Source organism: Paracoccus tibetensis (assembly GCF_900102505.1).
GTDB lineage: Bacteria > Pseudomonadota > Alphaproteobacteria > Rhodobacterales > Rhodobacteraceae > Paracoccus > Paracoccus tibetensis.
The window spans coordinates 111247-167049 of the sequence record NZ_FMVT01000007.1; the positions used below are offsets into that span (position 1 = coordinate 111247).

Sequence of the window (55803 nt, forward strand, 5' to 3'; positions counted from 1 at the left end):
TGCGCGGGCTGTTTCTGCGCGCCCTGCGGCAGCAGGCGGACCGCGTAGCGCTGGCCGACCTCCTCCAGCGCCCACCGCACGCGCAGGTCGCGCACCTGGCCCTTGGCGAAGTCCGGCACCCAGTCATAGGCGGTGATGGTGATCGGGGCGGCGGGATCAACCGGCATGGGACATCTCCGCCGGTCCTTGCTCGACCGCCTCGGCGCTCATCCACATCGGCTCCCAGATGTGGCCATCGGGATCGGCGAAGCTGCGGCCATACATGAAGCCGTGGTCCTGCACCGGGCAGGGATCGGCCGTCCCGCCGGCCCTGACCGCGGCGGCGGTGATCGCGTCCACGGCCCCGCGGTCGTCGCGGCTGATGCAGAGCAGCACCTGCGCCTCGGTCCGCGCGTCCACGCGGCGGCGGTCGGTGAAGCCGGCCCAGAAGTCATGGGTCAGCAGCATCACGTAGATCGTCTCCGACAGGACCATGCAGGCCGCGCGGTCGTTCGTGAACTTCGGCTCGGTGGTGAAGCCGATCGCCTCGTAGAAGGCCCGGGCGCGGTCCAGATCGGCCACGGGCAGGTTGACGAAGATCATCTGGGGCATGTGCGTTCTCCGCGTTTCGTGGTGCAGTGAGTCCGTCTTGCTTGACAGCTTAGGCACAGGTGATTACTTAAAGCAACTATGAAGTCACAAAAAGAAACTATTGCGCCACCCGCCGCTCATGGCCGCTGGTACGACGATGCCTGCGGCACCGCCTTCGGGATGGAGCTTCTGGGCGAACGCTGGTCCCTTCTGATCGTGCGCGAGCTGATCTTCGGCCCGCGCCGCTTTTCGGACCTCCGGGCCGAGCTGCCCGGCATCAGCGCCAAGATCCTGACAGAGCGCCTGGCGGGGCTGGAGGCCAGCGGCATCGTCACCCGCAGCACCGCCCCCGCGCCGACGCCCGCGCGGCTCTACGGGCTGACGGCCTGGGGCATGGCGGCCGAGCCGATTATCCAGGAGCTGGGGCGGTGGGCCGCCGCCTCGCCGCAGCACGATCCGACGCTGCCGCTTTCCGCCGCCTCGATGATGATGTCGCTGCGCACGATGCTGGACCGCCCGGCGGCGGCGGGCCTGGCGCTCAGCTGCAACTTCGCCATCGGCCACGCCACCTTCACCGCCCGGCTGGAGGATGGCGCGCTTTCCATCCGCCGCGGCACCTCGGAGGGGGCCGAGCTGTCCTTCACCGCGCCGGACGCCCCTGCCCTCGCCGCCGTCATCTATGGCGGCGTGCCGCCCGAGGCGGTGGGCGTGACCGCCATGGGCGAGGCCGCCTTGCGGCAGCGCTTCATCGACCTCTTCAATCTGCCGCCCAAGGTCGGCGTGCCAGCCGGCTGACGCCGGGTCGCCTCAGCGCGGGCGCACCCGCAGCCAGAGGACGCCGCGCGCGGGAAGCTCGATGCGCAAGCTGCCGTCGGCGGCCAGGTCGAAGCCGCCCTGGCCGAAGATGTTGGTCAGGCTGGCCCAGGCCTCGGCGCCGTCGGGACGGCATTCCGACCGGCAGGCGCGCTTGCCGAGGTTGTGCAGCACCAGCACCGTCCGGCCGCCCCAGTCATAGCGCAGCGCGAAGATCGCGGCATCGGGAAAGGGGATGAAGCTCCACTCGCCGAAGGCGATCTCGGGCGTCTCGCGGCGGCGGCGGATCAGCCGCTCGGTCCAGTTCAGCATCGAGTCCGGCTCATGCTCCTGCGCGGCGGCGTTCAGCACCTTGGCGCCCCATTTGCCGCCGGTCACGACCGGGCGCGACAGCATCTCGGGCGGTGCGGAGGAAAAGCCGCCATTCGGCTCGTCGCTCCACTGCATCGGGCTGCGCACGCTCATGCGGCCGGGGATGTCGAGGTTCTCGGCCATGCCGATCTCCTCGCCGTAGAACAGCACCGGCGCGCCGGGCAGCGCGAAGATCAGGCTGTAGACGAGGCGGATGTGGTCTTGGTCGCCCTTCAGCATGGTCGGGATGCGCCGGCGCAGGCCCCGGCCGAAAAGCTGCATGTCCTCCTTGGGACCGAAGGCCTTGAAGACCTGCTGCCGCTCGGCCTCGGTCAGCTTGTCCAAGGACCACTCGTCGTGGTTGCGGGCGAAATGCGCCCAGCCATCGTCGGCATGCAGGGCGGGCATCGCGCGCAGGCAATGGACGAGCGCGCCCGCATCCTCGCGCACCAGCGCCAGCGCGAGGGCCTGGTTCATGTTGAAGTCGAGGCACATGTTCAGCTCGCCGCCGCCCTCGTCGCCGTAGAAGCGCCGCACCTCCTGGTAGGGCAGGTTCACCTCGCCCATCAGCAGCGCGTCGCCGCAGCGGCGCATGGTGAAGCTGCGCAGGTCGCGCAGCCAGTCATGCGTGTCCAGATCGACGCCATGCGTCTCGAGCAGATAGGGCACGGCATCGACGCGGAAGCCGGACAGGCCCAGCTGCAGCCAGAAGCCGACGATCTTGCAGATCTCCTCGCGCACGGCCGGGTTGCCGATGTTGAGGTCGGGCTGGTGGCGGTAGAAGCGGTGCAGGAAGTACTGCTTCGTCTCCTCGTGCCATTCCCAGTTGCTGGTCTCCGCATCGGGGAAGACCAGGTCCTCGGGCCCGCCCTCGGGGATCTCGTCGCGCCAGACATACCAGTCGCGATAGGGCGAGTTCCGGTCGGCGGCCGCCGATAGGAACCACGGGTGCCGGTCCGAGCTGTGGTTCACGACGAGGTCCGCGATGACCCGGATGCCGCGGTCGCGCGCCGTGCGCACGAAAACGGCCAGGTCGCCAAGCGTGCCGAGCCGCGGGTCTACACCGTAATAGTCCACGATGTCGTAGCCGTCGTCCTGGTTCGGCGAGGGGTAGAAGGGCATCAGCCAGATGCAGGTGACGCCCAGCCCGGCCAGGTGGTCGATCCGCTGCGTCAGCCCGTTGAAGTCGCCGATCCCGTCGCCGTCACTGTCCTGGAAGGTCTCGACATCGAGGCAGTAGATGACCGCGTTCTTCCACCAGACATCTCCCGTGCGGCTCATATCCATGCGGCTTCCCTTCTGCTGCGACAGCGGAACGCCCCGGCAGGCGCGGGGGTTCACCCCCTGCAGGCAAGGACAGGAGGCCGTCATGGCAGCAGGCAACGTTATCGTCATCACCGGCGCCTCGGCCGGGGTGGGCCGGGCCGTGGCGCAGGAATTCGCGTCCCGCGGCTGGTCGGTCGGGCTGATCGCCCGCGGCCGCGGTGGACTGGAGGGGGCGCGCCGCGATGTCGAGGCGCGGGGCGGGCAGGCGCTGGTCCTGCCGGTGGACGTGGCGGATGCGGCGGCGCTGGACCGGGCGGCGGACGAGGTCGTGGCGCGCTTCGGCCGGATCGATCTGTGGATCAACGCGGCGATGGCGACGATCCTCGCCCCCGTCTCCGAGGTGACGCCGGACGAGTTCCGCCGCGTGACCGAAGTCACCTATCTCGGCCAGGTCTTCGGCACCCAGACCGCGCTGCGCCAGATGCGCCGGCAGGGTTACGGGACGATCCTCAGCGTCGGCTCGGCGCTGGCCTATCGCGGCATTCCCCTCCAGGCCCCCTATTGCGCCGCCAAGTTCGCCACGCGCGGCTTCTTCGATTCGCTGCGCTCGGAGCTGCTGCACGAGAAAAGCCCGATCCGGCTGACCGAGGTGCACCTGCCGGCCGTGAACACGCCGCAGTTCGATTGGGCGCGCAACAAGATGGCCCGCAGCGCCCAGCCCGTCCCGCCGATCCATGCGCCCGAGGCCATCGCCCGCGCGATCTTCCGCGCCGCGATGGACACCCCGCGCGAGGTCTGGCTGGCGGCTTCGGCGGTCAAGGCGATCCTCGGGGACGCGGCGCTGCCGGCGGTGGTGGACCAGGTGCTGGCGAGCCAGGGCTATGACGGCCAGCAGACCGAGGAGGCCGCGCAGGACCGGCCCGACAACCTGTTCGAGCCGCTGGACGTGTCGATCGACTACGGCGCGGCGGGCCGCTTCGGGGACCAGGCGCGCGGCAGCGTCACCACCTGGCACCCGGGACGGATGCGCGCCCTCGGTGCCTTTTTCGCGGGGGCCGTCGCCTTCGCCGCGGCGCGCGGCGTCATGGGGCGGCGCGGCTGACGAGCGCGGGCCGGCCGGCTCAGCGGGCCGGCCGGCTCAGCGGGTCAGGCGGCGCCCCGACATGACCACCTGCACCAGCGTCGCCGGCAGGATGGGCTTTGTCAGCACCGCGACGCCCAGCTGCCCGGCCTCGGCCTGCAGCGCGTCCGAGCGGTCGGCCGTCATCAGGCAATGGCTGCCGCCCCCGGGCAGCAGCCGGCGCATCTCGGCAATGCAGCTCAGCCCGTCCATCCCCGCGCCCAGCTGGTAGTCCACCAGGCAGATCTCGGGCTCGACGCCGGTCTCGTGCAGCAGCGCCACCGCCTCCTCGCCCGAGGCGACGTTCAGCACGTTGACGCCCCATTGCTCCATCAGCTGCGACAGGGCCAGCGCCATCTCGGTGTCGTTCTCGACGATCAGCGCCGTCAGCTCCAGATCGCCGCCCTCGTCCGGGCGGGTGACGGCCGGGCCCGCCCGGCCCTCGCCGGTGACGTCCAGCGTCGTCGCCACCTCAACCGCGAAGGTCGAGCCGCGCCCCGGGGCCGAGCGCAGCGACAGGTGGTGCCCCAGCAGCGCGGCCGCGCGCTCGACGATGGCAAGGCCGAGGCCCAGCCCCTCGGCCGCCGAGGCCTTGGCGTCCAGCCGCTTGAACTCGGCGAAGATGACCTCGTGGTTCTCGGCGGCGATGCCGCGGCCGGTGTCGCGCACCTCGATCAGCAGCCCGCCCCGGCGCTTGCGCGCGGCGACCAGCACCCGCCCCCGGTCCGTGTAGCGGATCGCGTTCGAGATGAGGTTCTGCAGGATGCGCCGCAGGTAGTTGCGATCCGACAGGACCGTCGCGCGGACCGGCCGGAAGACCAGCGACAGGCCCTTCTGCTCGGCCACCGGGGTGAACTCCTCGCGCAGCTGCTCGAAGACCGGGGCCAGGGCGATCGGCTCGACCGTCAGCGCCGCCTCGCCCGCCTCCAGCCGCGAGATGTCGAGCAGCGCCTCGATCAGCCCGCTCACCGAATCCAGCGAGCGCTGGATCTTGTCCAGCTTGCCGCGCGGGCCGGGCTGCGTGATCTCCTCGAACAGCGAGCCGACATAGAGCGTCGCCGCCGAGAGGGGCTGCATCAGGTCATGGCCCACCGCCGCCACGAAACGAGCGCGCGACGAATTCGCACGCTCGGCCCGCGCCAGCGCGTCCTCCAGCTCCAGCGTGCGGGCGGCGACGCGCGTCTCCAGCATCTCGTTGGCCCGGCTGACCGATTGCAGCGCGCGCTTGTGGTCGGTGATGTCGTCGATGGACAGCACGAACCCGCCCTCGGGGATCTCTTGCGCGAAGATCGCCAGCGTGCGCCCCCCCTCGCCCGCCCCGCCCGCGCCGCTGCCGCCTTCGCCCCTGACCTCGACGCTGAACGGCCGCTTGCGCCGGACCGAGCGGACCCAGTCCGACATCTGGTTGGCGCCTTGGAGGGCCGGAAAGGCGAACTGCGTGCGCAGCTGGTGGAAGATCTCGTCGAAATGCATCCCCCGCCGCAGCCGCGTCACCGGCAGGGCCAGCATCTGCGAGAGGTTGCTGTTCCAGCCCAGAAGCCGCAGCCCGCTGTCGAAGAGACAGACGCCGAGCGTCAGATGCTCCAGCGTCGCCTGCAGGATCGCCGCCTGTCCGTCCAGCATCCGGCCCCGCTCGGCGCGCTCGGCCCGGATCAGCTCGGTCACCTCGGTCTGCAGGATCGCGGTGCCGCCATCGGCCGTGCGCTGCTCGCTGACCTGCACCAGCCGTCCGTCGGCCATGGCCTGCGTGGCGATGAAGTTCCGCTCGCGGTGGCGGCGGCGGCGCATCTCGATCCAGGCCTCGCGCGTCATCGCCTCGGGCAGCACCAGGTGGCGCGAGCTGGCGGCGATGGTCAGGTATTCCTCGAACTGAAGGCCCGGCCGGAGGCGGCCGACGATGTCGGGCAGAAGCGCGTTGAAGCGCGAGTTGCACATCACCAAGACGTCCGAAGCGTCGAAGAAGGCGAAACCCTCCTGCACCGCCTCGATGGCCGAGGCGAGGTTGCGCCGCGCCACGTCCTTCTCGTGATAGGCCTCGGACAGGCGCGCGTTCGACGCGTTCAGCAGGTCCAGCGCATGTTCGAGGTCCTGCGTCCGGGCGCGGACCTCGTCCTCCAGCACGGCGGCGCGCTGGAACTGGGCGTAGCCGACGCCGTGATCCTCGGGCGGCTCCTCGATCTGGCGGATCAGCGACTGCGCGATGGCGACCAGCTTGTCGTGGCGCCGCGCGGGATCGTCCGAGGCCGACAGCATCCGCTCGATGTCGGCGGGCAGCTCGGGGCGCGGGGGCGGGATGTCGGTCATGGCTGCGGGTCCGGGTCATAGAAGGCGACGCCGGTCAGCGTCTGGTTGACGTGCAGCCGGCCAAACTGCTCGCCATAGGTCGAGAAGCCCGCCACGTTATGCCGGGCCAGCAGCGCCGAGACCTCGCGCGTCTTCTGCCGATTCTCCGCGTCGATCCGGCGGAAGATGCAGTCGAAGCCCAGCACCATGCGCGGCGCCCCCGCCTCGGCCAGCCCGGCGAGCGAGCGGGAGAGGTCCGTGACGATGTCGGCCTCGTCGGCCAGGGTCAGGACCATGCCCTCGGCGATGGCGCCGAAGAAGGCGAGGGCGTTTCCCGGCCCCACGTCGCGGATCGAGCGGACGAAATGCCGCCCCGCCGCCCTGACCAGCACCGGCCGCGTGGCGAACATGCGCGGCCCCAGGCTCTCGGGCGGGCAGTCCAGCAGGCGCGCATATTCCAATGCCGCCGGCTCGTCGTTGATGCGCAGCACCATGCGGCGGGCGGGGTCGGCGCGGGTGACGACCATCTGCGTGCGCGAGGGCTGCGAGGAGTTGAACGAGAAGGTGCGCAGCGGCATCCGCGAGCGCAGCAGGCACAGGGCCGCCGCGCCCCGGTCGCGCAGCGCCAGGCCCGAGAAGACCTGGCTGCGGACAAAGCGCCGCCCGTCCCCGGCCGAGCCGCCCACGGTCGGCACCGGCCCCAGGCCCCCGGCGAGCGAGGCGATCAGGTGCTCCTCGCGTCCCGACAGGCCGTCGACCAGCAGGATGGCCAGTTCGTGCGGGAAGGGCTCGGCGCGGGCGCGCAGCCCCTGCCGCAGCTGCTGGAGCCGGGCGATCATGCTGCGCTGCTCGATGGCATCGATGGGGTCGATCAGGATCGTGTCGGCGGCGAAGCTGGCGGCGGGGAAGGCGATGGCGACGAGGCTGCCGTCGCGGTAGCCGGTCTCGCCGATCTCGCCGGCCGTGCTGCACCCGGCCAGCGCGCAGGGGCCGAGCAGCTCGGCCGCGCGGGGCAGCAGGCGGCCAAGGTCGGCGCCGTCGCCGGCGAAGAGAAGGACCAGCGCGAAGGGCCCCTGCCCGAGCCGCGCGGCGAGGCTGGCGATGGGGTCGGCCTGGTCCAGAGGGGCCGAGGCATGGCGCGGTCCGGCGGCGTCCGGCGGGGACGGGCTACTGGGCTCCTCCTGCGACATCGTTCAACCGCTCCGTGACCTTCGAGTGCTGCGCCATCAATACAGCCTGCGTGCGCGATGACACACCCATCTTTCGCATGATGGCGGTGACATGGGCCTTCACCGTGGTCTCGGCGATGGACAGGTCATGGGCGATCTGCTTGTTCATGCGTCCCTCGCAGATCAGGGCCAGGATGCGGGCCTGCTGCCGGGTCAGCTGCGAGATGCGGCGGATGACCGTCTCGGCCGATCCGCCCGGCCCGAGCGCGCCCTCGGCCAGGTCGTCCTGCGGCAGGTTCGGGGCGAAGATCTCGCCGTTGACCAGCGCCTCGAAGGCGGCGCGGAAGACCTCGCGGCGCGAATGCTTGGGCACGAAGCCGGCGGCGCCGCCGGCCAGTGCGGCGCGGATGATGCGGGTGTCGTTGACCGAGGTGACCAGAAGGACCGGGATGCGCGGCGCGATGCGGCGCAGGTGGAGAAGCCCCTCCAGCCCGTCCACGTCGGGCAGGTTCAGGTCCAGGAGGATCACGTCGACCGCCAGCCCCTCGTCCAGGAACTGCCCGGCCTGCGCCAGGCTCTCGGCATGGGTGACGTGGCGGATGCCCGAGACCGATTGCAGCGTCATCGCCAGCGCGTCGCCGAAGAGCGGATGGTCCTCGACGATGAGCGCGGCGTGAAAGCCGCCGTCCCGCGGGGGCGTCGCCGGGCCGGGAACGGTCGTCATCGGGATGGGCATGGCGTGACCTCTGCGGGTGAACGGGGCGGTCCGCCGACGCGGCGATCCTGGGGTGCCGGAAGCGCCGGCGGCCTGTGGGTGCCGGGCGCTGCCGGCAGGGCGGCGGCCGTCCTGTGGCCGCGACCCGGACGGGGATGCGCGGATGGTCCCGCGCATCCCCCTGACTGTCAAGCCCGGCTCAGTTGGCGGCCAGCTGCGCGGGCAGCTTGAACGTCCAGACCATGCCACCCTGGTTCAGGTAGTTCACCTTCTTGGCCACCTCGCCGCCCCAGAGCGGGACCGCGCCGCCCCAGCCCGAGACGATCGAGACGAACTGCTCGCCGTCCTGTTCCCAGGTGACGGGCTGGCCGACGATGCCCGAGCCGGTCTGGAAGGACCACAGCTCCTCGCCGGTCTCGTCGTTCAGCGCCTTGAACTCGCCCTCGGGCGTGCCGAAGAACACCAGGCCCCCGGCCGTGGTCATCACCCCGCCCCAGAGCGGCGCGTCGTTCTTGTATTCCCACTTCACCTCGCCCGTGACCGGGTCCATCGCCTTGAGCGAGCCGATATGGTCCTCGAAGATCGGCTTGATGGTGAAGCCGGCGCCCAGATAGGCCGCGCCCTTCTTGTAGCTGATCGGCTCGTTCCAGATGTCCATGCCCCACTCGTTCGAGGGGATGTAGAACAGGCCCGTGTTCTGGCTGTAGGCCATCGGCTGCCAGTTCTTGCCGCCCAGGAACGAGGGCACCGCGAAGACCTGCTGGCCCTTGCCGCCCTCGGCCGCCTCGTTCATCGCGCCGGGACGGTTGTCCTCGTTGAAGATCGGCCGGCCGGTCTCGTCGATGCCCGAAGCCCAGGTGATGTCCTTGACGAAGGGATGGGCGGTGACGAAGGCGCCGTCCTCGCGGTTCAGCACGTAGAAGAAGCCGTTGCGGTCGGCGGTTCCGAAGCGCTCGTTGCCCTCGGCATCGGTGAAGGCCACGACCTCGTTGACGCCGTCGAAGTCCCAGCCCTCGCGCGGGGTGGACTGGAAGTGCCACTTGATCTCGCCCGTCGCCGGGTCGATCCCGAGGCGCGAGGCGGCGTAGAGGTTGTCGCCCGTGTTGCCCTCGACCGGGGTGCCGGCGTTGCGCAGGTGGCTGTTCCAGGGCGCCGGGTTGCCGGTGCCGAAGACCAGCGTGTCGGTGTCCGCGTCATACGAGCCGCCGAGCCAGGTCGCCCCGCCGCCGGTCTTCCACATGTCGCCTGGCCAGGTCGCGTTCAGCGTGCCGGTCATGGTGCTTTCCTGGCCGTTCAGCGTGCCCATGTGGCCCTCGATCACCGGGCGCGTCCAGACCGTCTCGCCCGTCTCGGCGTCGCGGGCCTGCACCTCGCCGACGATCCCGAACTCGCCGCCCGAGTTGCCGGTGATGACCAGCCCGTTCACGATCAGGGGCGCGGCCGTGTAGGAATAGCCTTCCTTGTATTCGGCGATCTTCTTGTTCCACTTCACGTCGCCGGTCTTCAGGTCCAGCGCCACGATGCGGGCGTCGAGCGTGCCGAAATAGATGTTGTCGCCGTAGATGGCGCCGCCGCGGTTGACCACGTCGCAGCAGGGCAGGATGCCCTCAGGCAGGCGGGCGTCGTACTGCCACAGTTCCTTGCCGGTCTTCACGTCGACAGCGTAGAGCCGCGAATAGGACCCGGTGACGTACATGATGCCGTCATGGATCAGCGGCTGGCTCTCCTGCCCGCGCTGCTTCTCTCCCCCGAACGAGAAGGCCCAGGCCGGCACCAGGTTGTCCACGTTGTCGCGATTCAGCGTGGTCAGCGGGCTGAACCGCTGCAGGTCGCGGCCCATCCCGTTGGTCAGCACGTTCTCCGCCGTCGCCTGGTCGTTGGCCAGGTCCTCCTCGGTGACGGCGGCCAGCGCCGGGGCGGCGGCCCCGGTCAGCGCAAGCACCGTCGCAAGCACGAATCTGTTCATGTCTCTCTCCTCCGCTCCACTCGGCCCCGGCGGCCGATGGCTGGCCAGAGGCGTCACGGGGAAGTATGGGCCGGCCCGTCCGGGCGTATATTGTCCATTGGTCGAATGCCTTGGTGAGGGGCGCCGACGGCCCGCTCAGAACATCGGCTGGAACCGCCCCTCGTCGGCGTCGGGGGTGACGGCGCGCGGGTCGTAGCCCGCCTCCTGGAGGCGGCGCGCGACGGGCAGGCCGGCCTGCGCGGCGCTGTCGATCATCCGCCGCCCCGCCTCGGGGTCGTAGCGCGTGCCGTGCCCGCGCAGAAGGCCCAGCCCGTGGTTGAACTGGCCGACCGGATCACCCGCCTCGGCCGCGCGGCGGTCCCATTCGGCGGCGCGGGCGCTGTCACGGGGCGCGCCGAGCCCGTTCTCGTCCAGCTGGCTCATCCAGGTCATCGCGCCCGTCCAGCCGTCCGCCGCGCAGCGCTCGAACAGCTCGCGCGCCGGGACGTGCCGGCCGCTCTTGGTGATCATGTAGCCCATGGCGCAGTTCATCATCGAGGTCTCGCCCCGCTCGGTGTCGCGCATGACGCGCTGCCAGGTCAGCTCGTCGGGATTGAGATCGCCCAGCTCCTCGGGCGGCGTTTCGGGCGGCGTCTCGGGCGCAGGCTGCGCCAGCACGAGGCCGGGCAGCGACAGCAGCAGCGCCGCCAGCAGCCCGGCACGGACGCGGTCGACAAAGTGGGCTTGGCCAAGACGAGCGCGCATGTGTCATCCTCCGTCACGCGGGGCAGGTCCATCATGCGCCGCGCGGGAGGGCGGCGGAATTCGACCATGGTCGTATTTCCGCGCCCGCCCCCTTCCCGAATGCTCGGCGCAGGGATGGGAGGGACGATGCTTCGCGATTTTGCCGCCACCGCGACGATCGCGGCGACGCTGCTGGCCGGCGCCGCCGCATGGGCCGAGCCGATCCGCATCGACGTGATCGAGCGGCAGGTGGTGCCGCCGCCGATCCTGTCGAACCTGATCGCCCCGCCCGAGGATCTGGGCCTCGCCGGCGCCGAGCTGGGCCTTGCCGACATCCAAGCCACGGGCCGCTTCACCGGCACGAACTACCAGCTGACCGAGACCCGCGTCGCGCCCGAGGCCGCGTTCCTGCCGGCGGTCCAGGCGCTTCTGGCCGAAGGCGCGCGACTGCTGGTCGTCAAGGCGCCCGCCGCCGACCTTCTGGAGCTGGCCGACCTGCCCGAGGCGGCAGGCGCGGTCATCTTCAACATCGCCGTCCCCGACGACGCCCTGCGCGGGACCGAGTGCCGCCCGAACCTGCTGCACACCACGCCCAGCCTCGCCATGCGCGCCGACGCGCTGGCGCAGTTCGCGCTGAAGAAGCGCTGGACGCGGCTGGCGCTGCTGGAAGGCCCGAACCCCGAGGATGCGGCCTTCGCCGCGGCGCTTCGGGGCGCCGTTGCCAAGTTCGGCCTGACCCTCGCGGGCGAGACGGGCTGGGCGTTCGACGCCGACATGCGCCGCGTCGCATCCGAGGAGGTGCCGGCCTTCACCCAAGGCCTGCCCGACCATGACCTTCTGGTCGTGGCCGACGAGCGCGGCGATTTCGGCCGCTACATCGCCTACAACACCTGGCTGCCGCGCCCCGTGGCCGGCTCCGAGGGGATCATGCCGCTCGGCTTCTCGGCCGCGGTCGAGAACTGGGGCGCCGCCCAGCTGCAAGGCCGCTTCCGCGAGATCGCCGGCCGCGGGATGGAGGCGCCGGACTTCGCGGCCTGGGCCGCGCTGGCCGCCATCGGCGAGACGGTGACGCGCACCGGCGATCCGGCGCCGGCGGCCCTGCGCGCCTACCTTCTGTCGGACGAGTTCCGCCTGTCCGGCTTTCTCGGCACGCCCCTGTCCTTCCGGGACTGGGACGGCCAGATGCGCCAGCCCGTGCCGCTGGTGACCGAGCGCGCCGTGGTCATGACCGCCCCGCTCGAGGGCTTCCTGCACGAGTTCTCGGAGCTGGACACCCTCGGCCAGGACCGCCCCGGCACCGCCTGCACCCGATTCGGAGACGCCAGATGACCCGCCACCTGACCGCCACCACCGCCGCCCTCGCCCTCTGCCTCGCGGCCCTGCCCGCCCGCGCGGACGAGGTCTGGGTCACGAACGAGCTGGACAACACCGTCAGCGTCATCGACGTCGCCAGCCAGGAGGTGATCGCGACCTACCCCACCGGCCAGCGCCCGCGCGGCATCACCTTCAACAGCGACCACACGCTGCTCTATTTCTGCGCTTCGGACTCGAACGCCGTGCAGGTCATGGACCCGGCGACGGGCCAGATCCTGCACGACCTGCCCTCGGGCGACGATCCCGAACAGTTCGTCCTCTCGCCCGACGACCGGATGCTGTGGATCGCGAACGAGGACGACGCGCTGACCACCGTGGTCGACACCCAGACCCGCCGCGTCGTCGCCCAGATCGCCGTCGGGATCGAGCCCGAGGGCATGGGCATGTCCCCCGACGGCCGGGTGCAGGTCACCACCTCCGAGACGACGAACATGGCGCACTGGATCGATACGGAGACGCACGAGGTCCTGGCCAACACGCTGGTCGATGCCCGCCCGCGCCATGCCGAGTTCACCGCCGACGGCAGCCAGCTCTGGGTCAGCTCCGAGATCGGCGGCACCGTCACCGTCTTCGACACCGAGCGCCGGGCCGAGCTGGCCAAGATCTCCTTCGCGCTGCCGGGCGTGCGGCCCGAGCGGCTGCAACCCGTCGGCATGGTCTTCTCGCCCGACGGCAGCAAGATCTTCGTCGCGCTCGGGCCGGCCGATCATGTCGCGGTCGTCGACGCGGCCAGCTTCGAGGTGATCGACTACATCCTCGTCGGCCGGCGCGTCTGGCACATGGCGCTCAGCCCGGACGGCACGCAGATGTTCACCACCAACGGCGTCTCGGGCGATGTCACCATCTTCGACGTCGCCAGCCACAGCACCATCCGCACCGTCAAGGTCGGCCGCTATCCCTGGGGCGCCGCCGCGCGGCCGACCCCCGCAAACTGACGGCGCACCGCCGCATCGACCAAGGTCGAATTGCCGCATTGGCCCCATCATTCATAACGGCATCAAGGGCGCGAGCCCGTGGAGGAGGACCATCATGCCCACGAAACTCAACGCGGCCCTCGCGGCCATCCTGACCGCCGGCTGCCTGGCCGTGCCGGTCCAGATCATGGCCCATGGCGATGTCGCGCCGCAGCCGGTGAACACCGACGCCCTGCCCGATGTGGGCGAGGAATGGCTGACCGAGAACCCCTACCGCGCCGAGGCCGCGGGCGACGAGGTCTGGCTGGCCGCCGTCAAGATCGGCGACAGCGGCTACAACCAGAACTGCGCGCGCTGCCACGGCCTCGGCGCCGTCTCGGGCGGCCTCGCCCCCGACCTGCGCTTCCTCGAGGCCGAGGAATATGGCGACGAGTGGTTCATCGAGCGCTTCCGCCACGGCTACACGCAGGACGGCACCACCAAGATGCCCGCCTTCGAGGAGGTGCTGGGCCAGAAGGCGGCCTGGGCGATCCGCACCTATGTCGAGACCCGCCCCGAGGATGGCGCGCTGGACGACCACGCTGCCCGTCTGGCCGAGATCCGCGACCAGCTGGCCGCGGGCGAGGGCGACGCCGCCGCGCTCGAGGCCGAGCTGGCCGAGATCGCCGCGACCGTGACGACCGCCTCGGGCGCGCCGCGGGCCGACAGCACCGTCTCGCGCGCCGCCGAGGTGCTGGCCGCCTCGCCGGACAACACCAAGGCGGCCAGCGAGCTGCTGACCATCGGCCTTTCGGCCGCGCACTGAGGCCCCCGGCCATGCGCGCGCGCCTTCTGGCGATCTGCCTCGCGCTCGTCCCGGCCCTGGCCGGGGCGCAGCCCGCCCCGACCTGCGCCGGCTACACCCCGGAAGCGCGGCCGCAGAACACCTTCCCGCAGGATGTCGGCCGCTCGCTCGACCGCATCACCGAGGAGGGCTGGATCGAGGTCGCGCTCTACGAGGATTTCCCGCCCTGGTCCTTCATGGGCGCGGACGGCCCCGAGGGCATCGACGTGGACCTCGCGCGCCTCATCGGCGACGAGCTGGGCGTCGAGACGCGGCTGCGCCTCGTGCAGGCGGGCGAGACGCTGGACCAGGACATGCTGAACTACGTCTATCGCGGCGCGGCCGTGGACGGGCGGGTGTCGAACGTCTTCATGCACGCCCCCTACGACGTGGACCTGTCCTGCCGGATGGACCAGGTCGTCTTCACCGGCATCTATGCCGAAGAAAGCCTCGCCATCGCCTATTCGCTGGCGGAATACCCCGAGAAGGGGCCGGTCCCGGCCTATTTCCGCTATGACCGCGTGGGGGTCGAGAACGATTCGATCTCGGACTTCTACCTGACCGGGCTGGTCGGGGCGGCGGCCGACAAGGTGCACCGCTTCCCCTCGACCAGCGCCGCGATGGCGGCGCTCGCCGCGGGCGAGGTCATGGCCGTGATGGCCCCGATCACCGAGCTGGAGGGTCTGGCCGGCGAGGGGATCGCCATCCACAGCCCGCCGCTTCTGGGGCTTGAGCGGTCGTCCTGGACCATCGGCGTCGCCGTCTCGACCCAGCACCGCCCGCTCGGCTACGAGGTCGACGCGATCATCGGCCGCGCGGTCGAGGATGGCCGGCTGGAAGCGATCTACGCTCGCCACGGCGCCACCTACCGCCCCGGCCTGCGCTGACGCGCGCAGACGGGCGCTGACCGGCGCGCGGCGCGGGGGCGGCCCCCTGCCCCGCTACAGCGTCACCAGATCGCCCCTCGCATCGACCAGCCGCACCGGCCCCAGCCCCAAATCCCGCGCCACCCGCCGGATCGCGGGGGCCGGCATCAGCGCGAAGGCGGTCGAGGCGGCATCGGCCAGCGCGGCGCTCGCCGCCTCGACGGTGACGCTGGACCAGAGCGGCGGCTGGCCCTGCGGCCCGATCACATGACTCTGCCCCGAGGCGAACAGCAGCGCGCCGGGCGACGTGGTGGCGACCGCCCGCCCCGCCCGCAGCGTGATCTGCCCCAGGCTGCCCGCCGCCGGGTCCTCCAGCGCCAGCCGGAAGTCGCCGCCGACGGCCCGGCTCTCGCCCATGTCGACCAGCACCTCGCCCACCGGCGCCAGCGCCTGCGCCACCAGGTCCGTCGCGATGCCCTGCGCCAGCCCGTTCAGCGTCAGCGCCTGCCCCGCCGCCAGCCGCACCTGCCGGCCCTCGAGGGTCAGCCCGCCCATCGGCAGCACCGGCCCCGCCGCCCGGCCCGCAGCCAGCGCCTGCCACAGCGGCTGCACCCCCGGATCGAAGGCGCCGCCGGTGGCGCCGTGCATCCGCCGCGCCAGCCGCAGCGCCCCCAGCATCAGCCCCGAGGCCTCCAGCCGGCCGGTCCGGTTCAGCCGCGTCAGCTCCGAGGGCGCGTGCAGCGAGAACGCCGCCTCGATCGCGGCGATGCGCGCCCGCAGCCCGGCCAGCACCTCGTCCGAGCCGCGCCCGGCCCGGATCAGCAGCCGCGCCTCCGCGCCCATCACGCGGCCCTGCCACTCGGCCACGCCCGCCGCCCGGCCCAGCAGCGCGGCGCCGGCCATGATCGTCAGGAACCGGCGGCGCGAGGTCATGCGGCCTCCTTCCGCGCCCGGCCGCGCGCCGCCAGGATCAGCGGCACGCATTGGCGCGCGTCGTCATGGATCGTCACGCAGTCGAGGCACTGGAAGCACTCGGAATAGCGGATCTGCCCCTTCGGCGCGATCGCGTCATAGCGGCAGCGCACGCGGCAAAGCTGGCAGGGACTGCCGCACTCGGCCCGCCGCGGGATCCAGCGGCGCAGGCGCAGCACGTCCCCCGCCCGCATCAGCGCCCCGAGCGGGCAGAGCGAGCGGCAGTAGCCCTTGAACCAGACCATCGACAGCGCCAGCCAGCCCCCGGCCCAAAGGACATAGGGCCAGGGACGGACGAAATGCGTGGTGATGGCGGTCTTGAAGGGCTCGATCTCGGCCACGGTCTCCGCATGGCCGGGGGCGAGGAAGGCGGTGGCGATCAGCCCCACCAGCGCGATCGGCCCGCTCCACAGCGCCGCGCGGGCGAAGCTGGGCGCCGGGCGCCATTCCGGCAGGCCCAGCCTGCGCCCGGCATGGTGGGCGAATTCCTGCATCGCGCCATAGGGACAGAGCCAGCCGCAGAAGAGCCCCCTGCCCCAGATCACCAGCCCCAGGATCGCCGCCGCCCAGATCATCAGCGAGAACGGATCGTAGAGCAGCACCGCCAGCCCCCCGCCCTGCGCCAGCCCCCGGATCACCGCCAGCGGCGTCACGATGGACAGCTGCCCCTGCCCCCAGTAGCCGACAAAGCCGATCACCGCCGCCAGCACCGCCAGCCGGATCGCGCCATAGCGCGGATGCGCGGCCAAGCGCGATTGCCGGGCGAGCAGGCCGAAAAGCAGCAGCAGGCCGGCCCCCAGCACCAGAAGGTCCGCCCGCCGCGCCTCGATCGCCTCCAGCCAGGGCGGGCGCGGCGCGCTGCCCGTGGCGGCCAGGAAGAACCGCTCGGGCAGCTGCATGGCCAGCGCCAGCTCGGTGCTGCCGGTCTCGGGCTGGAACATGCCGTGCTGCCGCTCGGCCCGCAGCAGCAGCTGCCATTCGCGCGTCGGATCGAAGCCGAGCCGCCGGTCGAGCCGCAGCACCATCCGCACCGCCTCCTGCCAGGGCGCGGGCAGGTCGGGATGCAGCTCGGCCAGGATGTCGGCGTCGCGCAGCGCCAGCGGCAGCCCATCCTGCGCGGCGCCCAGCAGGTCGGGCGCGGTGTTGCGGATGAAGTCGGGACCGACCAGCCCGTGCCGGCCGGCCTCGACCAGCAGGATGAACTCGTCGTCCGGGGCCACCTCGGACTGGCGCGCCAGCTCGGCCAGCGTCTCGGGCGCCAGCACCGCCCGCGCGATCGAGGGCGGCCCCAGATCCACCGCCAGAAGGTCCAGATAGAGGCCCTCGGGGTCCGCCCGCGCCTCGGGATCGGCTCCCGCCCACCGCGTGCCGGCAAAGCCCGCCTCGACCTCGGCATTGGTGACCTGAAGCCGCCGCGCCAGCCCCTGCTCCAGCAGCGCGTCCCAGTCCAGCACCTCGTCATGCCCCGGATCGGGCCGCGGCGGCGGGCCGGCCTTCAGCCCCTGCATCCGCTCGCGCGCGACGTCGAGGCTCGCCGCCAGGATCGATTCATGCGCGATCCGCACCGAGGCCGTCGCCTTCGTCACCCCGTCCAGATAGACCAGCTCGCTGCCCTGCCCCGCCCCGTAGGGACTGCCCACGACCAGCGCCTCGTGGATGGAATGGCCGCGATACTGCGCCAGGAACTGCCGCAGCGGCGCCTCGCCAAGGCCCGAGACGAAGATCGGCTCGTTATGCGCCAGCAGGCGCACGTCGATGAAGGTCCCTTCCAGGTCCATCATCACCAGCATGTTGATCGGCTGGCCCGAAAAGCCCGGCAGCGGCGCCAGCGGCCCCGTCTCGAAGACGTAGCCCGCCTCGCCCCCGCCCGAGTTGAGAAGGCTCCAGACCCCCTCCTCGGTCAGCTGCGGGCCAAGCGCGTAGGGCGCGACGACGTGATCGGCCATGGTCTGCGCCCGCAAGGGCGCAGAAAGGACCAGCAGCAGGACGAGGACGAGGCGCCACATCCCGCCAGATTACGCCGCGGCGCCCGCCCGCATATAGGACGATGGTCGATAGCGGCGGGCGGGAACATCGCCGGCCGGGCGCGGTTCATGACCGGCCAAGGAGGACCATCATGACCCGACCCGACCAGAAGCCCGACGCCGCCGACCTGATCCACGAATCCGCCCGGACCGAGCGCCACCCGGCCACGCCCGAAAGCGCCGCCAAGGACGAGCGGCCGGCAGTGCCCGGCGGCATCCGCCCCGATGCCGCCGTGGCCGAGGACCCCGCCCGCCCCGGCATGATCGACAAGAGCAAGGACTGACGCCCCGCGCGGGCGGCAGGCGCCGCCGCGGCAACGCGGCGGCGGTGCGATCGGCACCCCCGGCGCTTGCCCCCGGCCCGAGGCCGATTGACGCCGGGCGCTGCCTCGCCTCCTATCCCTGCATGACGCCCGCAGCCCCCCTCCCCTGCCCGCCCGACGGTGCCGCACGACGCTTGCCCGACCGGCGCGCGAGCCGGATCCTGCGGCGTCCTCGGCAGATGCCTTCGGGCACCCCGCCGCGGCAGGAGCCGCGCCGTTGACCGGCTGGACCGAATATGCCGCGGCCTGGGGCTTCTTCCTCGCCACCCACGCCCTGCCCTCGCGCGCGGCGATCCGGCCCCGGCTGGTCGCGGCGCTTGGCACGCGCGGCTACACGCTGGCCTATTCCGCGCTGTCGCTGACGGCGCTCGCCTGGCTGATCGGCGCGGCAGGGCGTGCGCCCCGCCTGCCCCTCTGGCCGCAGCCCGCCGGCGCGGCCTGGCTGGTCTTGGCGGCCACCATTCCCGCCGCGCTGCTGCTGGCCGTCTCGATCGCGCGCCCGAACCCCTTCTCCTTCGGCGGCGCGCGCAACCACCTCTTCGACCCGGACCGCCCCGGCATCGTCCGCCTGACGCGCCACCCGGTGCTCTTGGCGCTGCTGCTCTGGGCGATTGGCCATCTGGCGGTGAACGGCGATCTTGCCCATGCGCTGCTCTTCGGCGGCTTTGCCGGCTTCGCCCTGCTCGGGATGCGGATGCTCGACCGCCGCGCCCTCCGCCGCAAGGGCGCGGAGGAGTGGCGCGCCGAGATCGCCCGCCTGCGCGCCGCGCCGCTGCGCCTGCCGCTCGGCTGGACGCGGCTGCTGTCGGCCGCTGCCGGGCTGCTGGCCGTGATCCTCCTCCACCGCTGGCTCGCCGGCGTGTCGATCTGGCGAAACTTCCTCGGCTGACCGGCAGTCACACCCTCCGACTGTCATAACTATTTGTAATGATTACGAATAGTCGCCGGACTTCCGGTAATTTCGCAGGTGGTTTCGCGGCGAAACCTCACCGCTCCAGCAGCGACCGGATCTCCAGCATCAGGCTGTCCATCAGGTCCGCCGTCAGTGCAGTCCCTTCCAGCCGCAGCAGATGCCCCCGGCTGTCCGAGGAGCGGCGGATCGTGATCCCGGTCGAGGTCCGCAAAGTCTTGTCGTCCACCCACCCCGCCACAGGGGCCGGCCGCTTCGGCCGCCCGCCCCGCGCCGGATCGCGCAGCGCCGTCTCCAGCCGGTTGACCGCCGGCTCGATCAGCGCCCACTCTTCCTCGGCATCCGCAGGGGTGCGCCGGGACAAGGCCTCGCGCACCTGCCCTTCGGCCCCCTGCCGCAGCGCCGAGGCCAGCGCCAGGCCCCGCCGCTCGGTCAGCGCCTCGGGGAAGGACAGCATGTCGCCCAGCTCCTCGAAGATCAGCGCGAAGGACCGGATCTTCGAGCGCTTGGCCTTCGAGCCGGTGGCAAACAGCCGGTCCACCGCCTCCTCGGTATTCGCGAAGGCGCCGTGGTTGGCGGCGATCACGGCGATGCGGCCGCGCTCGAAATGGCTGAGGCTCTCGCGGACCTCGTTCTCCTCGATCATCGAGACAAAGGCGCCCCCGGCATCCGAGCGGGGCCGGACGATGGCCCGGATGCGGCGATACTTCTCGGCCTCGGTCAGTTCCAGAAGCCCGCGTGTCGCCATCAGCCGCCGATAGCCCGAGAGCAGCCCATAGCGCTGCCCTGCCCTGCCCGGCGTCTCCAGCTCGAAGACCTCGATCGGCAGCCGCAGCCCGTGCGCGGCGATGGACTGGCGCAGCTCCAGCATCTCGGCCTCGCCCATGGTCATGCGGTCGCGAATCATCGCGTCCTCGTCGATCTGCTCCAGCGGCAGCTCGACCATCAGAAGGCCGGCCTCGCGCGCCGCCTGAAGCTGGGCGGCGTCCCCCTCCAGCCGCGCCCGCGCCTCGCGCGCCTCGGCGCTGTCGGCCTGAAGATGGGCCGCGCTGTCGGCCGCCACCTGCGCGATGGGCGCGACGCCCTTCGCCAGCAGGCCGCGGTCGGGGGTTTCGCCGCGAAACTCTGCCTCGATCCGGCTGAGGGCATCGGTGCTGGGCGCTTCCAGCCGGCGGCGCTTAGCCATGGTCGGCCTCCTTTTCTTCCACATCTGCCATCTGAAGATCGCGCCACCACGCCCCCAGGATCAACTCCTTCACCTCGGCCCAGGTCCGGTCGAAGGTCTCGCGGCCGCGGACATAGGTGTCGCGGTTGAACTCACGGTAATCGGCCTCGTAGATGCCGTTCACCTGCTCGCCGGCTTGACCGACCATCGCAGTCAACTCTTGCCGATACGTGGTCATGAAGTCGCCGAAATAGGCCTGGATGACATTGGCGAGGTCGGTCTGCTGGCCGGCCTCGAAGCGGGTGATGATGGCGCGCACGGCGTCCCATTCGAAGCGCATCTCGGGCAGGCCGTCGCGGCGGCGGGCGCTGTTCTCGCCTTCCTCGACGCTGGCGAAGGTCGAGTAGAGCATGTCGAAGAACCGGCCCGTCGAGTCAAACTCCAGAAAGGTCGCGCCGAGCGGGACCAGCAGGATGTCGGCCGCCGCCAGCGCGTTGATGGTCAGGTAGCCGAGCGCGGGGGGCGTATCCAGGATGACGATGTCGTAGCGGTCCAGCACACCGTCCTGCGCCAGCCCGTTCGACAGCGCGTCCCAAAGCGGCCAGCCGCGCAAGCCCATGCGCCAGACCGGAACCTGGAACTCGGCCCAGTAGAGGTTCAGCTGCGCGCCCAGAAGGTCGATGTTGGGCCAGTGGGTCGGCTGGATCAGGTCGCGGACGCTGATCCCGAGCGCCTCGGTCAAGGTCTCGTCGAAGGGCAGGGGGGGCTTACCGGCCGCCTCGCGGATGCGATTTTCCGCTTGCAAAGCAAGGGCATAGTCCTTGGCCAGCAGCGGAAAGGCTGTGGACCATTCATCCGCGACGCGTCCGCCCATGATCGAGGTCATGCTGCCTTGGCTGTCGAGGTCGATGACCAGCACCTTGTAGCCGTCGAGCGCCGCCGACATGGCCAGATGCGCCGCAGTCGAGGTCTTGCCGACGCCGCCCTTGAAGTTCGCGACGGCGAGGATCTTGGCCGGGAGCCCCTCGGGGCGCCAGGGGCGGTATTCGCGGTCGGCCGCGCCCTCGGTCGCGAAGTGGTCGCGCAGGCGCAGCACGTCCTCGAGCGTGAACCACTTCGAGTTGCCCTCGCCGACGCCCTGCGGCAGGTCGGGATGCTTGCGCAGCACGCGGCGGAAATGGGCGGTGGCGACCGGGATCAGGTAGCGGCAGATCTCCCATGTCGAGAAGCGGCGCAGGCGCTTGCGTCCGTCCGGGGCATAGCCGCGTTCGGCGAGGTCCTGGCGGCCGCGGGCGGCGAAGGCGGCGGCCTTCGCGAATCGGGCGGTGCCGATCGGCTCGGCCAGGCGACGGGCGGCGCGCGCCGGGTCGATGTTGAAGTAGGGAGGTAGTGGCTCTTTGCCTGACATCTTGGTCCTGTCGTAATGTATCGAGTTCCAGCGCGTGTCGCCCGATCTATGGCACATGATTTGCGTCATGCGAAGCCCGGCGCCGAGTTTCGCCGCGAAACCGCCAATATTTTCAGAAGGAAGCACCCGTAAAGCTTGAATCTTGTTTATCAGGTTTAGAACCTTTCCGGCTGAAATTAGCTTCTGAAACAATGGCCTGAGACCAATGCGGCACCCGTCCGCGGGATGACCGGTACCCGCCTGCGGGACAAGGGGCACCCATCTGCGGTGGGAGCGGTGCCGATTCGCGGGGCAGGGGGTGTATCTCTGCGGGATGGGCCTTTCATGTCCCGTTTCAGGCGCCTCAAGGTGCGGATGCCGGACCCGGCATCCCGGATGCGGGCACCTTCGAGACGCGCCGGATGGCAAAGGAACCCGTCCACGGGACGGCCCCGATCCGCGCTAGGGTGCCTTTCCCAATATTGTGCCCGGGTGCCTTTTGCGGCATGATCGAAGGCAAAAAAGGATGACAGGCGAGATGGACGACATTCCCCGCGATCAGCTGTCCGGTGCCCTGCGCCGCGGCGCGGTCAAGAAGCACGTCGCGGCCATTCATGTCTCGGGCAAGCTGACGCTGCTGCAGCGCAAGCTGTCGAACGTGCTGCTGCTGAACGCCTATGACACGCTGACCAGCCGCGCCAGCCACCAGATCGACGCCCGCACGCTGTGCCTGATGATCGGCTACAACAGCAACGACATCGACACGCTGAAGCAGTCCCTGCGCGGCCTGGTCGAGACGGTGGCCGAATGGGACATGCTGGACGAGAAGGGCCGGCAGGAATGGGGCGTCTCGAGCCTGCTCAGCTATGCCAAGCTGAAGGGCGGGGTCTGCGAATACGCCTATTCCCCCGCGCTGGCCGAGAAGCTGCACGATCCCAAGGTCTTCGCCCTCATCAACCTGAACATGCAGCGGCGGTTCACCTCGGGGCATGCGCTGGCGCTTTACGAGAACTGCTACCGCTTCGTGCGGACCGGCTCGACCGGGTGGTGGGAGCTGGAGCTGTTCCGCCGGCTGATGGGCGTGGACGGCTCGGCCTATTACGAGGTGTTCAAGCAGCTGAACGCCAAGATCATCAAGCCTGCCGTGGCCGAGGTGAACAAGACCAGCAACATCATCCTGAGCCCCGAGACGAAGAAGCAGGGCCGGGCGGTGACGCATATCCGCTTCCTGATCCGCGAGAACCCGCAGCTGGCGATCCTGGACATCGACGACGGCGAGGGCGCCCGGCATGGCGAGGTCTATGCCCGGCTGCGCGCGCTCGGGGCCAGCGACCGGCTGGCGCGGCAGTGGCTGGGCGCGCATGGCGAGGACCAGGTGCGGGCGCGGCTGGACTATGTCGAGGGGCGCAAGAACGTGGTCAGCAAGGTCGGCTACCTGAGCGCCGCGCTGGAGGGGGGCTATGGCCCCGAGCCCGCCGCGACCGAGCCGGCGAACCCGCAGGCCGAGCGGCTGCGCCGCATCCTCGAGGTGATCAAGGCGCGCACGCCGACGCAGCGCGACGCGGACAAGCGGCTGTTCCTGAGCCAGCTGACCGAGGGCGGAGCGCGGCTGGATTTCGAGCGGCACGGCTGGATGTCGCCGCTGAACGCCGCGCGCATCCGCGCCTTCTGGGAGGAGATGTCGCCGGGCCTCTTCGCCGACCTGCCGGAGGGCGGGGCAGGGGGCTAGCGCGCGCCCGTCATCGTGCGCCCCAGGTGTCGCTGAGGCGGTAGCCTTCGGGCCAGGGATCGTCCGGGTCCAGCATGTGCTGGTGGGTGCCGGTGATCCAGGCGCGGCCCGAGATCTCGGGCAGGATCGCCGGGGTCTCGCCGACAGTCGTCTGCCCGAGGATGTGGCCGGTGAAGGTCGAGCCGATCAGCGAGGTCGCGGTCAGCCGGTCCTGAAGCCCCATCTGCCCGCGCGCGTGCAGCAGCGCCATGCGCGCCGAGAGGGCCGTGCCGGTGGGCGAGCGGTCGACCGTGCCGGGCCGGATCGCGACGGCGGCCCCGGCGCTGAGGTCGTGGCCGTCGCGGCCGATCGGGCCGGCGAAGAGGCAGAACGAGATGTGCCGCCAGTCGGGATTCTCGGGGTGGTGAAAGCCAAGCTGCGCGGTGGCGGCGGCGGTGATGCGGACGCCGAGGCGGGCGATGTCATGCGCCTCGTCCGGGGTCAGCGAAAAGCCGAGCGCGGCGGCATCGACGCAGACGAAGCTGTCGCCGCCGAAGGCCGTGTCGACGGTGAGGGTGCCCAGCCCCTCGACCTCGAGCGGGGCGTCGAGGCGCGCGGCGAAGCTGGGCAGGTTCTGCACGAAGATGCGCCTCGCCTTGCCGCCTTGGCACTCGGCGCGGATGCGGACGAGGCCGCCGGGGGCCTCCAGCACCAGATGCGTCTCGGGCTCGTGCATGGGCAGGAGGCCGCTGTCCAGCAGCACGGTCGCGACGCAGATCGAGTTCGAGCCGGACATGGGCGGCGTGTCCTCGGGCTCCATGATGATGAAGGCGGCGTCGGCCTCGTGGTGCTTCGGGGGCACCAGCAGGTTCACGTGGCGGAAGACGCCGCCGCGCGGCTCGTTCAGGACGAAGTTGCGGAGGGTCCCGTCCCGCGCGATCCAGCGCGACTGCTCCCACAGGGTCGCGCCGGGGGGCGGGGCGACGCCGCCGGTGATGACATCGCCGACCTCGCCCTCGGCATGGGCGGAGATGACGTGGATGAGCTTGCTGCTGCGCATGTCAGTCCTTGAGCCAGTGGGGCAGGGGGCGCGCCCGGCCGGTCAGGGCGGCGGCGGCGCAGTCCGCCATGCTGCCGAAGCGCAGCGGGCGGCCGCTGAGGCCGGGGCCGTAATGGGCGTATTTGCCGGAATTGGTCATGACGGCCTGCGTGCCGGGCGGAAAGACGGGTTCCGAGATCGAGCACCAGCAGAGATCGGGGATGACCTGCACGCCGGTTTGGGTGAGGCGGCCGAGGGTGCCGTCGGCCTCGGCCGCCGCGATGACGGCGCGGCCGGCTGTGACGATGACAGGGATGACGGGGCGGCGGTTCGCCAGCGCCGTGGCCAGGGCGCGGCATTCGGTCAGCGAGGCGTGCGGGCTGCCGATGGCGATGAGGTCCACGGCGTCCGGTCCGGCGTTCAGGGCGTGCCAGGCTGCGGCGAGGTCGGCGCGGGCGACGGTGCGGCGATCCGCGTCCGGGGCAAGGCGGTGGGCTTCGGGCGTGACGCCCTCGACATGCAGCATGGGCGCGGCCGAGGTGGTGCCGAAGGCGGCGCAGAGGGCTTTGAGATCGTCCGGCGCGGGCGCGGCCCCGGCCAGCCCGCGCAGCAGCGGGATGTGGTCCGGCGAGAGGCTGCCCGCCAACCACCCGAGCAGCGGCCAGAGCGCGTCGTCGGCGTGCGGCGGCAGGTCGATGTCGATGATCCGCCGGGCGGTGCGGTGTTCGTCGAGGTAAGGGCCGGTCAGGGGCGCGCGCCCGGTCAGCGCGATGCAGAGGTCGAGAAAGTCGGGATGCTTGGCCGTGCGCGCGCCGAGGACCGAGTTGGCGTAGATGACCGCGTTCGATTCCGACCAGCCGATCTGCTCGTCCAGAGCCGGCGCGCTGTCGAGAAGGTAGGGGGCGCAGGTGAAGCTGGGCTGGCAGCCCATGCGGACATAGGCGTCCGCCAGCCGTTGCGCCGGGCCGCCGAACAGCGCCGGCACGCCCTGCGCGCGCCAGTTCCGATGGTCCACGGAAATCGCGTTCATCGTCGTGGGGATGCAAACGCGGGCGCCGAGACCCGACATCGCCTCGGCAAAGGTGAGGTTCGCGGGGCTGGCATAGATGCAGCCGTCGATATGGGCCTGCGTCACCGAGGTGAAGCGCGCCGCGCCCTGCGCCGCCGCCATCCGCACCAGGATCTGCATCGCCTGCCGCACCGCAGGGCCGCCCGCGCCGTCCAGCATGGCGCGGTCGGCCTCGGTCAGGGCCAGCGCGGTCTCGGGCAGCGGGGCGAGGGGCAGGTGCAGATCGCCCGCGAGGATCGCATCTTCAGTGATGCGCGCCGCGGGCTCGCGGGCGAGGGCGGCGAAGTCCTGGCGGTCGAGGCGCAGGACGGGCAGGGGGCGGTCGAACATGAGGCCGGCGATCAGCGCGCCGAGCGTCGCCACGTCCTCGGCTTCGGAAAAGACCAGCGCGGCGGGGGCGCGGCCCTGAAGCGCCATGTCCAGCAGCACCCCCGAGCCGGTGCAGGAGCCGCGCGTGCCCGGCATCAGGAGGATTGCGGCCGTCAGGCAGCGCCCATGCAGCGGGTGATGCGTGTCGATGACCGTCGCGCTGGCCGGGTCGATCCCGCCCCAGAAGCTGAGCGGCTCGGTCGTGGCAATGATCGGGCCATGCGCCGTGCCGGGCAGGATCGCCGTGCCGCTCATGCGACGACGAAGCCGTGCGCGTAGGGGTCGCGGTCGTCGATGAAGATCGTGTTGATCCCCGTCTGCCGCGCCCATCCGCCGATGGAGGGGATGATCGCCGGGCGCCCCGCGACGGTGGTTTCCGCCTCCACCCGGCCCTTGAAGATCGAGCCGATGATGCTCTCGTGCCAGAACTCGTCGCCGGGCCCGAGCCTGCCCTTGGCGGCCAGCTGCGCCATCCGCGCCGAGGTGCCGGTGCCGCAGGGGCTGCGGTCGATGGCCTTGTCGCCGTAGAAGACCGCGTTGCGCCCGTGCGCGCCGGGCTGCGTCGGCGCGCCGGTCCAGAGGATGTGGCTGAGGCCGCGGATCTCGGGATGCTCGGGATGGGTGAAATCGTGGGCCTCGTTCAGCGCGCGGCGCAGGGTCGGGGACCAGCCGATCAGCTGGCCGGCCGTGTGGTCGGCCATGTCGCGGAAGTTCGGCTGCGGGTCCACGATGGCATAGAAGTTGCCGCCATAGGCGACGTCCACGGTGATCTCGCCGAGGCCGTCGACATGGGCGGTCAGCCCCTTGGCGTGCAGGAAGCCCGGCACGTTGGTCAGGCGGACCTCCTCGACGAAGCGGCCCTCCTGCCGGTAGGTGATGTCGACCTTGCCGGCGGGCGTGTCGATGGAGAGGCGGCCGGGCACGCGCGGCGTGACGAGGCCGTTTTCCAGCGCCATGGTGATGGTGCCGATGGTGCCGTGGCCGCACATGGGCAGGCAGCCCGAGGTCTCGATGAAGAGGACGCCGATCTCGCAGTCGGGGCGGGTCGGGGGGTAGAGGATCGCGCCCGACATCATGTCATGGCCGCGCGGCTCGAACATCAGGCCGGTGCGGATCCAGTCGAACTCGCGCAGGAAATGGGCGCGGCGCTCCAGCATGGTCGCGCCCTGAAGCAGCGGGCCGCCGCCCGAGACCAGCCGCACCGGGTTGCCGCAGGTGTGCCCGTCGAGGCAGGAGAAGCTGTGGTTGGCCATGTCAGAACCTTTGGGGCGAGAAGTGCTGCGGGTCGATGGCGGGGGCCGCGCCGGTCACGAGGTCCGCGACCAGCCGGGCGGTGCCCGCCGATTGGGTCAGGCCCAGATGGCCGTGGCCGAAGGCGTGGATCACGCGGGTCGAGGCGCGGGCGGGGCCGATGACCGGCAGCGTGTCGGGCAGCGAGGGGCGAAAGCCCATCCACTGCGTGCCGCCTTCCGTATTCAGGCCGGGCAGGAAGGTCCGGGCCTTGGCCAGCATCGCCTCGGCCCGGCGGAAGTTCGGCGGCAGGGCCAGCCCGCCCAGTTCCACCGCGCCGCCGACGCGGATGCCGGTCGAGAGGCGGCTGACGACGAAGCCGTGCCCGCCGAAGATGACTTGCAGGCGCAGATCGAAGGCGCCGGCGGGCAGGGTGGTGTTGTAGCCGCGCTCGGTTTCCAGCGGGATGCGGTCGCCCAGGGTCCGCGCCAGATCCTTGGAATGCGCGCCCGCGGCCAGGACCGCGTGATCGGCCTGCCGGCGGCGGCCGGCGGCGGTGACGGTGACGCCGGTCCCATCGGCCGCGAGCGCGGTGACCTGCGCCTGTTCGATCGTCCCGCCCGCGGCGCGGAAGCGCTCGGCCAGGGCCAGCACATAGAGGCGCGGGTCGGCGATGGAGTACCAGTTCGGCGTGAAGGTGCCGTGGGTGAAGCGGGGCGCGAGGCCGGGCTGAAGCTGCGCCATCTCCTCCGCGTCCATGTGGCGGAACGCGATCCCGTGATCGGCGCGGGCCTGCCAGCCGGGCAGCGAGGCGTCGAACTCGGCCTGCGATTCGTAAACCTGCAGGCTGCCGTCCTTGCGCAGCATGTGGCCTGTGCCGGTGGCGGCCATGAACGGCTCCAGCTCGGCGCGCGAGAGGTCCATGAGCGCGGTCTGCGCGACGGTCGAGCGGGCGACGCGGGCGGGGGCGCAGGCGCGCCAGAACCGGAACATCCAGGGCGCGATCCGCAGCGCATAACGGGGCGGCACCGAGAGCGGCCCGAGCGGGTCCATCAGCCAGCCAGGGGCCTTGCGCAAGAGGCCCGGCGAGGCCAGCGGGAGGATGTCGGTGAAGGCGAAGGCGCCGGCATTGCCGGCCGAGGCGCCCGCCGCCGGACCCTCGCGGTCCAGAACCGTCACCCTGAGGCCCCGCGCCTGGAGGGCGAGGGCTGAGGAGAGGCCGATCACCCCGGCGCCGATCACGATCACATGGGTCATGATCTAGTGCGTCGCTGCCAGGAACTTGCGCAGGTCGGCGTTCTGCGGCGCCTCGAACAGCTGCGCGGGCGGCGCGATCTCGGCCATGACGCCCTGGTGGAAGAAGGCGACGCGGTCGGACACCTCGCGCGCGAACTTCATCTCGTGCGTGACGCAGATCATCGTCATCCCTTCGGAGGCCAGCAGGCGCAGCGTGTCCAGCACCTCGCCCACCAGCTGCGGGTCCAGCGCGGAGGTCACCTCGTCGAAGAGCATGTAGTCGGGCGACATCGCAAGCGCGCGGGCGATGGCCATGCGCTGCTGCTGGCCCCCAGACAGGCGCGAAGGGTAGACCTTCAGCTTGTCGCCAAGGCCGACATGGTTCAGCTGGCGCACCGCCTCGGCCTCGGCCTCGGCCTTGGGGCGGCCCAGCACCTTGCGCTGCGCCAGCATGACGTTCTCCAGCACGGTCAGGTGCGGGAAGGCGTTGTATTGCTGGAAGACGATGCCGATGCGCCGGCGCAGCTGGTTGAGGTTGGTGGACTTCGCATGCACCTCGGTTCCGTCCACGAGGATGCGGCCCTGATCGATCGGCTCCAGCCCGTTGATGCAGGTCAGCAGCGTCGACTTGCCCGAGCCCGAGCCGCCGATGACGGTCAGCACCTCGCCCTTCGCGACGGTCAGGTCGATGCCCTTCAAGACCTCGAGCGCGCCGAAGGACTTGCGGACATTCTCGATCTCAATCACGGGACCACTTCCTTTCGAGATAGCCGCCGAACCGGGCGATGGGGAAGGAGATGAGGAAGTAGAACGAGCCGCAGACGATCAGCAGGAACAGCGGCTCCTGCAGGCGGGTGATCAGGATCTGCGCCGATTTCAGCAGCTCGACCACCTGGACGACATAGACGAGCGCGCTGTCCTTCATCACCCCAAGCGCGAGGCCGATCCACGAGGGCAGGGCGATGCGCGCGGCCAGCGGCATCACGACCGAGGTCATGTCCTGCCCCCAGCTCATCCCGAGCGAGCGGGCGGCGCGGCGCAGGGTCGGCGGCACCGCCTCGATCCCGCCGCGCACGATCTCGGCGCAGTAGGCGGCGGTGTAGAGCGACAGCACCCCGCAGGCGACGGTGAAGCCCGAGACGCGCCAGCCGAGGACGGTGGTGACGAAGGCATTGGCCAGCACCAGCTGGATCAGCAGCGGGATCGAGCGGAAGATGTCCAGCACGAAGGTGAGCGGCGCCGCCCACCACGGCCCAACCTGGTAGCGGAAGACGCCGAAGACGATGCCCATCACCGTGCCGAAGAAGACCGAGATGGCGGTGACGATCAGCGTCATCCCGGCGCCGCGCGCCAGGAAGATCAGGTCGTTGGTGCTGAGGGCCGTGTCGAAGAACATCGCGCGCCCTCAGTAGCGGAACAGCCGCGCCGCCAGCAGGCGGGCCGACAGGGTGACGGTCTTGGTGATCAGGTAGAAGATCACGGCGGCGATGGCGAACAGCTCGAAGGTGCGGAATGTGCGGGCATTGAGATCGCTGGTGACGCCGTAGAGGTCGGTGTTCATCGCGACGACCGTCCCGAGCGAGGTCATCAGGATCGCCCAGACCATCTGGTTTGTCATCGGCAGGAACGAGATCCGCAGCATCTGCGGCATGACCACGTGGCGGAAGGCCTGAAGCGGCGTCATCCCGAGCGAGCGGGCCGAGCGGGTCTGCGTGTCCGGGATGCCCTTCAGCGCGCCGCGGAAGTTCTCGGACAGGTAGCCGGCGTTGTTGAAGGCGATGCCGATCAGCAGCGACAGGTAGGGCGAGAGGTGGATGCCGAAGCCGCCGAGGCCGAAGTGCACCATGTAGATCTGGAAGAGCGCGGGCGTGTTCCTCGCGATCTCGACCCAGGTGGCGGCGATGGCGCCCAGGATGCGGCTGCCCGACAGGCGAAAGAGGGTCAGCAGGATGGCGATGGCGATGCCGATCACCATCGACAACAGCGCCACCTCCAGCGTGACCAGCGCGCCCTCGAGCATCCGCGGCAGCGAGTTGAGGGCCTGCGCCCACCGGAAGTTGTAGTTGAACATGGCGCCTCCGAAATGGCCGGGCGGCGGCGCCCCCCGGCCGGGGCAGGATCAGCGATAGACGCCCTGCACGGTCAGGTCGGCCGGCTCGCCCTCGCCCACCCATTTCTCGTAAAGCTCGTCATAGCGGCCGGTGCGGACCTGCTGGTTGATGAAGAGGTTCATGTAGTTGATCAGCCCGTATTCCTCGCGCAGCGTGATCAGCGCGACGTAGTCCGGCACCATCGGCGCCTTGTCCACGATCTTGATGCCGGGGAAGTTGCCCGAGGCCACGTTCGCCTCGGCCACCTCGACGGTGGACACGGTCGCGTCCAGCTGGCCCTGGCTGAGGGCGAGGAAGACATCGGCCTGGTTCTGGTAGGGCCGGAACGAGCCCTCGCCCCATTCGGCGACCTTCTCCTCGAGCCAGATCGCCTCGTAGGTGCCGGCGGTGGCGCCGACGGTCTTGCCGCGCATGCCTTCCCAATCGGCCATCTCGACGCCCTCGTTGGCGACGACGGCGTTCTCGAAGGCGTAATAGGGGATCGAGAAGCCCACGGTCTTCGCCCGCTCGAGCGTGTCCGAGGTCGAGGCGACGGCCACGTCCACCCGGCCCGACATCAGCGCGGGGATGCGTTCGGGGAAGGTCGTCTCGACGATCTCGGCCTCGACGCCGAGGGCGGCGGCCAAGTCGTTGCAGTAGTCGACGTCGAAGCCGATCGGGGTGTTGCTCTCGTCGCGCGAGCCCATGGGCGGGAAGTCCAGCACCACCGCGCAGCGCAGCGTGCCGGACGAGATGATGTCGTCCAGCTTGTCGGCAAAGGCGGGCGCCGCAAGGCCCGTGGCGGCGATCACGCTCATCGCCAGGATCGAGGATTTCATGATGGTCTCCCTGTTGGTGGTGACGGTATCCTGCCTGCGGATCGTCCTGCCCCTTTTTCCCGATGAAACAGAAAATACAGAGAGTATACAAGAAGAACTTTCGGGCAGGCGCGGGCGCTTGCGGATCTGTGGACAGGATGTATGCAGGATGGAACATGCAGGAGGCTGTGACCCATGACGCTGACCCTGACACTTGACGCGCTGACGGACCGGATCGTCGCCATCCTGCGCCGGGCGGGCCTGAACGAGGTGCAGGCGGCGGCGCTCGGCGGGGTGATCGCGGCGGGCGAGCGGGACGGCTGCAAGTCGCACGGCATCTACCGGATCGAGGGGGTGCTGCGGACGCTGAAGGCCGGCAAGGTGGACGGCGCGGCGCTGCCGGTCCTGGCCGAGGATGACGGCCGGGCCATCATCCGCGTCGAGGCGCGGCGCGGCTTTTCCACCCCCGCTTTCGACTTGGGCCTGCCGCTGCTGGCCGCGCGGGCGCGCGAGCTGGGACTGGCGGCGATGGTGGTCAACGACTGCACGCATTTCTCGGCACTCTGGCCCGAAGTCGAGGCGGTGACGGCCGAGGGGCTGGCCGCGCTGGTCATGTGCCCGAGCTATGCCAGCGTCGCGCCGACCGGCGGCACCAGGCCGCTTCTGGGCACGAACCCCCTGGCCTTCGGCTGGCCGCGCCCGGCGGGGCATCCCTATGTCTTCGACTTCGCCACCTCGGTCGCGGCGCGCGGCGAGCTGGAGCTGAAGCGCCGGGCGGGCGAGGCTCTGCCCGAAGGCTGGGCGATCGACGCGGAGGGCCGGCCCACCACCGACCCCGAGGCGGGCCTGGCCGGCGCGATGCTGCCCTTCGGCGGGCACAAGGGCTCGGCCATCGGCACGATGATCGAGCTTCTGGCCGGGGTGATGATCGGCGATCTGACCAGTCCCGAGGTGCTGGAGCAGCTGGGCACGACGGCGCTTGCCCCGTTCCACGGCGAGCTGGTCATCGCCCTCTCGCCCGAGGCCTTCGCCCGGGGCCGGCCCGGCGATCCCTTCGCGCGGGCAGAGCTGCTGTTCGGCGCCATCACGGGGCAGGGCGCGCGGCTGCCCTCGCAGCGGCGCTTCGCCGCCCGCGCGAAGGCCGAGGCCGAGGGCGTCACCCTGACCCCGGCCGAGGCCGCGCAGCTGGACCGGATGCTGGAGCTTGGCCTCGACGCCGTCGCCTGACCCGAGACCCGAACCGCAAGGAGGCCCGCCATGAGCCCGGACACGCCCGAGACCGCCCCCGAACGCCGCCGCGGATCGGGCGTCAAGCTGGTCTACGAATCGCTGCGCGACGAGATCCTGAACCTGGTCCTCGCCCCCGGCAGTCCCATCGACGAGGTGCAGCTGGCCGAGCGCTTCGGCATGTCGCGTACCCCCATCCGCGAGGCGCTGGTGCGCCTGGCCGGCGAGGGGCTGGTCGAGACGCTGCCGAACCGCTCGAGCATGGTGTCGAACATCGACTTCCTGAACCTGCACACCTTCTTCGACGCGATCACGCTGATGTACCGCGTCACGACCCGGCTGGCGGCGCTGAACCACCAGCCCGCCGACCTTCAGGCGATCCGCGCCCACCAGGCCGCGTTCGCCGCCGCCGTGGCCGCGCAGGACGCGCTGGCGATGATCGCGACGAACCGCGACTTCCACGCCGCCATCGCCGAAGCCGGGCGCAACCCCTACTACACCGCGCTGTCCCTGCGGCTTCTGGACGAGGGGCGGCGGCTGCTGCGGCTCTATTACCAGTCCTTCGACGACCGCCTGCCGCAGGAATATGCCGACGAGCATGCGGCGATCATCGCCGCCATCGCGGCGCGCGACGTCTACGAGAGCGACCGCCTCGCCCGCGCCCATGCCGACCAGATCGTCCAGCAGATCCAGCGCTTCTTCGCCCGTGACCGCCGCCAGGACCTGCCGCTCTGACTGCCTGCGCATTTCCTGTCGACAAGTAAAATGCACGGCCTATGATGGCGGCAAAGGGCAGCTGCCTCGGCCTGCCCGCGTCGCACCAGAGGAGCTTTAGATGGACATAAAGGCCTTCACCGGCGTCATCCCGGCGCTGATGACCCCCTGCACGCCGGATCGCAGCCCCGACTTCGAGGCGCTGGTGCGCAAGGCCGGCCAGCTGATGGAGACGGGGATGTCGGCCGTCGTCTATTGCGGCTCGATGGGGGACTGGCCGCTGCTGACCGATGCGCAGCGGATGGAGGGCGTCGAGCGGCTGGTCCAGGCGGGCATTCCGGTCATCGTCGGCACCGGCGCGGTCAACTCGGGCCTGGCGGTCCGGCACGCGGCCCACGCGCAGGAGGTCGGCGCGGCCGGGCTGATGGTCATCCCGCGGGTGCTGTCGCGCGGCAGTTCGGCCATCGCGCAGAAGAACCACTTCCAGGCGGTCCTCGCCGCCGCGCCGGACCTGCCGGCGGTCATCTACAACAGCCCCTATTACGGCTACGAGACGAAGGCCGACCTGTTCTTCGCGCTGCGCGCCGCCCATCCGAACCTGGTCGGCTTCAAGGAATTTGGCGGCGCCGCGGCGATGACCTATGCCGCCGAGCACATCACCAGCGCCGATGACGGGGTGATCCTGATGGCGGGCGTCGATACCGGCGTCTACCACGGCTATGTCAAATGCGGCGCCTCGGGCACGATCACCGGCATCGGCAACGTCATCCCGCGCGAGATCCTGCATTTCGTCGCCTTGGCGAAGGCCGCCGCCGCGGGCGATGTCGCGGCGCGGCGCCATGCGCGCGAGCTGGGCGAGGCGCTGGAGGTGCTGTCCTCCTGGGACGAGGGCACGGACCTCGTCCTCTACTACAAGCACATGATGGTGCTGCAGGGCGACGCCGAATACGCGCTGCATTTCAACGAGACCGACGCCCTCACCCCCAGCCAGCAGGCCTGGGCCGAGCGGCAGCTCGCGCAGTTCCAGAGCTGGTATGCCGCCTGGAGCGAGCTGCCCGGCGTCCGGGACACGCGGCGCGCCTGAGGCGCCGTCGGCTAACATGGGACGGGGGCGGGGCGCAGGTCCCGCCCTTCTTGCATGAAGGCGCCGAGCCGGCGCGGCTGTCATGGAGATGTCACAAAACTGGGGATTGGTCGTCACAATTCGGTTGTAGATCGCACGGGCATCGATCAGCTCCACAGGAGACGACACATGAAGACCTTCGGCCTCACCGCGACCGCGCTGTCCGTAATTGCCCTGTCCGCCACCGCAGCCGCGGCGCGCGACCAAGTCCAGATCGCCGGCTCGTCCACCGTCCTGCCCTACTCGACCATCGTGGCCGAACTCTTTGGCGAGAACAGCGACTTCGGCACGCCCGTCGTCGAATCCGGCGGCTCGTCCACCGGCCTGCGCCGCTTCTGCGAGGGCGTGGGCGAGAACACGATCGACATCGCCAACTCGTCGCGCGCCATCCGCGACACCGAGCGCGAAGCCTGCGCCGCCGCCGGCGTGGACGAGATCATGGAAGTCCGCATCGGCTATGACGGGATCGTCTTTGCCAGCCTGAACAGCGGCAACGCCTTCGAATTCACCCCGGCCGACTGGTTCAACGCGCTGGCCGCCCAGATCGTCGTCGACGGCCAGGTCGTCGCCAACGACCGCACCAGCTGGAGCCAGGTCAACCCCGAGCTGGCGGATCAAGAGATCCTGGCCTTCGTTCCGGGCACCCGCCACGGCACCCGCGAAGTCTTCGAAGAGCGCGTGATCCGTCAGGGCTGCGAGGACAGCGGCGCGCTGGAAGTCTTCACCGCCGAGCTGGGCGAGGAAGCCGCGGGCGAAGCCTGCGTCGCGCTGCGCACCGACGGCCGCTCGGTCGACATCGACGGCGACTACACCGAGACGCTGGCGCGCATCAACAGCTCGCCCAACGGCATCGGCGTCTTCGGCCTGTCCTTCTACGAGAACAATACCGGCACGCTGCAGGTTGCCACGATGAACGGCGTCACCCCCTCGACCGAGACGATCTCGTCGGGCGAATACCCGGTCTCGCGCCCGCTCTTCATGTACGTCAAGAAGGCGCATATCGGCGTCATCCCGGGCGTGAAGGAATTCGTCGAGTTCTTCGTCTCGGACGAGATCGCCGGCCCGTCCGGCCCGCTGGCCGATTACGGCCTGGTCTCCGACCCCGAGCTGGCCGCGACCCAGCAAGCGGTCACCGACGAGACCGTGATGCAGTAACGGACCATCCGGGCGGGCCGAAAGGTCCGCCCGGAGCCTTTTCTTCCCCCCCTCGATCCCCCTCGTTCCAAGGACATCCGGATGCCATTGTCTTGGGCCCTGCTGGCAAGCCTCGCCCTGGCCGCCGCCGGCTATATGGTCGGACGCAGCCGGGCCTTCGCCTCGGCCGGCGCCGACAGCCGAACGCTGCATTCCCGCCCGACCTATCACGGCATGAGCGTCGCGCTGCTGGCGCTGATCCCGGCGCTGGTGATCATGGTCCTGGGCGCGCTGGCCCGGATGACGGGGCTGCTCTCGGCCGAGGCCGGGGGTGTCGTCGGCCTTCTGGCGCTCGGCGCCGCGGTGATCGGCCTCGGTATCGGGGTCAGCCGGATCAACGCGGGGTTCATGGCCCGCAACGCGGTCGAGAAGATCGTGCTCGGCTTCCTGATCTTCTGTTCGACCATCGCCATCGCGACGACGCTCGGCATCATCCTGTCGCTGGTCTTCGAGACCGGCAACTTCTTCAGCCAGTACGACTGGCGCGCCTTCTTCTTCGGCACCGAGTTCGTGCCGCGCTTCGAGGGCAACTCGCGCCTTGGCGTGCTGCCGCTGCTCTGGGGCACGCTCTATATCAGCTTCATCGCGCTGCTGGTCGCGGTGCCCATCGGCCTTTTCGGCGCGATCTACCTGTCGGAATATGCCGGCCCGCGCACCCGCAGCCTGGCAAAGCCCGTGATCGAGGTGCTGGCCGGCATCCCGACCATCGTCTACGGCCTCTTCGCGCTGGTCACGGTCGGCCCGATGCTGCGGGACGCCATTGCGCAGCCGCTCGGGCTTGGCAGTTCGGCCTCCTCCGTGATGACCGCGGGCCTCGTGATGGGCATCATGCTGATCCCCTTCGTCAGCTCGCTCAGCGATGACATCATCAACGCGGTGCCCCAAAGCCTGCGCGACGGCGCGCTTGGCCTGGGGTCCACCCCGTCCGAGACGATCAAGCAGGTGGTCCTGCCCGCCGCCCTTCCCGGCATCGTCGGCGCCGTCCTTCTGGCCGCCAGCCGCGCCATCGGCGAGACGATGATCGTGGTCCTCGGCGCCGGCGCCGCCGCGACGCTCAGCCTCAACCCGTTCGAGGCGATGACGACGATCACCGTGAAGATCGTCAGCCAGCTGACCGGCGACAACGACTTCTCCTCGCCCGAGACGCTGGTCGCCTTCGCCCTTGGCCTCACGCTGTTCGTCATCACCCTCTGCCTCAACATCGTCGCGCTGATCATCGTCCGCAAATACCGGGAGCAGTACGAATGACCGACATGCCGCTGCCCCAGACCGGCCGCGCCGGCGCCCGCACCAAGGGAAGCCTGCTGCAGGCCGACAGCCGCACCCGCCGCCGCAACGCCGCCGAGAAGCGCTTCCGCGCCTATGGCGTCACGGCCATTGCCATCGCCATCCTCGCGCTGGTCTTCCTGCTGACGACGATCATCCGCGACGGGGCGTCCGCCTTCCGCCAGACCTACCTGTCGATCCCGGTGACGCTGGATGCCGAGATCCTGGACCCGCAGGGGAACCGCGACGTGGCCGAGATGTCGCGCGTGCTGACCCTGGGCTACGGCCGGGTTCTGGACGCGGCGCTCGACCGCTCGATCGGCTCGCTCGAGCTGAACATCCCCGGCCTGTCCGAGGGCGACGTGGACGGCATCGTCTCGCGCGAGGCCTCGGCGCAGCTGCGCCAGCGGGTGCTGAACGATCCCGAGCTGGTCGGCCAGACGGTCGAGCTGAACGTCCTGGTGAACGGCCGGATCGACGGCTACTTCAAGGGCCGCGTCACGATGGCCTCGGCCGAGCGCGACAGCAACGTCTCGCCCCAGCAGCTTCTGCTGGCCGACGCGCTGGCCGAGCGCGGCCTGCTGGTCACCCGCTTCAACCGCGAGTTCATCACCAACCCCGACGCCTCGGACCAGCGCCCCGAGGCCGCCGGCATCGGCGTCGCCATCATCGGCTCGGTCTACATGATGCTGGTGGTGCTGTTCCTCGCCGTGCCCATCGGCGTCGCCGCCTCGATCTATCTCGAGGAATTCGCGCCCAAGAACCGCATCACGGACATCATCGAGGTGAACATCTCGAACCTTGCGGCCGTGCCCTCGATCGTCTTCGGCATCCTCGGCCTTGCCGTCTTCATCAACTTCGCCGGCCTGCCGCAATCGGCGCCCATCGTCGGCGGTCTCGTGCTGACGCTGATGACGCTGCCGACCATCATCATCGCGACCCGCGCGGCGCTGAAGGCCGTGCCACCCTCGATCCGCGATGCCGCGCTTGGCGTGGGCGCCAGCAAGATGCAGTCGGTCTTCCACCACGTCCTGCCGCTGGCCATGCCCGGTATCCTGACCGGCACGATCATCGGCCTCGCGCAGGCGCTTGGCGAGACCGCGCCGCTGCTGCTGATCGGCATGGTCGCCTTCGTGCGCGAATATCCCGGCGGCCCGCCCGAGGGCCTGTTCGATCCGGCCTCTGCCCTGCCGGTGCAGGTCTACAACTGGACGCAGCGCAGCGATCCGGCCTTCGTGGAACGCGCATCGGGCGCCATCATCGTCCTTCTCATCTTCCTTCTGTGCATGAACCTGCTGGCCGTCTACCTGCGCCGCCGGTTCGAGCGCCGCTGGTAATCGGCATCCGGAGAGCCCACCATGTACGACACGACCCGAACGGAGAGCGCCGTGAGCCAGCAGGACATCAAGATCTCGGCCAGGAACGTGCAAGTCTATTACGGCGACAAGCACGCGCTGAAGGACGTGAACGTCGACATCCAGGACAAGACCGTGACGGCCTTCATCGGCCCCTCGGGCTGCGGCAAGTCGACCTTCCTGCGCTGCATCAACCGGATGAACGACACGATCGACATCGCCAGCGTGAAGGGCGAGATCCGGCTGGACGGCGAGGACATCTACGACCGCCGCGTCGATCCGGTGCAGCTGCGCGCCAAGGTCGGGATGGTCTTCCAGAAGCCGAACCCCTTCCCGAAGTCGATCTACGACAACGTCGCCTATGGCCCGCGCATCCACGGCCTGTCGCGGAACAAGGCCGAGCTGGACGAGATCGTCGAGAAGTCCCTGCGCGGCGCGGCCCTCTGGAACGAGGTGAAGGACCGCCTGGCCGAGCCGGGCACCGGCCTCTCGGGCGGCCAGCAGCAGCGCCTGTGCATCGCCCGCGCCGTCGCCACCGCGCCCGAGGTGCTGCTGATGGACGAGCCCTGCAGCGCGCTCGACCCCATCGCGACCGGCCAGGTCGAGGAGCTGATCGACCAGCTGCGCGAGCAGTTCTCGGTCGTGATCGTCACGCATTCGATGCAGCAGGCGGCGCGGGTCAGCCAGAAGACCGCATTCTTCCACCTGGGCAACCTGGTCGAGTACGGCGCCACCGACGACATCTTCACCAAGCCGCAGGACAGCCGCACCGAGGCTTACATCTCCGGCCGCATCGGCTGATCCTGGGAGGGACGGACATGAACCGCGACAAGCACATTTCCTCGGCCTTCGACCGCGACCTGGAGACGATCCAGGCGCTGGTCGTGAAGATGGGCGGGATGGTCGAGGCGGCCATCACCGACGCCGCCACCGCGCTGGAGACCCGCGACGAGGAGCTGGCCGACGAGGTCCGCCGCCGCGACAAGGCCATCGACGCGCTGGAGGCGCAGGTCAACGAGGACGCCGCCCGGCTGATCGCCCTGCGCGCGCCCACCGCGACCGATCTTCGGATGGTCCTGGCGGTCATCAAGATCTCGGCCTCGCTGGAGCGGGTGGGGGACTACGCCAAGAACATGGCCAAGCGCACCTCGGTCCTGGCGCAGATGCCGCCCATCGAGGGTGCCGGCATGGCCCTGCGCCGGATGAGCGCGGCGGTGAACCGGATGCTGCAGGACGCGCTGGACAGCTACATCCGCCGCGACGCGGGCCTGGCCGAGGACGTGCGCCAGCGCGACCTGGAGGTGGACCAGATGTACAACGCCCTCTTCCGCGAGTTCCTGACCCACATGATGGAAGACCCCCGCAACATCACGTCCTGTATGCACCTGCACTTCATCGCCAAGAACGTCGAGCGCATGGGCGATCACGCCACCACCATCGCCGAGCAGGTGGTCTATCTGGTCACCGGCGAGCTGCCGGACGATGCGCGGCCGAAAAGCAACGCCGTGCCGCTGACGGTGGGGGGCTGAGCGATGACGCGCCAAGCCCCTTGCGTTCTGGTGGTCGAGGATGAGGGCGCGCAGCGCGAAGTCCTGCAATACAACCTGGAAGCCGAGGGCTTCGACGTGGTCGTCGCCGACAACGGCGAAGACGCGCTGCTGCTGGTGCAGGAAGAGCAGCCCGACCTGGTCGTGCTGGACTGGATGCTGCCCAAGGTCAGCGGCATCGAGGTCTGCCGCCAGGTCAAGGCCGACCCGGCGACGCGCAACATCCCCATCATCATGCTCTCGGCCCGCTCCGAGGAGGTGGACCGGGTCCGCGGCCTCGAGACCGGCGCGGACGACTACGTGGTGAAGCCCTATTCCGTGGTCGAGCTGATGGCCCGCCTGCGCACCCAGCTGCGCCGCACCCGCCCCGCCACGATGGGCGAGCGCCTCAGCTTCGCCGACATCATCCTCGACGCGGCCGAGCACCGCGTCTTTCGCGCCGGGCAGTCGCTGCATCTGGGCCCGACCGAGTTCCGGCTGCTGTCGACGCTGATGGAAAAGCCGGGCCGCGTCTGGACCCGCGAGCAGCTGCTGGACCGGGTCTGGGGCCGCGACATCTACGTGGACACGCGCACAATCGACGTGCATGTGGGGCGGCTGCGCAAGGCGCTGATGCAGAACGGCGGCGCCGATCCGCTGCGCACGGTGCGCGGCGTGGGCTACGCGCTCGGCTGAGGCCGGCCTCGATCCCGACAATCTGCGACGGAACGGCTGACGCAGGGGAACTTCCCTGCGCCTGTGGAATTGGGCTGGTGCAACCAGCGCGCAACTCACGCGCCGATTGTAAAAATGCCCCGCCGGTCAGGGCGGGGCGGGACTTTGTAACGGTTGAACACGCAATCAACTATGTCCCGCGGAAGTCGTTCCCGTGCTTTCGGGAACGTGATCGATCGGCATCGGCCGGATGGTCGTGCCGGTCCGGATCGGGCAAGTTGCCTTGATCACGCCATCAAGGGAACTTGCCCGATGTTCAGCGACTGGAAGCAGGAGAAGGCGACGGCGGGGCTCGTGGCCGAGGCGCAGGCCGTGGCCGATCGCCTGGCAGAAGCCAAGCCGCACCATGTCGAGGCCCATGCCGCCGCCGCGCGGTTCTGGGCGGCCGCTTATCTGGCCGAGGGGCAGGACCTTCACCTTCTGGCCGACTGGCCCGCCGCCGATCGCCGCCGCTTCATCGCCGCCGCGCAGACGAAGATCGCAGCGCTGCGCAAAGCGCGGAGCTATGACAGCAGCGACGGGCTGGCCGCCTGGCTGCACACCGCCCGCGCCGTGGCCGAGCCGCGCATGGCCCCGCCCGTCCGCGAGATGTGGCAGCACCTCATGGGCGCGGGGCAGAATGCCGATGCGATGGCGCAGGACCAGATGGACGAGGCGGGGCTGCCCGCCGATGCCGGGCGGCGGGCGCCGAAGGGCTTTGCCGAGGCGGACTGAGCCGCGCGCTCAGGCTTGCGCGCGCAGCGAGGGATGGTCGAGCGCCGTCATGATGCCGCGCAACTCGGCCAGGCCCTTGAGGCGGCCGATGGCCGGATAGCCCGGCTGTGCGCGTCGCTTCAGATCGTCGAGGATGTCCTGCCCGTGATCGGGGCGCATCGGGATCTGCCAGTCGGCGCGGCCCTCCGCCTTGCGGCGCCGCTCTTCGCCGAGAATGGCGGCGATCATCGCCACCATGTCCGTGTTCCCCTCCAGATGCGCGGCCTCGTGGAACGAGCCGCCGAGCCGGGCCTCCTCCAGCGCGACGTTGCGCAGGTGCAGGAAATGGACGCGGCTGCCGAGGCGGCGCATCATCCCCGTCAGGTCGTTGTCCGCCCGCGCCCCGAGCGAGCCGGTGCAGAGCGTGATCCCGTTCGCCGGGATGTCCACCGCGTCCAGCACCGCCGCGTAGTCGGCCTCGGTCGACATGATCCGCGGCAGGCCCAGCAGCGGGAAGGGCGGATCGTCGGGATGGCAGCAGAGGCGCATCCCCAGTTCCTGCGCCAGAGGGGCGACCTCGGCCAGGAAATCGACCAGATGCGCGCGCAGCCGCTCGGCCGGGATGGCGTCGTAGCGGGCGAGGTGGGTCTTCACGTCCTCCATCGTCATCCGCTCGGCCGCGCCGGGCAGGCCGAAGACCACGTTGCCGGCCAGCTGCTCCTTGCGGGCCTCGGACATGGCTTTGAAGCGGGCGCGGGCGGCCTCGGTCACCTCGGCGTCGTAACCCTCGGCCGCGGCGGGACGCGCCAGCAGGAACAGATCGAAGGCCGCGAAGTCGATGGCGTCAAAGCGCATGCAGGTGGCGCCGTTCGGCAGGCGATAGGCCAGGTCGGTGCGGGTCCAGTCGAGGATCGGCATGAAGTTGTAGCAGATCACTTTGACCCCGGCCGCGTGCAGGTGGCGCATCGAGGTCTTCCAGTTCTCGACATGGCGCTTCCAGTCGCCGCTCTGGCGCTTGATGTCCTCGGACACCGGCAGGCTCTCGACCACCTCCCATTTCAGGCCCGAGGGCGCGCCGTCCGTCATCACCGCCAACTCGGCCTGCCGGCGCGCGATCTCCTCGGCCGGCCAGACGGCGCCGGTCGGCATGTGGTGGAGCGCAGTCACCACGCCCTCCACCCCGGCCTGCATCATGTCGTCGATGGAGACGAGGTCCTTGGGTCCGAACCAGCGCCAGGTCTGTCTCATGCGCGTCTTCCGTCTGCTGTGCCGGTGGCCGATGTTTCTCCAGCCCCGGCTATACCATACTAGCATACGCGTCAAGTTTCGGCCTTGGCGGCGGCAGCCGGCGGTGGGACAAGAGGCGCGGCAGGATCGGGAGGACGCGATGGCGGATCTGGAGGGGAAGGCCGTGCTGGTCACAGGGGCGAGCCGGGGCATCGGCGCGGCGGCAGCGCGCGCCTTTGCCGCAGCGGGCGCGCGCGTCGGGCTGATGGCCCGCAGCGAAGCGGCCGTCGCGGCGCTGGCGCGCGAGATCGGCGGCGTGCCCATCGCCGGGGACGTCGCGCGGGCGGAGGATATGGAGCGGGCGGTGGCCCGGCTTCACGCCGAGGCGGGGCGCATCGACGTGCTGGTGAACAATGCCGGGCTGATCGAGCCCATCGCCGGGCTGGCCGAGGCCGATCCCGGAGCCTGGGGCCAGGCGATCGACGTGAACCTCAAGGGGGTCTTCCACGGCATCCGCGCGGCGCTTCCGCGGATGCGGGCGCAGGGAGGCGGGACGGTCCTGACCATCGGCTCGGGCGCAGCCCATGCCCCGCAGGAGGGCTGGAGCGCCTATTGCGCCAGCAAGGCCGGCGCGCTGATGCTGACGCGCGCGCTGCACCAGGAAGCCGCGGGGGACGGGATCCGCGCGATCAGCCTGTCGCCGGGGACGGTGGCGACCGACATGCAGGCGGCGATCCGGGACAGCGGCGTCAACCCGGTCAGCCGGCTCGACTGGTCCGTGCACATCCCGCCCGAATGGCCGGCGCGGGCGCTGGTCTGGATGTGCGGGCCGGAGGCGGACGACTATCTCGGCGCCGAGATCTCGCTGCGGGACGAGGGCATCCGCCGCCGCGTCGGGCTGATCGCCTGAGGCCGCGCGGCCGTCCCTACCGGGCCGGGTCCAGCAGCGCCTGAAGCCGGGCGGCAAGCTGGTCCAGCGGCGCGGGCCAGGGCAGGTGGTCCGGGCAGCCGGCCCCGGCCGCGGGCGAGGTCACCAGCAGCTTCAGGTCCGGGCGGCAGCGGGCGAGATCCTGGGCGAGCGTCCTGCCGCCATGGCCCCGCATGTCGGCGCAGGTCAGGACCAGCGCGATCCCGGGGCCGCTCGCCAGCCGGTCCTGTACCTCGACGGCGCTGCGGGCAAGGTGGACGGCGTAGCCGAGACCGCTCAGCATCTCGACCTTCAGCGACAGGGACTGCGGGTCGTCGTCGACGATCAGGATCTCCGCCCCCGAGGCGTCATGCGCAGGGCCGGCTGCTTCGGCGGGAAGCTGCGGCAGGCAGAGCGTGATCGTCGTGCCTTCCCCCGGCGCGCTGCGGATCGCGACATGCCCGCCCGACTGGCGGGCGAAGGCGAATACCTGGCTGAGGCCGAGGCCCGTGCCTTGCCCGACCCCCTTCGTGGTGAAGAACGGCTCGAAGGCCTTCGCGGCGATCTCGGGCGTCATGCCGATGCCGGTATCGGTGACCGCGATGGTCACGCAGGGGCCGGGCGCGACGCGTTGGCCGGCCGCCTCCTCGACGCCCAGCAGGCGGTTGGCGGTCGCGATGACCAGCTCGCCCCCGCCCGGCATGGCGTCGCGGGCGTTGATGGCGAGGTTCAGCAGCGCGTTCTCCAGCATGCTCGAATCGGCGAGCAGCTGGCCCGTCCCCGGCGCCAGCTCGGTCCGAAGCTGCACGCCGTTGCCGAGGGTCCGGCGCAGGAAATCCACCATCTCGGCGATCATCCGGTTGGGATCGACCGGAACCGGCACCAGCGCCTGCCGGCGCGAAAAGGCGAGCAGGCGCTGGATCAGCGCGGTCGCGCGCTCGACGCCGTCGCGGGCGGCCAGGATGAAGGGCGCCACGTCGCCCCCCGTCCTCAGGCGCCGTTCCGTCAGGTTGAGCGCGGCCGAGATGACGGCCAGCATGTTCTTGAAGTCATGGGCGATGCCGCCGGTCAGCTGGCCCACGGCTTCCATCTTCTGCGCCTGGCGCAGCGCGTCTTCGGTCGCAAGGCGCGCCTCCACGGCCTCGACCACGCGCGCCTCGAGCGTCCGGTTCAGCTCTTCAAGCGCGGTGCGCGCCTGGAGCAGCTCGCGTTCGTAGCGGCGGCGGTCGGTGGCGTTGAAGACGGTGACGCGCACGAAGCGCAGCTGTCCCGCCGCGTCGCGCCGCTCCTCGGCATTGACCAGCACAGGCAGCGTGCTGCCGTCGGCGCGCACGAGATCCAGCGCGACCTCGTGGAAGAAGCCCTGCATCCGCAGGAGGGGGGCGAAATGCGTTTCGAAATAGATCTTGCCGGCGATGTTCAGGAAGTCCTGCAGCCGCTTGCCGGAGAAGACGGCGACATCGTGGCCCAGCCAGCCGGCCAGCGTCCGGTTCGCTCGGATGATGCGCCCGTCCGCGCCGGCCGAGACGTAGCCGCAGGGCGCCGTGTCGAAGAGATCCTCGAGGTCTTCCATCTCGGGCGAGGTGCGGGAATCGGCAGGGCCTTGGGTCGTGCTCATGCGGCGGGGCTGGCGAGGAAACCGGTCATCGCGGCCACCGTCTCGTCCGGGGCGCTGAGATTGGGGCAGTGGCCCGTCGCATCCAGAAGCACGTAGCGGCTGTCGGGCAGCTGCGCGTGGACGAACTCGCCCACCTCCTGCGGCGCGATGACGTCCTCGGCGCATTGCAGCACCAGGCAGCGCGGCCGGACGCGGGGCAGGGCGTCGCGGTGGTCCGACAGGAAGGTGACGCGGGCGAAGCGCTTGGCGATTTCGGGATCGGTGCGGCAGAAGGCGTTGGTCAGCTCTTCCGCCAGTTCGGGCCGGTCCGGGTTGCCGACGATGACCGGCGCCATCTGCCGCGACCAGCCCATGTGGTTCTCGTCCAGGAAGGCCAGCAGCTCGTGGATCTGGGCCTCGCTGAAGCCGCCCCGATAGGCGCCGTCGTCGATGTAGCGGGGCGAGGGGCAGACCATCACCATCTCGCGGAACAGATCGGGCGCGGCCTCGGCCGCAAGCACGCCGATCATCGCGCTGACGGAATGGCCCACGAAGACGCCGTCGGTCACGCCGAGCCGGCGGCAGATCTGCACCACGTCGTCGGCATAGCCGTCGAGCGCGGCGTATCTCTGCGGATCATAGGCGCCGAGCGCCGAGCCGCCGCAGCCGACATGGTCGAACAGCACCACCCGGTAGCCCTGCGCGAAGGCCGGCCAGACGAAGCGCCACATGTTCTGGTCGCAGCCGAAGCCGTGGGCGAAGACCATCGTGCGCGGCCCCGCGCCCTCGACCCGCACGTTGTTGCGCTCCAGCACGTCCACAGCGGCCATCCTCGTCAACCGGTCACAATACCCGCGCGCCGCACCGCCTGCGCCGCGCCGTGTGACCTTCTCCTTCTTCCTCAACCGGTTCAACCGCCTAAGGGTCTCGGTTTTTCCCGACAGGGTTGTGGCTACGGCGCATGATGTCAACCTCTGAGGCGCGCCGTGGCCGGCGTGGTGCATGGGCCTCAGCGCGCCTGCCGGATCAGCCGGGCGAGCGGGGCGTGTTCGTCCCGTCGCCCGCCGGCCGGGTCGGCGCCCAGAAGGCCGTTCGGGCACATGCGGTCGTCGTCCCAGCCCGGATGGTTGGCCACGGGATAGAGGCAGACGGCCTCGATCCGCGCGCCTCGGGCGCGGGCGCGGGCGGTCTCGGACATGACATGGGCGAACCACGGCGCGCGGCGGGCGCCCTCGGTGCCGGTCTCGGCCAGCATCATGGGGCGGTCGTAGCGCGCCGCGACCTCGACCAGAAGGTCCGCAAGCGGGCGATGGGCGGCGTCGTCCACGTCGATGGGCAGGCCGCCGTGGATCCACTGGTTGTTCCAGTAGTAGTTGACGCCCACCACATCCAGCGCGTCCTCGGTCCCGCCGATCTGCGGCCAGATGCGTCCCGAGATCAGGTCGAAGGCTTGGAACTGCGCGTCGTGCCAGCCATGCGCCTCGTGCAGCGGGCGGCCGGTCCAGGGGGCGTGCTGCACGGCGATCAGCGGCTCGGCGGTGATGAAGCGGGCGCGCGGGTCGATGGCGCGCAGCTCGGCCTGCGCGGCCAGATAGGCACGGGCCAGCTGGACCTTCAGCTCGAAGCCGCGGCCGGCGGCGAAGGGGTTGAGATAGCGCGCATCGCCCCCGGCCCAGGAGAGGAAGCTGATCTCGTTGACGGGGCACCAGAAGGGGACGGCGTCCGTGACCGCTCGGTGATGGCTGGCGGCGGCGCGGGCGAGGGCGGCGAAGCGGGTGACGAAGCCGGGCGAGAAGACGTCCAGATCGTCCGGCCAGCCGTAATGCAGAAGGTCCCAGATGACCTGCGTGCCCGTCTCGCGCGCGGCCTCCAGCATCGGGGTCCAGGAGGCCAGGTCCAGCGCGCCGCCGCTGTCGATCAGCGGCCAGCGCAGCGCGTCGCGGCAGGTTCTGATCCCGAGCGCCTGAAGCTGCCGGAAATCCTGCGCCGCGTGCCGGTCATGGCCGATGGCCGCGATCACGTCCAGCCGACGCCCGTCCCGCCGGCGATGGGTCGAGGATTCCCACCCCCCGTGGATGAAGCTGGCAAAGAGGCTGGGCGCGGGGGCGGCCGGGCGCTCGGCCAGCACCTCGTCGATCAGCGCCTGCCACTGGGGCACCACGACCTCGGCCGCATAGGTGGCGCGGACATGGGCCTGAAGCGCCTGCCCGAGGCGGCGGCGCAGCGGCGCGTCACCGAGCAGCCGGCGCAGGGCATCGGCCAGCGCGGCCGGGTCCTCGTGCGGCACGAAGAGGCCGCTGGCGCCGTCCTCGATCTGCTGGAGCGCGCCGTTGTCGGGCGTCGCGATGACGGGCAGGGCGGCGGCGCCGGCCTCGGCGATGACATGGGGCATCCCCTCGCCGCGGCTGAGCCAGCAGAAGACGTCCATCGCGGCCAGAAGGTCGGGCACGTCAGGGCGGTCGCCCGTCCAGATGATCCGCGCGCCAAGGGGGGCGGCCAGCGCCCGCAACTCGGCCGCGTAGTCCGGCATGAAGGCATCCGGCCCGCCGACGATGACGAAGCGCGCCTGCGGGTGGTCGGGGGCGATGCGGAGGGCGGCGGCGATGAAGTCCTCGACCCGCTTCTTGCGGTCGAGCCGGCCGACCCACCCAATCAGCAGCTCGTCCCCGCCGACGCCGAGCGCCGCGCGCATGGGGGCGCGGCGGGACGGGTCGAACTCGGTGAGGTCCACCATCGAGGGGATCTCGCGCGCGTGCTGCGGGCGCTCAAGCATCTTGCCGGCCGCCGCCGCGCGGATGCTGTCGCAGACGCCGACATAGCGGGTGGTGAAGTGCTTCGGCCCGGCCAGCGCCTCGCTGACGAGGCCGCCATGCTCGATCAGCGGCGGCCGGACGGCCAGCTGCTCGAGCGCGGGATAGATGTCGGCGACGTTCTGGCAGCTGACCACCACATCGGCGCCGCAGATCTTGCGGCGGAGGTAGTCCACCGTGTCCTCGAAGCTGAGCGCGTAGGGCGTCGTGTCGACATGGATGCCGAGCGCGCGCAGCTGCTGCTCGGTCTGCTCGGGCATCCCCTCCTTGCGGAAGCAGGGGATCACGTCGATGCGGTAGCGGTCGCGCGGCAGGGTCCGCGCGAGCAGCCGCAGCTCGGTTTCCTCTCCGCCGACGACCAGCCAGGCGAGGACGAAGAGGATGCGGATCTTGCCCGCGTCGGGATGCGGGACCGGCAGGCCATCGGGCGGCGCCTCGCCCCAGATCTCGGACGCGTTCGAGCCGTCCGCCGTCATGCCACGAAGACCACTTGCAGGAAGTCGGGCCGTTCGGCGACCAGACGTTCCAGGAAGGCCGGCCCCTCGTCATAGGGCACGACATGGGTGATCATGTGCTGCCGGATGGCGGGGCCGGCGCGTTCCAGAAGCCGCACCGTCTCCAGCGCGAGGCGGCGCTGGTTCCAGTCCGCCGCCAGCCGACGCGGCATCCTGTTGATCTGCGCGCAGACGAGGCGCAGGCCGTTGTGGTGGAACTCCTCGCCGAGGCGCAGCTCGGGCAACCCGCCCTGGTAGAAGGCGAGGTCGATGACCGTCCCCTGCGGGCGCAGCGCCGCCAGCGCGCGGTTGAGGCTGTCGCCGCGGGCCCGGGTCTGGAAGACGACCTCGGCGCCCCGCCCGCCGAAGCGGTCGTGCCAGGCGGACTTGGCATGTGCGACGGCCTGATCCTCGTCCATCGGGATCATCCCCAGCTTGCGGATGATCTCCTGCCGGAAGGGCGAGGGATCGACCACCACCACCTCGGACGCGCCCGCGGCCTGGGCGAACAGCGCGCAGAAGAGGCCCACCGTGCCGCCGCCCCAGACCAGCGCCGGGCGCCCATCAAGGCTGGCGCCCAGATGCGGCACCGCGCCGCCAAAGGCCTCGGCATCGGCATGCAGGATGCCGTTCGCGGCGATCGGTCCCATCTGGCCGACGAAGATGCCCAGCATCGGGTCCAGCCCGTCGGGCAGCGGCACCAGCAGGTCGCGGGCGGGATCGGCCGTGTGGCCGGTCTTGTGGCCGAAGGCGGTGCCGACGACCTGCCCCGCCTGCCAGCCCGGCGCGCGGGCGTCGATGATGCGGGCGCTCTCCATGTAGCCGAGGAAGTTGACCGGGTAGCGGGCCGAGGGCTCGCCCGGCAGGAAGCGGCCGGCGAAATCGTCCCACCGGCTGTGCAGGTAGGGGTTCGTGCCCTTGAGGAAGGTCAGCTCGGTGCCGGCCGAGAGGCCGGTGAACATCAGCTCCAGCCGCAACTGACCGTCGCCCGCGGGTCCTTCGTCATAGCCGAAGAACCCCGCCCGACCCTGTTCAAGGATCGCCAGAGAGCGGATGTGGCGGTGCTCATGCGGCATGACCGGCGCCCGGCGCAGCGGTTTCACAAAAGATGGGCTGCGGGTCAGCCCGCAGCCCCTCCATCCGTTGAAGGGCGCCGGTTTCGGCCGAGCGGCTGACGGCGAGCGCGACCTCGTGGGTCAGAAGCGCCTCGGCGTAGTCGCAGCGGATGCGGTTCTCGCGGCCCATCACGGCCTCGAGGAAGTCGCGGTCCTGCCGCCAGACGGGATCGCCCTCGGCCCGCCGCACCGGGCGGCCGCGGCCGACATCGACCATCAGGTCGTGGTCCGTGATCTCCAGCGCCATCGCGTCGCTGAAGACATGCAGGCCCACGCGGTGGTTCCAGCGCAGAAGGCAAGTCGAGGCGAGGTTCGCCACCGCCCCCGAGGCGAAGCGCAAGGTCGCCGCCGTGGCCGTCGGCACGGTCAGGCCCGGAAAGTCCCCGCGCTCGCGATGCGCGGCAAGGCCGAAGACCTCGGTCACGTCGCCGGCGAGGAAGCGGGCGGCGTCGATGATATGCGTCGCCTGCTCGACCACCTGACCGCCCGAGCGGTCCGCGCGCCACCACCATTCCGGCGGCGGGGTCTGGTCGATCCAGAAGCCCTGCATCAGATGGGCGGGGTTCGTCGCCAGATGCGCCCGCGCCTCGTCCATCGTGTCGAGATAACGCCAATGGTAGCCGACGCCGGTGATCAGACCGGCCTCGGCGACCTCGGCCGCGATCTCGCGCGCGAGTTCCACATCCAGCGTGATGGGCTTTTCGACGAAGAAGGGCAGGCCGCGCGCGAGGCAGGCGCGCTCGGGCGCGCCATGGGCGAAGGGCGGCACGCAGATGAAGACGGCATCGAGGTCATGCGCCGCCAGCATCGCCTCGTGGTCCGGATGGGCGGTGGCGCCCATGCGGCGGGCGGCGTCCTCGGCGCGGCCGAGGTCGGTGTCGCAGATCGCCACCACGTCGACATCCGGCATGGTCTCCAGCACGCCGAAATGGCGATGGGCGATGCCGCCCGCCCCGATGAAGCCTAGTCTCACACGGTCCATATGCATTCTGTCCTTGAGGGCGCGGGCGGCGCGGTAGGCGGCGCGGGTGGCATCGGCCATCAGCGCGGCAGTGAAGCGGTTCTGAAAGCGGGTCTTCTGGGCGGCCGCGACCCGCGCCCGGCGGGCCGGATCGCCAAGCGCATCCGCGATCATCGCGGCAAGCGCGCGGCTGCTGCCGGGGGCGTGCAGCCAGGGATGATCCTCGCCAAGCGCGTCCAGCGTGCCGCCGACGCGGCTGGCGACGACGGGCAGGCCGGCGGCCATGGCCTCCAGCACGACCAGCGGCAGCCCCTCAAAGCGCGAGGGCAGGGCGAGCATCGCGGCCGAGGCCATGAGGTCCGGCACGTCCGAACGGGTGCCCAGCAGGGCGACATGGTCCTGAAGCCCCAGCCTGCGGATGCCGCGGGCCAGCATCGCGTGGCAGGGTCCGTCGCCGACCAGCTGGGCGCGGAGGGAAAGGCCGTCGCGGCGCAGGCGGGCGAGCGCGCCCAGCAGCACGCGCTGGCCCTTCTGCGGCGTCAGGCGGCCGACGCAGAGGATGCTGTCCTCGCTGCGATGCGCCTCGGTTGCGCGGACGGGAGACAGGCCGTTCGGCACGACGTGCAGGACGGCGCGCCCGTCGATGGCATCCTGCCAGCCCGCCCCGGCCGCGGCCGAGACGGCGATGACGCCATGCACCGAGGCGAGCGCGGCGTGATAGTCCGCGATCTGCGCGGGATCGGTCAGCAGCCAGGGCAAATGCTCGGTCCGCAGCACCGTCGCGCGGGCCGCATGGGCGGCTGCGGTCAGGCCCTGTCCCTCCCATCCGATGCCGGCATGGACATGGACGATCGCCGGTCCCTGCCGGCACCACGCCGCCACCGCGTCCGCAATTCCGGCCTCGGGGACCAGATGCGCCAGGCCGCCGCCATCCACCACCTGCGCCGCCAGCGCGCGGCCCGCCGCGTGGTCGGGCCACATCGTCTCGGCATGCATCCCATCGTCCGCCAGCGCGCGGGCCAGCGTCACCATGTGCACGCCGACGCCGGACGGCTCGGGGCTGTCGGTGACCAGCAGCAGGCGTTCAGGCATCCGCACCGACCTGCATCAGGCGGCGATGCAGCGCCAAGGCCTGCGCGACGACCTGGTCCATGTTGTAGTAGCGGTAGCTGCCCAAGCGGCCGGTGAAGACGACCCCCTTCTCGGCATCCGCCAAGGCCAGGTAGCGGCGGAACAGCGCCTGGTTCTCGGGGCGCGGGATCGGGTAGTAGGGATCGCCCTCGTCCGCCGGGTATTCGTAGGTGAGGGCGGTCATCGGGTGCTCCTGCCCGGTCAGGTGCTTGTATTCGGTGATCCGGGTAAAGGGCACGTCCGGGGCGGGATAGTTCACGACGCCGACCGGCTGGAACTGCCGCTGCGGCAGGGTCTGGTGCGCGAAGGTCAGGCTGCGATAGGGCAGGGCGCCGAAGCGGTGGCCGAAATAGGCGTCGATCGGGCCGGTATAGACCGTCATCTCGCCCCGGTCGTCCGGCCCCAGATCGTGGAAGTCGGTGCCGGTGCGGACCTCGATCAGCGGGTGGTCCAGCATCCGCGCGAACATTGCGGTGTAGCCGTCGCGCGGCATCGCCTGGAAGCGGTCGGTGAAGTAGCGATCGTCCGTGTTCAGCCGCGTCGGCACCCGCGCCGTCACCGCCTTGTCCAGCTGCGAGGGGTCGAGCCCCCACTGCTTGCGGGTGTAGCCCTCGAAGAACAGCCGGTAGAGTTCTTCCCCCACGGCCGAGACGACAACATCGCGCGAGCTGCGGATCTCGGCCACCGGCTCGGCGCGGGCGGCGAGGAAGGCCTCGGCCTCGGCCTCGGTGGCAAGGCCCGCGTCATAGAGCAGGTTCAGCGTCGTGCGGTTGATCGGCAGCGGCACGCGGCGCCCGTCCAGATCGGCCAGCACGCGATGCTCGTAGGGGCGCCACTCGGTGAAGCGCGACAGGAAGTCCACGACCTCGGGTGCGTTGGTGTGGAAGATGTGGGGGCCGTAGCGGTGGATCAGCAGGCCGTCGGCGTTCAGCTCGTCAAAGGCGTTGCCGCCGATATGCGGGCGGCGGTCGACGACCAGCACGCGCTGGCCCGACTGCTCGGCCAGTTGCCGCGCCATCACCGCGCCGGCGAAGCCTGCGCCGCAGACGGTCACATCGGGCCGGGGGCGGCGGGCGCGGAAGCCTGGCGGCCGCCGGCCGGCGCGGCGGGCGACGGCCTGTTCCAGAAGCCCGGACATGCGGCGATGCGTCTGCTCCCAGCTCTGCTGCGCGATGATGGCGTCAGCCTCGGCGCGCCCCGTCGTGGCGCCCTTGCCCTGCGTCAGCGCCACCTCGCAGGCGGCAACGAAGCTTGCCGGGTCCGCGGCGATCTGGACCGCCTGCAGCTCGCCATACTGGCGCACCACGTCGCGGATCGGTGTCGAGACGACGGGGCAGCCCGCCGCCAGGAACTCGGGCGTCTTGGTGGGCGAGATGAAGCGCGTCGCCTCGTTGATCGCGAAGGGCATCAAGGCGACGTCCCAGCCTGCCAGATAGGCCGGCAGCTCGCCGTAGCCCTTAGGCCCCAGCCAGTGCAGGTTCGGCGCCTGCGGCAGGCTGGCCGGGTCGATCTTCACGACCGGGCCGATCATCACGATGGACCAGTCGGGCCGCGCCGCGGCCAGCGCCTTGATGAGGGGAAGGTCCAGCCGCTCGTCGATGACGCCGTAAAAGCCGAGCCGCGGGCCGGGCAGGCTGGCCTGGTCCGCCGGCTCGGGCAGGCGGGCGCGGGCGGCGGCGAAATGGGCCTTGTCCACCGAGGACGGGAAGGCGTGGATGTTGGCGTGGCGCGACTTCTTCGCCTCCCACAGGGACCAGCCGCCGGTGGTGACCAGATCGGCCGCCTCCATCAGCGCGGCCTCGTGGCGCAGCAGCGCGGGCGGGGCGAAGTCGAAGGCCGACAGCTCGTCCATGCAGTCGAAGACGACCGCGCCGGCGTCCACATGCTGCACCACCGGCCACATCATCGGCGTGTAGAGCCACAGCACCGGCTTGGCGATGCCCGTGAGGACCAGCATCTGGTCGAACAGCCGGGTCAGCGCGGCCTCCTGATCCTCGGGCGACCAGCGGTCGGGCACGCGCGGGCGGATGGCCTGCACGGTCGTGCCCTCGAAGGCGTGGAACTCCAGGTAGGGAAGGTGGTGATGCGTCGGGATCGCCTCTTCCCAGAAGAGGACGCGGCGGTGGCGCGCGAAGCGCTGCATCAGGTGCTGGGGGCGCTGCGTGACGAAATCCCACCGCAGATGCGACAGGCAGATCAGAGCGGGCGGGACCGGGAGGGCCATGGCGGGGCCGGCGGCCGGGTCGAGGTGAAAATCGTCGCGGGGGGTCATCCGGCCTCCTTCAGGCGTGCGTTGCGGACAGCCGCGATCTCGGCGGCGAGGCGGGCGATGCTGGCGCGCCAGCCCCATCGGGCGATGGCGGCGGGGCGCGGGTCGGGGGGCGGGTCGGCCAGCAGCCGGTCCAGCGCGGCCGCGAAGTCGGCGCCGGGCGCGGCGATGGCGCCGGCCTCGGGCGGGACATGCTGGAGACCGCAGGTCAGCTGCGCGTTGGCCAGCACCGGCAGGCCGGCCAGCTGGTATTCGGTCAGGATCGCCGGCGCGCCGTCATGCTGGCCGCAGACCACGCCGACGCGGGCGCGGTTCATGAGGCGGTTCACCTCGTCATGGCTGACGCCGGGCGGGCCGACGATCTCGACATCGAGGCCGCGCCGCTCGGCCTCGGCCCGCAGGTCGTCATCGCCGTAGCCGACAACCAGCAGCGCCGTCGTGCCCGGCCGCCGCTCCATCGCGTCAAAGAGGATGTCGTGGCGCTTGTAGGGCTGCGCGCAGGCGACATAGACGACATCGCGGTCCTTCGGCGCCCCGGTGGGAAAGAAGGTCAGGTCCGCGGCGAAGTTCGGCCCGATCGGCAGCACGCAAGTCCGCGCGCCGGGGATGCGCGCCTCGATCTCGGCCGACTGCCAGGGCGCGCCGGTCAGGAACAGGTCGAACCGCCGGGCCACGTCGTCCGGCAGGCGCAGCGCCGGCGCGTCGATCGAGTTGTAGATCGTGACCGCCCCGGCGGCCGCGTCCAGGATGTCGTGCCCGACGCCGAGCCCCCATGCACAGAGGATCTCGGGCGCGCCGTTCTGGCGCAGATGCGCCACGGCCTCGGCCGAGCCGTAGGGCGCCTCGTGCGGGGCAGCGCGGAAGAGGCGGCGGGTCAGGCCCGGCCGGTCCGGATCGGGGCGGCCGGCCGGCAGCCCGAGGCTGGCATCGGATTCGCCGCAGCGGCCCGCGAAGGACCAGATCTCGGCCTGATCGACCAGCCCGGCGGCTACGGCGGCCAGCGGCAGCCGCTCCAGATAGCCGCCCGTCACCCTGACCTCGCCGCGCGGCGGCGCGACAGGCAGGGCGCTGCGGGGCTGTCCCGCAGGCTGGGTGATGGGCAGGGGCGGGACGTGGGTGCAGTGGTCGGAGATGGCAACGAGACGACGAGAAGACATGGACTGGGACCGCCCGGGTTGGGCGCATCGCGCCATATGATCGCATCGTATCCGTCACGCGCGGCGCCGCTGCGGTCGATCAATGCGGCACAGGCTGAAGAAGTTGCTTTGCGAAAAGTTAAGTGCGCGCATATTGGGCCAAGAACCGCCGATGACCGCCTGTAGGCTCCGGTGGCGCTGCCCGAACGACGCCAAGCTGCGGCTAGTCGGCCGAGGGCTGCGGCGCGACGACGACGCGGGTCTGCCAGCTCTTGCACGCCCGGACGAGGATCTCGGGCAGGGGCCGGTCGGTGAACAGGCATTCCAGATCGGCCAGCGAGGCGATCCGGGCGGGCGCGCCGCGCGACAGCTTCGAGTGATCCGCGACGAGGAAGGTGCGCCGCGCCTGCCGCAGGATGGTCTGGCTGACCCCGACCTCTTGGATGTCGTAGTCCAGAAGGTCGCCGTCGCGGTCGAGACCCGAGCAGCCGATCACCGCCAGGTCGAACTTGAACTGCCGGATCGTGCCCATCGCCAGCGGCCCGACCAGCCCGCCATCGGACCGGCGCAGGCTGCCGCCGGTGACGATCACGTCGCAATCGGGATTGGCCGCCAGAATGTTGGCCACGTTCATGTTGTTGGTGACGACCAGCAGGCTGCGATGGCCCAGAAGCTCGCGCGCCACGGCCTCGGTGCTGGTGCCGATGCCGAGGAACAGCGAGATGCTGTCGGGTACCTCGGCGGCGCAGGCGCGGGCGATGGCGGTCTTGGCACCCTGGTTCAGCGCGCGCCGCTCCTCGTAGCCGATATTTGCGACGCCCGAGGGCAGGACCGCGCCGCCATGCACCCGCTCGAGCCGGCCGGCCTCGGCCAGGTCGGACAGGTCTCGCCGGATGGTCTGCAAGGTGACGCCGAAATGCGCGGCCAGCCCCTCGACCGTGACCTTGCCGTCGCGGCGCGCGATGTCGAGGATCTCGGGCTGGCGGAAGGTCTGGGACATCGGCGCCTCCTTTCCCATGATGTGCCATGC

General features: G+C 70.7%; 49 protein-coding genes (1 of these 49 only partly in view). 20 read left to right on the forward strand and 29 right to left on the reverse strand.

The genetic code is table 11. From position 1 onward, the window contains the following. Together BLP73_RS11330 and BLP73_RS11335 are read right to left on the reverse strand one after the other, a co-directional pair. A protein-coding gene (locus BLP73_RS11330) for a glutathione S-transferase family protein (RefSeq protein ID WP_090744262.1) crosses the window boundary here: on the reverse strand, positions 1-167 show its beginning. Its footprint begins 520 nt before the window's first position; 167 of the gene's 687 nt are visible here — the first part of the coding sequence; its start codon is at positions 165-167; the stop codon falls past the left edge of the window. Then, the gene (locus BLP73_RS11335) at positions 157-591 is read right to left on the reverse strand and encodes a VOC family protein (protein ID WP_090744265.1); all 435 of its coding nucleotides are present in this window, start codon (positions 589-591) and stop codon (positions 157-159) included. The genes BLP73_RS11330 and BLP73_RS11335 overlap by 11 nt, the downstream gene beginning before the upstream one ends. A 78-nt stretch (positions 592-669) precedes the next feature. On the opposite strand from BLP73_RS11335, the gene BLP73_RS11340 reads away from it, so the two are divergent. Further along, positions 670-1365 carry a winged helix-turn-helix transcriptional regulator gene (locus tag BLP73_RS11340; protein ID WP_090744267.1) on the forward strand — a complete coding sequence of 232 codons (696 nt, stop codon included), beginning with the start codon at positions 670-672 and terminating at the stop codon, positions 1363-1365. A 12-nt stretch (positions 1366-1377) separates the two neighbouring features. Here BLP73_RS11340 and BLP73_RS11345 read toward each other — a convergent pair whose 3' ends face one another. Continuing rightward, positions 1378-3015: an alpha-amylase family protein gene (locus tag BLP73_RS11345; RefSeq protein WP_245686636.1), complete on the reverse strand. Its 1638-nt coding sequence runs from the start codon at positions 3013-3015 to the stop codon at positions 1378-1380. Positions 3016-3103: 88 nt separating this feature from the next. On the opposite strand from BLP73_RS11345, the gene BLP73_RS11350 reads away from it, so the two are divergent. Then, entirely contained in the window at positions 3104-4102 is a 999-nt protein-coding gene (locus BLP73_RS11350) for an SDR family oxidoreductase (RefSeq protein ID WP_090744275.1), read from the forward strand. 36 nt (positions 4103-4138) lie between these two features. Here the strand turns inward: BLP73_RS11350 and BLP73_RS11355 are convergent, their stop codons facing one another. The 5 genes from BLP73_RS11355 to BLP73_RS11375 all read right to left on the reverse strand — a co-directional run bounded on the left by BLP73_RS11355 (position 4139) and on the right by BLP73_RS11375 (position 10997). Then, the gene (locus BLP73_RS11355) at positions 4139-6424 is read right to left on the reverse strand and encodes a hybrid sensor histidine kinase/response regulator (RefSeq protein WP_245686637.1); all 2286 of its coding nucleotides are present in this window, start codon (positions 6422-6424) and stop codon (positions 4139-4141) included. Further along, the gene (locus BLP73_RS11360; RefSeq protein ID WP_090744279.1) at positions 6421-7593 is read right to left on the reverse strand and encodes an FIST N-terminal domain-containing protein; all 1173 of its coding nucleotides are present in this window, start codon (positions 7591-7593) and stop codon (positions 6421-6423) included. Before BLP73_RS11360 ends, BLP73_RS11355 begins: the two co-directional genes overlap by 4 nt. Next, a complete protein-coding gene (locus BLP73_RS11365) occupies positions 7571-8296 on the reverse strand; it encodes a response regulator transcription factor (protein ID WP_090744628.1) in 726 nt (241 codons plus the stop codon). The genes BLP73_RS11360 and BLP73_RS11365 overlap by 23 nt, the downstream gene beginning before the upstream one ends. 190 nt (positions 8297-8486) lie before the next feature. After that, positions 8487-10253, reverse strand: a complete 1767-nt coding sequence (locus BLP73_RS11370) for a PQQ-dependent methanol/ethanol family dehydrogenase (protein ID WP_090744282.1) — start codon at positions 10251-10253, stop codon at positions 8487-8489. Positions 10254-10388: 135 nt separating this feature from the next. Next, the gene (locus BLP73_RS11375) at positions 10389-10997 is read right to left on the reverse strand and encodes a tetratricopeptide repeat protein (RefSeq protein ID WP_245686638.1); all 609 of its coding nucleotides are present in this window, start codon (positions 10995-10997) and stop codon (positions 10389-10391) included. Between the two features lie 126 nt (positions 10998-11123). Here BLP73_RS11375 and BLP73_RS11380 point away from each other — a divergent pair, with 126 nt between their 5' ends. The 4 genes from BLP73_RS11380 (at position 11124) to BLP73_RS11395 (ending at position 14974) form a co-directional block, all read left to right on the forward strand. Next, positions 11124-12305: an ABC transporter substrate-binding protein gene (locus BLP73_RS11380; protein ID WP_090744634.1), complete on the forward strand. Its 1182-nt coding sequence runs from the start codon at positions 11124-11126 to the stop codon at positions 12303-12305. Continuing rightward, positions 12302-13285 carry a YVTN family beta-propeller repeat protein gene (locus tag BLP73_RS11385; RefSeq protein WP_090744284.1) on the forward strand — a complete coding sequence of 328 codons (984 nt, stop codon included), beginning with the start codon at positions 12302-12304 and terminating at the stop codon, positions 13283-13285. Before BLP73_RS11380 ends, BLP73_RS11385 begins: the two co-directional genes overlap by 4 nt. A 94-nt stretch (positions 13286-13379) precedes the next feature. Beyond that, positions 13380-14069, forward strand: a complete 690-nt coding sequence (gene pedF, locus BLP73_RS11390; protein ID WP_090744287.1) for a cytochrome c-550 PedF — start codon at positions 13380-13382, stop codon at positions 14067-14069. A gap of 11 nt (positions 14070-14080) precedes the next feature. After that, positions 14081-14974 carry a substrate-binding periplasmic protein gene (locus BLP73_RS11395; protein ID WP_090744290.1) on the forward strand — a complete coding sequence of 298 codons (894 nt, stop codon included), beginning with the start codon at positions 14081-14083 and terminating at the stop codon, positions 14972-14974. A gap of 54 nt (positions 14975-15028) precedes the next feature. Here BLP73_RS11395 and BLP73_RS11400 read toward each other — a convergent pair whose 3' ends face one another. Continuing rightward, a complete protein-coding gene (locus tag BLP73_RS11400) occupies positions 15029-15886 on the reverse strand; it encodes an FAD:protein FMN transferase (protein WP_090744293.1) in 858 nt (285 codons plus the stop codon). Then, on the reverse strand, positions 15883-17931 hold the full coding sequence (locus BLP73_RS11405; protein WP_090744296.1) for a 4Fe-4S binding protein: 2049 nt from the start codon (positions 17929-17931) through the stop codon (positions 15883-15885). Before BLP73_RS11405 ends, BLP73_RS11400 begins: the two co-directional genes overlap by 4 nt. A 110-nt stretch (positions 17932-18041) precedes the next feature. On the opposite strand from BLP73_RS11405, the gene BLP73_RS11410 reads away from it, so the two are divergent. Together BLP73_RS11410 and BLP73_RS11415 are read left to right on the forward strand one after the other, a co-directional pair. After that, positions 18042-18233 (forward strand): hypothetical protein, encoded by a 192-nt coding sequence (locus BLP73_RS11410; RefSeq protein WP_090744299.1) that lies wholly within the window; start codon positions 18042-18044, stop codon positions 18231-18233. Positions 18234-18489: 256 nt separating this feature from the next. Next, positions 18490-19161: an NnrU family protein gene (locus BLP73_RS11415; RefSeq protein WP_090744302.1), complete on the forward strand. Its 672-nt coding sequence runs from the start codon at positions 18490-18492 to the stop codon at positions 19159-19161. A gap of 97 nt (positions 19162-19258) precedes the next feature. On the opposite strand, the gene BLP73_RS11420 is transcribed toward BLP73_RS11415, so the two are convergent. Together BLP73_RS11420 and BLP73_RS11425 are read right to left on the reverse strand one after the other, a co-directional pair. Continuing rightward, a complete protein-coding gene (locus tag BLP73_RS11420; protein WP_090744305.1) occupies positions 19259-20368 on the reverse strand; it encodes a ParB/RepB/Spo0J family partition protein in 1110 nt (369 codons plus the stop codon). Further along, positions 20361-21755: an AAA family ATPase gene (locus tag BLP73_RS11425; protein ID WP_090744309.1), complete on the reverse strand. Its 1395-nt coding sequence runs from the start codon at positions 21753-21755 to the stop codon at positions 20361-20363. Before BLP73_RS11425 ends, BLP73_RS11420 begins: the two co-directional genes overlap by 8 nt. Positions 21756-22260: 505 nt before the next feature. Between BLP73_RS11425 and BLP73_RS11430 the strand changes: the two genes are divergently transcribed. Beyond that, positions 22261-23463 carry a replication initiation protein gene (locus BLP73_RS11430; RefSeq protein ID WP_245686639.1) on the forward strand — a complete coding sequence of 401 codons (1203 nt, stop codon included), beginning with the start codon at positions 22261-22263 and terminating at the stop codon, positions 23461-23463. 10 nt (positions 23464-23473) lie between these two features. On the opposite strand, the gene BLP73_RS11435 is transcribed toward BLP73_RS11430, so the two are convergent. From BLP73_RS11435 to BLP73_RS11470, 8 genes are read right to left on the reverse strand one after another with little or no spacing between them, the layout of a single operon-like run. Then, complete coding sequence (locus BLP73_RS11435; protein WP_090744314.1) at positions 23474-24502, reverse strand: trans-3-hydroxy-L-proline dehydratase; 1029 nt, start codon at positions 24500-24502, stop codon at positions 23474-23476. 1 nt (position 24503) lies between these two features. Beyond that, entirely contained in the window at positions 24504-26174 is a 1671-nt protein-coding gene (gene lhpI / locus BLP73_RS11440; RefSeq protein WP_090744317.1) for a cis-3-hydroxy-L-proline dehydratase, read from the reverse strand. Next, positions 26171-27172 (reverse strand): 4-hydroxyproline epimerase, encoded by a 1002-nt coding sequence (locus BLP73_RS11445; protein ID WP_090744320.1) that lies wholly within the window; start codon positions 27170-27172, stop codon positions 26171-26173. Before BLP73_RS11445 ends, lhpI begins: the two co-directional genes overlap by 4 nt. 1 nt (position 27173) lies before the next feature. After that, positions 27174-28406, reverse strand: a complete 1233-nt coding sequence (locus BLP73_RS11450) for an NAD(P)/FAD-dependent oxidoreductase (protein ID WP_090744323.1) — start codon at positions 28404-28406, stop codon at positions 27174-27176. Between the two features lie 3 nt (positions 28407-28409). Then, positions 28410-29132, reverse strand: a complete 723-nt coding sequence (locus BLP73_RS11455; protein ID WP_090744326.1) for an amino acid ABC transporter ATP-binding protein — start codon at positions 29130-29132, stop codon at positions 28410-28412. Continuing rightward, on the reverse strand, positions 29125-29781 hold the full coding sequence (locus tag BLP73_RS11460; RefSeq protein ID WP_090744329.1) for an amino acid ABC transporter permease: 657 nt from the start codon (positions 29779-29781) through the stop codon (positions 29125-29127). The genes BLP73_RS11455 and BLP73_RS11460 overlap by 8 nt, the downstream gene beginning before the upstream one ends. A gap of 9 nt (positions 29782-29790) precedes the next feature. Beyond that, complete coding sequence (locus BLP73_RS11465) at positions 29791-30456, reverse strand: amino acid ABC transporter permease (RefSeq protein ID WP_090744332.1); 666 nt, start codon at positions 30454-30456, stop codon at positions 29791-29793. A 48-nt stretch (positions 30457-30504) separates the two neighbouring features. Continuing rightward, positions 30505-31314: a transporter substrate-binding domain-containing protein gene (locus BLP73_RS11470; protein ID WP_090744336.1), complete on the reverse strand. Its 810-nt coding sequence runs from the start codon at positions 31312-31314 to the stop codon at positions 30505-30507. A 174-nt stretch (positions 31315-31488) separates the two neighbouring features. Between BLP73_RS11470 and BLP73_RS11475 the strand changes: the two genes are divergently transcribed. The 10 genes from BLP73_RS11475 to BLP73_RS11520 all read left to right on the forward strand — a co-directional run bounded on the left by BLP73_RS11475 (position 31489) and on the right by BLP73_RS11520 (position 41147). Next, on the forward strand, positions 31489-32520 hold the full coding sequence (locus tag BLP73_RS11475; protein WP_090744339.1) for an Ldh family oxidoreductase: 1032 nt from the start codon (positions 31489-31491) through the stop codon (positions 32518-32520). A gap of 30 nt (positions 32521-32550) precedes the next feature. Continuing rightward, entirely contained in the window at positions 32551-33255 is a 705-nt protein-coding gene (locus BLP73_RS11480; RefSeq protein ID WP_090744342.1) for a GntR family transcriptional regulator, read from the forward strand. Positions 33256-33355: 100 nt separating this feature from the next. Then, a complete protein-coding gene (locus tag BLP73_RS11485; RefSeq protein ID WP_090744345.1) occupies positions 33356-34318 on the forward strand; it encodes a dihydrodipicolinate synthase family protein in 963 nt (320 codons plus the stop codon). 168 nt (positions 34319-34486) lie between these two features. Beyond that, positions 34487-35512 carry a substrate-binding domain-containing protein gene (locus tag BLP73_RS11490; protein WP_090744348.1) on the forward strand — a complete coding sequence of 342 codons (1026 nt, stop codon included), beginning with the start codon at positions 34487-34489 and terminating at the stop codon, positions 35510-35512. Positions 35513-35593: 81 nt separating this feature from the next. Next, positions 35594-36799, forward strand: a complete 1206-nt coding sequence (pstC, locus tag BLP73_RS11495) for a phosphate ABC transporter permease subunit PstC (protein WP_090744353.1) — start codon at positions 35594-35596, stop codon at positions 36797-36799. After that, the gene (pstA, locus tag BLP73_RS11500) at positions 36796-38154 is read left to right on the forward strand and encodes a phosphate ABC transporter permease PstA (protein WP_090744356.1); all 1359 of its coding nucleotides are present in this window, start codon (positions 36796-36798) and stop codon (positions 38152-38154) included. Before pstC ends, pstA begins: the two co-directional genes overlap by 4 nt. 21 nt (positions 38155-38175) lie before the next feature. Next, positions 38176-38973, forward strand: coding sequence for a phosphate ABC transporter ATP-binding protein PstB (pstB, locus tag BLP73_RS11505; protein WP_090744359.1), 798 nt, complete (start codon positions 38176-38178; stop codon positions 38971-38973). 17 nt (positions 38974-38990) lie between these two features. Further along, complete coding sequence (gene phoU / locus BLP73_RS11510) at positions 38991-39701, forward strand: phosphate signaling complex protein PhoU (RefSeq protein WP_090744363.1); 711 nt, start codon at positions 38991-38993, stop codon at positions 39699-39701. Positions 39702-39704: 3 nt separating this feature from the next. Continuing rightward, positions 39705-40394 (forward strand): phosphate regulon transcriptional regulator PhoB, encoded by a 690-nt coding sequence (gene phoB, locus BLP73_RS11515; RefSeq protein WP_090744366.1) that lies wholly within the window; start codon positions 39705-39707, stop codon positions 40392-40394. Between the two features lie 291 nt (positions 40395-40685). After that, positions 40686-41147, forward strand: coding sequence for a hypothetical protein (locus BLP73_RS11520; protein WP_090744369.1), 462 nt, complete (start codon positions 40686-40688; stop codon positions 41145-41147). Positions 41148-41156: 9 nt separating this feature from the next. On the opposite strand, the gene uxuA is transcribed toward BLP73_RS11520, so the two are convergent. Next, positions 41157-42374, reverse strand: a complete 1218-nt coding sequence (uxuA, locus tag BLP73_RS11525) for a mannonate dehydratase (RefSeq protein WP_090744372.1) — start codon at positions 42372-42374, stop codon at positions 41157-41159. A gap of 139 nt (positions 42375-42513) precedes the next feature. On the opposite strand from uxuA, the gene BLP73_RS11530 reads away from it, so the two are divergent. After that, positions 42514-43263: an SDR family oxidoreductase gene (locus BLP73_RS11530; protein WP_090744376.1), complete on the forward strand. Its 750-nt coding sequence runs from the start codon at positions 42514-42516 to the stop codon at positions 43261-43263. A 16-nt stretch (positions 43264-43279) separates the two neighbouring features. On the opposite strand, the gene BLP73_RS11535 is transcribed toward BLP73_RS11530, so the two are convergent. The 8 genes from BLP73_RS11535 to BLP73_RS11565 form a co-directional block, all read right to left on the reverse strand. After that, entirely contained in the window at positions 43280-44878 is a 1599-nt protein-coding gene (locus BLP73_RS11535; RefSeq protein ID WP_175453333.1) for a PAS domain-containing hybrid sensor histidine kinase/response regulator, read from the reverse strand. Continuing rightward, positions 44875-45687 (reverse strand): alpha/beta fold hydrolase, encoded by an 813-nt coding sequence (locus BLP73_RS11540; protein ID WP_217630674.1) that lies wholly within the window; start codon positions 45685-45687, stop codon positions 44875-44877. Before BLP73_RS11540 ends, BLP73_RS11535 begins: the two co-directional genes overlap by 4 nt. Before the next feature lie 179 nt (positions 45688-45866). Further along, on the reverse strand, positions 45867-48143 hold the full coding sequence (locus BLP73_RS11545) for a glycosyltransferase family 4 protein (RefSeq protein WP_090744379.1): 2277 nt from the start codon (positions 48141-48143) through the stop codon (positions 45867-45869). Next, positions 48140-49237, reverse strand: coding sequence for a zinc-dependent alcohol dehydrogenase (locus BLP73_RS19600; RefSeq protein WP_217630675.1), 1098 nt, complete (start codon positions 49235-49237; stop codon positions 48140-48142). Before BLP73_RS19600 ends, BLP73_RS11545 begins: the two co-directional genes overlap by 4 nt. After that, positions 49227-51329, reverse strand: a complete 2103-nt coding sequence (locus BLP73_RS11550; protein ID WP_217630676.1) for a glycosyltransferase — start codon at positions 51327-51329, stop codon at positions 49227-49229. Before BLP73_RS11550 ends, BLP73_RS19600 begins: the two co-directional genes overlap by 11 nt. Then, a complete protein-coding gene (glf, locus tag BLP73_RS11555; protein ID WP_217630677.1) occupies positions 51322-53640 on the reverse strand; it encodes a UDP-galactopyranose mutase in 2319 nt (772 codons plus the stop codon). Before glf ends, BLP73_RS11550 begins: the two co-directional genes overlap by 8 nt. Next, positions 53637-54794, reverse strand: a complete 1158-nt coding sequence (locus BLP73_RS11560; RefSeq protein WP_090744382.1) for a glycosyltransferase — start codon at positions 54792-54794, stop codon at positions 53637-53639. Before BLP73_RS11560 ends, glf begins: the two co-directional genes overlap by 4 nt. A 202-nt stretch (positions 54795-54996) precedes the next feature. Then, positions 54997-55773, reverse strand: coding sequence for a DeoR/GlpR family DNA-binding transcription regulator (locus BLP73_RS11565; protein ID WP_090744385.1), 777 nt, complete (start codon positions 55771-55773; stop codon positions 54997-54999). Positions 55774-55803: the final 30 nt, after the last annotated feature.

Coding starts and splice junctions, on each gene's coding strand:
- lhpI (WP_090744317.1), bottom strand. CDS start 26,174: ATGAGCGGCACGGCGATCCTGCCCGGCACGGCGCATGGCCCGATCATT.
- BLP73_RS11465 (WP_090744332.1), bottom strand. CDS start 30,456: ATGTTCAACTACAACTTCCGGTGGGCGCAGGCCCTCAACTCGCTGCCG.
- BLP73_RS11480 (WP_090744342.1), top strand. CDS start 32,551: ATGAGCCCGGACACGCCCGAGACCGCCCCCGAACGCCGCCGCGGATCG.
- pstB (WP_090744359.1), top strand. CDS start 38,176: ATGTACGACACGACCCGAACGGAGAGCGCCGTGAGCCAGCAGGACATC.
- BLP73_RS11435 (WP_090744314.1), bottom strand. CDS start 24,502: ATGCGCAGCAGCAAGCTCATCCACGTCATCTCCGCCCATGCCGAGGGC.
- BLP73_RS11490 (WP_090744348.1), top strand. CDS start 34,487: ATGAAGACCTTCGGCCTCACCGCGACCGCGCTGTCCGTAATTGCCCTG.
- pstC (WP_090744353.1), top strand. CDS start 35,594: ATGCCATTGTCTTGGGCCCTGCTGGCAAGCCTCGCCCTGGCCGCCGCC.
- uxuA (WP_090744372.1), bottom strand. CDS start 42,374: ATGAGACAGACCTGGCGCTGGTTCGGACCCAAGGACCTCGTCTCCATC.
- BLP73_RS11450 (WP_090744323.1), bottom strand. CDS start 28,406: ATGACCCATGTGATCGTGATCGGCGCCGGGGTGATCGGCCTCTCCTCA.
- BLP73_RS11375 (WP_245686638.1), bottom strand. CDS start 10,997: ATGCGCGCTCGTCTTGGCCAAGCCCACTTTGTCGACCGCGTCCGTGCC.
- BLP73_RS11360 (WP_090744279.1), bottom strand. CDS start 7,593: ATGTCGCAGGAGGAGCCCAGTAGCCCGTCCCCGCCGGACGCCGCCGGA.
- BLP73_RS11520 (WP_090744369.1), top strand. CDS start 40,686: ATGTTCAGCGACTGGAAGCAGGAGAAGGCGACGGCGGGGCTCGTGGCC.
- BLP73_RS11540 (WP_217630674.1), bottom strand. CDS start 45,687: ATGGCCGCTGTGGACGTGCTGGAGCGCAACAACGTGCGGGTCGAGGGC.
- BLP73_RS11425 (WP_090744309.1), bottom strand. CDS start 21,755: ATGTCAGGCAAAGAGCCACTACCTCCCTACTTCAACATCGACCCGGCG.
- phoU (WP_090744363.1), top strand. CDS start 38,991: ATGAACCGCGACAAGCACATTTCCTCGGCCTTCGACCGCGACCTGGAG.
- BLP73_RS11550 (WP_217630676.1), bottom strand. CDS start 51,329: ATGCCTGAACGCCTGCTGCTGGTCACCGACAGCCCCGAGCCGTCCGGC.
- BLP73_RS11350 (WP_090744275.1), top strand. CDS start 3,104: ATGGCAGCAGGCAACGTTATCGTCATCACCGGCGCCTCGGCCGGGGTG.
- pedF (WP_090744287.1), top strand. CDS start 13,380: ATGCCCACGAAACTCAACGCGGCCCTCGCGGCCATCCTGACCGCCGGC.
- BLP73_RS11535 (WP_175453333.1), bottom strand. CDS start 44,878: ATGAGCACGACCCAAGGCCCTGCCGATTCCCGCACCTCGCCCGAGATG.
- pstA (WP_090744356.1), top strand. CDS start 36,796: ATGACCGACATGCCGCTGCCCCAGACCGGCCGCGCCGGCGCCCGCACC.
- BLP73_RS11365 (WP_090744628.1), bottom strand. CDS start 8,296: ATGACGACCGTTCCCGGCCCGGCGACGCCCCCGCGGGACGGCGGCTTT.
- BLP73_RS11475 (WP_090744339.1), top strand. CDS start 31,489: ATGACGCTGACCCTGACACTTGACGCGCTGACGGACCGGATCGTCGCC.
- BLP73_RS11445 (WP_090744320.1), bottom strand. CDS start 27,172: ATGGCCAACCACAGCTTCTCCTGCCTCGACGGGCACACCTGCGGCAAC.
- BLP73_RS11460 (WP_090744329.1), bottom strand. CDS start 29,781: ATGTTCTTCGACACGGCCCTCAGCACCAACGACCTGATCTTCCTGGCG.
- BLP73_RS11355 (WP_245686637.1), bottom strand. CDS start 6,424: ATGACCGACATCCCGCCCCCGCGCCCCGAGCTGCCCGCCGACATCGAG.
- BLP73_RS11385 (WP_090744284.1), top strand. CDS start 12,302: ATGACCCGCCACCTGACCGCCACCACCGCCGCCCTCGCCCTCTGCCTC.
- BLP73_RS11485 (WP_090744345.1), top strand. CDS start 33,356: ATGGACATAAAGGCCTTCACCGGCGTCATCCCGGCGCTGATGACCCCC.
- BLP73_RS11545 (WP_090744379.1), bottom strand. CDS start 48,143: ATGACGGCGGACGGCTCGAACGCGTCCGAGATCTGGGGCGAGGCGCCG.
- BLP73_RS19600 (WP_217630675.1), bottom strand. CDS start 49,237: ATGCCGCATGAGCACCGCCACATCCGCTCTCTGGCGATCCTTGAACAG.
- BLP73_RS11410 (WP_090744299.1), top strand. CDS start 18,042: ATGACCCGACCCGACCAGAAGCCCGACGCCGCCGACCTGATCCACGAA.
- BLP73_RS11340 (WP_090744267.1), top strand. CDS start 670: ATGAAGTCACAAAAAGAAACTATTGCGCCACCCGCCGCTCATGGCCGC.
- BLP73_RS11565 (WP_090744385.1), bottom strand. CDS start 55,773: ATGTCCCAGACCTTCCGCCAGCCCGAGATCCTCGACATCGCGCGCCGC.
- glf (WP_217630677.1), bottom strand. CDS start 53,640: ATGACCCCCCGCGACGATTTTCACCTCGACCCGGCCGCCGGCCCCGCC.
- BLP73_RS11400 (WP_090744293.1), bottom strand. CDS start 15,886: ATGACCTCGCGCCGCCGGTTCCTGACGATCATGGCCGGCGCCGCGCTG.
- BLP73_RS11405 (WP_090744296.1), bottom strand. CDS start 17,931: ATGTGGCGCCTCGTCCTCGTCCTGCTGCTGGTCCTTTCTGCGCCCTTG.
- phoB (WP_090744366.1), top strand. CDS start 39,705: ATGACGCGCCAAGCCCCTTGCGTTCTGGTGGTCGAGGATGAGGGCGCG.
- BLP73_RS11430 (WP_245686639.1), top strand. CDS start 22,261: ATGACAGGCGAGATGGACGACATTCCCCGCGATCAGCTGTCCGGTGCC.
- BLP73_RS11560 (WP_090744382.1), bottom strand. CDS start 54,794: ATGTCTTCTCGTCGTCTCGTTGCCATCTCCGACCACTGCACCCACGTC.
- BLP73_RS11335 (WP_090744265.1), bottom strand. CDS start 591: ATGCCCCAGATGATCTTCGTCAACCTGCCCGTGGCCGATCTGGACCGC.
- BLP73_RS11420 (WP_090744305.1), bottom strand. CDS start 20,368: ATGGCTAAGCGCCGCCGGCTGGAAGCGCCCAGCACCGATGCCCTCAGC.
- BLP73_RS11530 (WP_090744376.1), top strand. CDS start 42,514: ATGGCGGATCTGGAGGGGAAGGCCGTGCTGGTCACAGGGGCGAGCCGG.
- BLP73_RS11395 (WP_090744290.1), top strand. CDS start 14,081: ATGCGCGCGCGCCTTCTGGCGATCTGCCTCGCGCTCGTCCCGGCCCTG.
- BLP73_RS11470 (WP_090744336.1), bottom strand. CDS start 31,314: ATGAAATCCTCGATCCTGGCGATGAGCGTGATCGCCGCCACGGGCCTT.
- BLP73_RS11345 (WP_245686636.1), bottom strand. CDS start 3,015: ATGAGCCGCACGGGAGATGTCTGGTGGAAGAACGCGGTCATCTACTGC.
- BLP73_RS11380 (WP_090744634.1), top strand. CDS start 11,124: ATGCTTCGCGATTTTGCCGCCACCGCGACGATCGCGGCGACGCTGCTG.
- BLP73_RS11370 (WP_090744282.1), bottom strand. CDS start 10,253: ATGAACAGATTCGTGCTTGCGACGGTGCTTGCGCTGACCGGGGCCGCC.